Raw genomic sequence first — 47,468 nt, forward strand, 5'->3', positions numbered from 1 at the left:
CGGCAGCGAGCACGTGCACACCGCGCGTGCCGTCGGCTTTAAGTTCTGTTGCGAGAATTCCGGGTTCGCTGCTCTTTTCGAGCACCGCAGCGCCCGCTCCGTCACCGAAGAGAACGCAGGTTGTACGATCATCCCAATCCAAAACGCGCGAAAGGCTTTCTGAACCGATCACCAAGACGCGCTCGGCGGATCCTGCGCGGATCATTGAATCGGCGATTGAGAGCGCGTAAACAAATCCGGAGCAAACCGCCTGAATATCAAAAGCGCCGGCGCTGCTGGCCTGAAGGAGCGCCTGCACCTGACACGCCGTGCTCGGGAAAACGGAGTCAGGCGTCGTCGTCGCGACGATAATCAGATCAATCTCGTCAGGTGTAAAGCCGCCGTTTTCCAAGGCACGCTTTGCGGCCTCAAAGGCCATAGCGGTCGTGGAGCCCGCGCCTTCGGCAAAATATCTCTGCTCAATACCGGTGCGGGTACGAATCCACTCGTCACTGGTTTCTACGCCTCTTTCGGCAAGCTTGGCCGCAAGTTCATCATTGCTGACGATCTTCTCCGGCAGGAAACTTCCTGTAGAAGCGATTCGGGAATAAATTTTTTCAGACACGAATTTCGTTTCCATTACAAACAGATAAACGAGAGATTACTTTATTCTGGGGTTCTGTGCGAACCGCTTTTTCAGCATTACAAGAAAAAACAATTTCTAAAATCCGTAAAAACTATCCGGGAAAAATCGCAACACTCACTCCTGTACTTCTGAAAGACACCTGTGCGGTGCCCAATAAAAAAGGAAGGCCCGCTTACGGCCTTCCCTGCAAAAATATTACGGCTTATAAGATTATTTAAACGAATTCACGACCGCGAGCGCATTCAAAGTTCTCGGGAATCCGTTGAGCGGAATAGCGATCTGCAGCGCGTCAGCGAGATTCTGCTTCGTGTTTTCTTCTTTGAGATTAGCTCCCGTGTGCGCCTTTAACTGAGACTCGCGTCCGCCAAGCGCGGCAATCGCGGCAAAGACAACGAGCTCGCGAACCAGGCGAAAATGGAGCTCTCGGAAAAAGGGGAGTTCCTTCTCGGCATCATCCGCATCGGCATTGTCGAAACTTCTGCCATGCGGATTCTCACACGGGAAATGCAGAAATTTACAGCGCAGTATCCGCACGTCCACTTTGAAATCTATTCTGCCGACAGTGATGATTTAAAGCGTTCAATGGACGAGAACAAACTGGATTTAGCCATTCTTCTGGAGCCGGTTGAGAGCGCAAAATACGATAAAACATCGATTCCGGCAAAAGATCGCTGGGGGCTTGTCGTTCGAAAGGCAGACTTTCCGAGCGATCGAAAAGAGATGACTTTCAGCGAAGTCGTCGCCACTCCTTTGATTTTGCCTAGAAGATTCATTGTGCTGGAAGAGATCAGCAGCTGGCTCGAAGTTTCCGATAAGGATTTAAAGGTAGCGGCTTACCACAACCTGCCCTCCAACGCTCTTGACCTGATCAGCTCCGGCATGGGCGCTCTATTGTGTGTGGAAGGCTCTTTTACCAATCGCGGTAAAAGCGGTTTGAGATTTGTTCCGATTACGCCCGAACGAGTTTCCGGTCACGTCGCTGTAAAAAAGAAAAAGTCCTATCGCTAAAGCCGCGGCAATCTTTTGGGAGACGCTCTGCGCGCTGGATTCAGCGGAAACCGCAGATGAGGCTCTGAAAAAGCTCGGCGGTCGGCGGAAAAAATCTGCAGGCCTATAAAACAAAAGCCCGAGTTTGACCTCGAGCTTTCTTGATCTTTAGGCTTAAGCCTAAGATACAAATTCTTTCATAATTCCTGCCGCATCGTCCGCCGTGGGTCTCGAATGAGAGCAGTCCTCAGGGAAGAACTTATTCCTGATCGTCGTTCTTAGTGGCGATGACTTTCTTGCCACGGTAGAAACCGGAAGCAGAAATATGATGACGACGATGTGCTTCGCCTGTTGTCGGTTCGACAGCGAGCGGAGGATTGGTCAGGAAATCGTGAGCACGGTGATTGCCGCGCTTATTGGTCGACTTCTTATTTTGCTGAACAGCCATGGTAACCCCACGAAAATAATATCTAAATCTTAAAAACGAGCGGACAACACAAACACTTCCGCTCTCGGAAAACATCGGATTTTACACTAACGTTAATTCTTTCGCAAACCTTGCAGATCTTTAAGTTTTGCAAAGGGATTTTCTTTCTTCGGCTCTTCTTGCTTAGGCGCTTCAATGTCGGATTTGCACGCGTAGTCGTGAACCGGAACATAAGGAAGCGAAAGCAGAATCTCCTCTTCAATCCATTCCATCAGATTGAGCTTCTCACTGCCGACAATCACTTCTGTGTCGTCTTCGTCGTCAATCGGAATGGAATCGGCTTCTTTTTCGTCTCTGGCGAAACGGAAAAGCACGTCGCTTTCAATCGGGAACTCCATCGCTTTGCCGCAGTGATTGCAAATAAGCGGCACTTTAGCGGCGAGCGTCATGACAGCTCCGGGCCAGCCCTTTTTGGCGGTCATCCCTTTGATCTCAAAAACGCATTCAGCGTCCGTCGGACAGATCTCTTCACGCAGTCTCGGCATATCGGTAAGCCGAACCTTCCCCGAAATGACACGTCTGTCACGGGCAAGATCATATGCGTTTACATAGTCTGTCGATTTTAGATACTCAGACATTCGGATCCTTCTTGTTAATACCTAGCACTGAACTAGAATAGTCGCATTCATTTATTTCTGTGGATGCGATAACCCAAAAATGGATAATAGATTACAACTCATTCTCGGTTCGAGCTCTCCGTTTAGAAAAGAATTGCTCGAACGCCTGCAGCTGCCCTTTACAACTTGTTCGCCCGAAGTTGACGAAACTCCGCTCAAGGACGAAAAGCCTAAAGACCTGTCCCTAAGACTCTCAATTCTTAAAGCACAGGTGGTCGCCGCTCAGCACCCCGACTGCGTCGTGATCGGCTGCGATCAGGTACTCGAACTTGACGGCAAACCGCTTGGCAAACCCGGATGCTTCGAAAAGGCGTTTGAGCAGCTCTCTGCGATGAGCGGCAAAGAAGTTGTGTTTCACTCCGCAATGACCGTCATCGACGCAAAAGGCAACGTCTCTTCGACCGTTGTTCCCACCGAAATCAAGATGCGCGATCTTCCGCCTGAGGCCATTCGCCGCTATCTTGAAATCGAGAAACCTTTCAGATGCGCTGGAAGCGCCAAAATCGAGAAACTCGGTATCGCGCTCATCGCTGAATGCCGCTCCTCCGACCCGACAGCAATTATCGGACTGCCGCTGATTGAACTCACCACCATGCTCGCTAAGGCAGGCATCAGCGTTCTTCCGGAGCTCAGATAATGACGCAGCTCGGCAGGCTTTTTATGCTCCCCGTGCCGATTTCACAGGGAACCGTCTCGGCTTCCCTGCCCGAAAGCTCGATTCACGTCGCGCGCGAGCTCAAATATTTTCTGGCGGAAAACGCTAAATCGGCCCGAGCTTTTCTCAAAGCGGCCGAGCATCCGCTCCCGATCGCTTCTCTCTCTATTGAAGAGATCGGACACCGCCCGGATGTCAATCTGATTAAAACCTGGCTGAAACCCGCTCTGGAGGGTTTTGACATCGGTATCGTGAGCGAAGCGGGCTGCCCGGGCGTCGCAGATCCCGGTGCGCAAATCGCTGAGCAAGCTCATCGTCTGGGCATACGCGTCGTGCCGCTTGTCGGACCGAGCTCCATTCTTCTGGCACTCATGGCCTCCGGAATGGACGGACAGCACTTTCGTTTCTGCGGCTACCTGCCGATTAAAGAGCCTCAGCGCACGAACGCGATCAGAGATCTGGAAAGAAAGAGTGCGAGCGCCGAGGGCGAAACTCAGCTATTTATCGAAACGCCCTATCGCAACAGCGGCATGCTCGCCTATTTAGTGAGAGTCTGCGCACCGACAACGCTGATTATGGCGGCCACAGACATTACGGGAGAGGCTGAAAAAATCAGAACCTTCTCGGCCGCTCAATGGAAATCAAAGGATCTGAACCTGCCGAAACTTCCGACGGTGTTCGGAATCCTCGCCTCTAAACGCGGACGCCGAGCATAGAAGCAAGCTCGTCCATCGTGTCGGCAATGTGCTTGGGCTGATACTCTTCAAGCCTCAGCCTCGGGGCGGCACCCCACGAAACCGCAATCGCATCCACTCCGGCTGCTTTTGCAAGTCTGATGTCGTGTTCGGTGTCGCCGACCATAACCATATCCGAAGGCTTAAATCCGCCGCGCTCCATCAGCATATGAAGCATGAGCGGATCAGGCTTCGGCTTGGCTTCGTCCGAAGTCACCGAGTCATCAAAATAAGCTTCGATCCCCATGCGGTTCACAATTCTGGAAAGTCCCTTGCGGCTTTTACCTGTGGCAATCGCAGTTTTAATACCGGCTTCATGCAGCCGATCCATCAGATCGAGCACCTTCGGAAAGAGCTTCAGATACGGGTCGCTCTGCAGAAAGTATCCGACGTAAATATTTTTGTATTCCTCATAACGAGCCGGATCAAGATCTGAAGCGACAATCGGAATAATGTCTTTGAACCCAAGGCCTATAACGCTTTTTGCTGTTTCGTAGCTGACCGGTTTAATCCCGATCGTCTGATTCGCTTTCTGTATTCCTTTTGCGATTGCGTCCACGGAATCTACAAGTGTTCCGTCAAAATCAAAAACCACGAATTTATAGGGTGTCACGCTTTTTCCTTTCCAATGCGTCCAACAGTTCCCGGCACTCTTTCGGAAGCGGTGCCTCGATTTTCAGATCAATTCCGCTCACCGGATGGTGAAATACGATTGATCCGGCATGCAGAAACATTCTTTTGAAAGGATATCCCAGAAGACCGTGTTCAACCTCGCCGTTGAATTCAAAATCTCCGTACTTCTCATCTCCGACAAGAGGAAAACCTAAATGCGCCGCATGTACACGGATCTGATGCGTGCGTCCTGTCAACAAATCTACTTCAAGAAGCGAAACCGCCCCGAAGCGCTCAATCAGCCGAAAAATTGAGTGACTCGGCAGCCCCTGCTCTTCATCAACCCGCACTCTGCGCTCGCCGGAGGCCGTGACATATTTATAGAGCGGAAACTTGACATGCTGACGATCGTTCTGCCAGTCGCCTTTTACAAGCGTCTTGTACGTTTTATGCATTTGTCCTTCACGAATCATTTCGTGAAGACGGACAAGCGCCTTTCTGGTTTTTGCCAGAACCAGCACTCCGGATGTCCCTCTATCCAATCGATGAACAAGTTCGAGAAAAGGAAGATCAGGACGAGAAGCGCGCATGCGTTCAATCAGTCCGAAAGAAATGCCGCTGCCTCCGTGGCTGGCCATGCCCGAGGGTTTATCCACTGCCAAAATATGCTCATCCTCGTACAGGATCGTCGGAATTTCAGAGAGTTTCAGCGGCGGCGCTTTCTTCTCCTGAGGCTGAGCGCTGACGCGAATCGGCGGAATGCGAACCTCATCTCCTTCACTGACACGGCTGTCCGGATGAACTCTGCCCTTGTTGATGCGAACCTCACCCGAGCGTATCACGCGATAAATCATGGATTTCGGAACGCCCTTGAGCTCAGAGAGCAGAAAGTTATCCAAGCGCTGTCCGTCTGAAGACGCATTCACCTTGATAAATCTGACCTGTTCGCTCTGAGCTGAAGAATTCTTCTGAGAGGCTGCTTTTACAGGCTGCGGCTTTTTCTTCTGAGCGGCCTTCATCGCGGCAAGCAGTTCCCTGCCGCTGCGGGTTCTGTTTTTTTTCGTTACTGATTGTGCCCCGGATGGGCTCAATTGTTCATACTTTTGGCGTGTCTTTGACATTTGCATTAAAATCCTGCTCGAGGCGATCGGTCGGACAGAAAATATTTTCTGCTCCGAAACGCGTTTCGGTTGATTCGCACCGATTCAACGGCCTCTTTATGACCTTCGCCGATTGTAATCTTTTCAGTCGAAAGAAAGAAAACGGCTCCCTATCTAGGGTTCCTCCCTCAGAGCGAACCGATGATGCATAGGAAGTACGAGCTTCATTCACGGAAACGATTCGCGTCGAAGATATTTGTAATGAATATTTGGCGGTGCTCCGATCAGGCATGATCGTCGCAGCTCGCCGATGACCCTTGCGGTCATTGCTGTACAGAATTGAGTAGAAACGGGGCGCAGCATCCGGTTGATGCGCGCACAAAAATTGGAACACGGATCTGATGCAGGATCCATGGAATCGGGATAAAGAAAGTGAGCTTAACGGCACGCGGCAAAACATTGTCTGCTGATACCCTCTTGCGGGGTAGGGGCAAGTCCGCGCAGCCTCCATCTTTCGACCTTATGAAGCCTCCGGCAGCCGATTGCTGCACTACAAAAGCGAGATGCCTTTGATATCCCTATTCGGCCGCCCGAATTTCTAGTCTTTTCCGTCAGCACGTCTATGGTCCGCGAAAGTGACCGAGGAGTGCTTCATGAAGCGCATGTTATTTAATGCCACGCACGCTGAAGAGCTGCGTGTCAGTATTGTTGAAGGACAGAAGCTTATCGATATTGATATCGAGTCTTCAGAACGTCAGCAAAGAAAGTCCAATATCTATAAAGGCGTCATCACACGCATTGAACCTTCCCTCGAAGCCTGCTTCGTTGATTACGGTGAAGAACGTCACGGTTTCCTGCCCTTCAAGGAAATCTCACGCGCCTACTTTAACGAAGGGGTCGATGTCCGTACAGCCACCATCAAGGAGGCTGTTACCGAAGGCATGGAACTCATTGTTCAGGTTGAAAAAGAAGAGCGCGGCAATAAAGGCGCTGCGCTGACAACCTTTATTTCTCTTGCCGGCCGCTATCTCGTCCTTATGCCGAACAACCCACGCGGAGGCGGTGTCAGTCGCCGTATCGAAGGCGAAGAACGTCAGGAGCTACGCGAAGCCATGTCTCAGCTCTCCACGCCTAAAGGCATGAGCCTTATCGCTCGTACCGCCGGCATCGGCCGCAGCGTCGAAGAACTTCAGTGGGACTTGGATTACCTTCTGAAACTTTGGGATGCGATCTCCGAGGCGGCTGCTCCTCAGTATGAAGACAAACAGGGCAACTACGTTTCCACTCCCGTCGGCCCCAAGGGCGAACCGCTCAAACGCGTCAATCCCGCTCCTTTCCTCATTGTCGAAGAAAGCAATCTGGTCATTCGCGCGATCCGTGACTACTTCCAGCCGGACATTGCGGAAATTCTCGTCGATACAGACGATATCTACGAACAGGCCCGTCAGTTCATGGGTCATGTGATGCCGGACATGGTCAGCCGTGTAAAACGCTACACGGACGATGTCCCGCTCTTCTCCCGCTTCCAGATCGAAAATCAGATCGAGACCGCGTACTCCCGTACCGTTCCGCTGCCCTCAGGCGGCTCCATTGTGATCGACCACACTGAAGCTCTGGTTGCGATCGACGTTAACTCCGCCCGCTCCACTCGCGGCGGCGACATCGAAGAAACCGCTTTCAGAACCAACTATGAAGCGGCCGAAGAAGTGGCCCGTCAGATGAGACTACGCGACCTTGGCGGCCTTATCGTGATCGACTTCATCGATATGGAAGATCCGAAGAATCAGAGAGCGATCGAGCAGCGCATGAAGGAAGCGATCCATTACGACCGCGCCCGCGTTCAGATCGCAAAGATCTCCCGCTTCGGTCTGCTTGAACTCTCTCGTCAGAGACTGCGTCCTTCCCTTTACGAAGGCAGCCATATCACCTGCCCGCGCTGCAACGGTATCGGCGCGATCCGTGATACCGAATCCAGCGCGATTCAGGTTCTGCGTATCCTTCAGGAAGAAGCCTTCAAGGACGGAACATCTGCGCTGCAGGCTCAGGTTCCGGTTGACGTCGCCACCTTCCTTCTCAATGAAAAACGTGACGAAATCGCCAAGATCGAACATCGTCATCACATTGAAGTCATCCTGATTCCGAACCAGACACTTGAAACTCCGCATTATCAGATCGAACGTCTGCGCTCTGAAGAGGACCTCCTGACCGAAGGCGCTCCGAGTTACAAGCGTGTCGAGGAACTCGCTCCCGAACCCGAAGAGCCTTACTCCAGAGCTCAGAATGTTCAGCCGTCCACTCGTCCCCGTCAGGTTCCTGTGATCAAGGGCCTGCCCCCGAGAGACAATGCGCCGAAACACGTTGACGCCGCAGAAGCCAAGGCTGAAGCCAAGAGCGAAAAATCTCTGCTTCAGAAGATTTTCGGTTTCTTCTTCGGTTCCTCTGAAGAGAAGCCCGAAGCCAAGCAGCGCCGCGACAGAAACGATAAACGCACTCAGAGAAAAGACGCGTCCGAGCGCAAGAACCGCCGTCAGGAACGCGCCGAAGAGCAGCGCAGACAGAAGAAAGAAAAGGCCGAGCGCAGTGCTGCGGTCAAACAGATTCGCCAGGCCAAGAGCGAACGCAACGAAGAAATTCGTCAGCAGGTTCGTGAGGAGTCCGAAGCGGCTGCCCGCACCTCTTCCAAACCCAATGCCGGTGAACGAGTCGATCGTACGCGCAAAACTCAGAAAGAAAACGCCGCGCACAGCGAACGCAGAGAAAACAAGGCTTCTGAAAATCAGGCTCCGAAGTCCAAATCTGAATTTGCGTCTAAAGCCAAGGAGGCAGAAGCTCCTGTGAAAACCGCGCCTGCTAAGGCTGCGGAAAGTCACGCTGAGCAGAACGAGGATGTCGCGGTGAAGGTGGTTCCTTCTCAGGAATCTCAGTCCACTCTGCCTGAGCAGCCTCGTCAGAGAAGAAGCCGCAGACTGCGCAGAGACCGCAATGAGCCGCGCCGCGTCAAAACGGATGTGCCGCCCGTAGCAGTTTCTCCGGTCGCTGCCGCGATCGACGACATTGTCCAGAGCGAACGCACTATTCCGCAGGCTGAGGCTCCGTTAATCAACAATGAAGTCCGCAAGCCGACAGTCAAGGCTCCGGAAAACCTTCATGTCGCTGATGATGCCGCAAAGGCTCAGACAAGAAAGCCGCGCCGCGCTAAACGCGCTCCTGAAGCAGCCGAAGAAGCTCCTCTTCAGCTCGTTCAGACAAAGACGGAAGCGCCTAAGGCAGCTGAACCGGTAGAAGTACAGGCGGTTTCTTCCGCGGCTCCTGTCGTACGTGAAGAAAAGCCGGCTGCAGAAGTGAAAGCCGCGCCGGCTCCTGAAGTCAAACCGGCCGCCGCTGAGACAAAACCGGTTGTATCAAAGCCCGTAGCCGTCGAGACAAAGCCTGCTGAAGTCAAGAGCGTGAAAGCTCCGACAGACGATCTCAAACCGATCCTTGCCGAAGCAGGCTTAGAGCTGGTTGCTACTAAAGCCGCTCCTGCATCCGCACCGGTGGAAGTCAGCAAACCGAAACTCGGCAGAAAGCGTGTTAAACGCGCTGCTGAAGTCAATGACGCGCCGCTTGAATTAGTTCAGACGAAAAAAGAATAAGTCTGAATAGCTTATTAAGCTCCGGCTCCGCTCGGATAACGAGCGGAGCCTTTTTTTGCGCTGAACATGATCGGCCCTTCTCCTGCATCGACCGATAAGACACAGGCCCGGATTTGTTCTAACGCATACTGCTCTTCTATAGACCTTGACTGACAGCTTCCATTTGCGGATTCAGTACATCTGCGAAAGGCGCAAAAAACCGGAGAGCCGCGCTGCGGCAGTCTCCGGTTTTATCAGACCGCAGTTTCGGTCTTACTGTTACATCAGAATCGGATCATAGTAGCCGGCAAAAAGAACGGACGCTCTCAGAAGCAGAGCCCCGATAATGCCCAAGACGGCAGTGCAGACCAATACCTTATGACTTCTGGTCAGGATCGTGGCAACGAGCGGCACTAAACTGCCGAATAGAATCACGCCAAGCCAGAACATCAGCGCGTTAGGACCGTAAAGGAGGCTCTCTGCGCCCACTCTTGCCGCTTCCATATTGGAGGACAGCGATACATGCAGGAAGGCAAAGATCGTCAGAAGCTCGGCGATTTCAACCCAAATAGAAGTTGTGCGGCTCCACTTAACGCGGCTTGCGTCAATCTGGCCGAATACCATCAGAAGCTCAATTGCGCCAACGGAACAGGCCATGCCGGAGATAATCCAAAGAATCGGAATAATGGCTGAATTCCAGAAAGGAATACCTACGGCCTGAGTCAGCAGGAAACCCGAGTACACCGTGCAGGCCGCGCCAAGCGCGGAAAAGATGCCGTTGAACCAATTGGAATCAGCCATCTGCTGCCACTTCTCACCCTTGAACAAAATCCCGGCACAGATCATCGAGTAAAAGAGCGAACCGACGCAGAGCAGCGACAACAGACAAATACCAATGAACATCCAGGAGCTGAGGTTAAGCGCCATATCAAAGACGGAACTTAAAACCGCAAACGGAAGGTTCAGCATTCTTGCCAGATGGCTGACCACGAGCAGCGTGCCGATAATGGCGGCCGCCGTCAAAAGGTACACAAACTTTTTCTGGCGAACCCAATAGTTGAGGAAAAAGCCCATGCCGGAAAGTCCGACCGCCCAGAGGAATAAGGCGATCGTCCAGCCCCAGTGCGCGGCTTCAAGCTGAGTTGTCATTAAATTAAAATCGGCGATGTTTGTCATATTTACACCACTACGAAGAAGTTGGGACGAGTGCCTTTCTGAGGCATCAGTGTTTCTGTTTTGGACTGACGGATTCTCTGCGCGATCAAAGAATTCGGATCATTGATGTCGCCAAACGCTCGGGCTCCCGCCGGGCAAGCCTTAACACAGGCAGGCTGTTCGCCGTTCTCAATGAGCTTCATGCAGCCCTCTCCAATACATTTCATCGGCAGTCCGCTGTCCGGATGCGACCAGCGCGCATCATAGGGACAGCTTGCGATGCAGTAATTGCATCCGACACACTTATTCGGATCAGTACGAACTAAACCGTTTTCGTCATAGTAGTTCGCGCCGAACGGACACGTTCTAACGCAGGGTGCATCCGAACACTGCTGGCACTGAACCAGCAGCGTCACCGGACGACGAACTTCGGACTGAACTTTACGGATATTGGAAGCGGGCCAATTTCGTTTCGGAATGGATCGATTCAGCATCTCCGGGAAATTCGTCTGAGAACAGGCCAACACGCACGCACCGCAGCCGATACACTGAGTTGCGTCAAACAAATGAGCCAACTGTTTCTTAGATTCACTCATGATGGTTATCCTCTCACCTTGTTGATGCGCACTGCGGAGTTGTTGGCGACATTGCCGACTACCAGCTGGGCATAACCTGTGTCGTACCAGTGCGAATTAATACCTTCTTTCACGAACTGATAGTTCGGATCCTTGATCAGTGTTTTTGTTCGGACACCGCCGGAAAAACCATAGGCGAAGACCGCGCCCGGAACGACTCGTTTGGTGACCGTGACCTGCGTATTGGCTTTATAGCCGGAGTCCATGCCCTCCACTTCAATCATGTCGCCGTTTCTGATGCCGAGGCGAGCCGCATCTTGCGGATTCATCCAGACAGTACGGTCACCCATGAAGCGAGTGGGCTGTGTAAACATATTGAGACCGGAGCAGGTCACACAGTTCTTGCCGGAAACCAAAATAAATTCATTGGAATCGGCTTTGGGCTGCGTATAAGCCGGAGACGGGATGTAGCCGGAAATCGGAGCGATCGCCTGAGCGTATCCGGGTTTAGAGAACGACTTAAAGCCGTAAATCTCAACTTTGCCAGTCGGAGTACCAAACGGCTTCAAATAAGGATATTCGCCGTATTTCTTGGTCTTAATCGTAGCCCAGCCGTTTTCGCTGATCGACTTACGAATCGCTTCTGCGCTTCCGGGCTTTTTCTTTTCGCAGTCATCCAGGAACTTCTTGTAGCCGCGGTCAACAAAAGCGCCGAAGTAAGCGTTGAATTCCTCTGCGGTTTTGCATCCCTTGTAGCCGACGCGCTCGGCTCTTTCGGGATATGCTCTGCGCAGAATCTCCAAAAGAATCCAGACATCATGACGCGCTTCACAGCCTTTAGGCGGAGTAAGCTGCGGGTCTGAGAGATAAATCGATCCGTCTCGGGCCCATTTAACGCCGGACATATCTCTGCGTTCCATGAAGTACGTGGCGGGCAGCACATAATCGGCGTAATCCACAAGTTCCTGAGGCAGCACGTCTTGAACAACTACCAAATCCAGCTTTTTAAGGTTTTCCGCGAGTTTTTTCGCATCCGCCTGGCGATGGAACATGGTCGTGCCGACAAAGAAGGCCGCTTTAATCGGATAGGGTTTTCCGGAAACCGCTGCGTCAAGCGCAACCGAATAAGTACCGGACGTTTCGGGATAGACAATCTTATCGATTCGCTTTTCTTTAGCCATAGCCCAGGTTTCGCCGTTCGGACCTTTGCCTGCGGCTACGCTCGGAAGCTTAAAGCCCGCACCGGCAGTTACGATCAGGCCGCCGGGCTGATCGATATTGCCGTTCATCGCGTTGGCAATGCAGATAAGCTGATAAAGCTCCACGTCGGTTCCGTTCTTAGAGGTATACCAGCCATCGTCGATACAGCCCTTATTGTTGGCATAGTCAAAAGCAATCCCCTTAAGCGATTCAGGACGAATGCCGGTGATTTCCTGGACCTTTTCAGGTGTGTATTCGCTCGCAAGCTTTTTAAGCACGCTAAAAGCGGTTCTGACAGGCTCTTTTTCTCCGTTTGCAAGAATCGCCTCTCCGCTGAATTCGAGCTCCGGTTTAAAGTTCTGGTCTTCAATAAAGCCGATCGCGGCTCCTTTTTCATCTCTCTTTACCGAACGAAGAGAAAATGTTCCGGCACTATTGGCGACAACAAAAACGGAAGCACTTCCGTCTTTGCGGAAATCAGCCTCTGTAAGCGGCGTACCGTTTGATTTAATGAGATAAGCACCGTTGGTGTGACGGATCATAAATTCTCTATCAAAGGTCTTGTTTTCAATCATTTGATTGATAAGACCTAAGACAAATGCGGCATCGGTGCCGGGACGAATGCCGACCCAATCCGCATTGCCGTAAGCAATGTCCGGCATTCTCGGATCGATCGCCACGACATGGCAGCCGCGGGCGCGCGCTTCGTTCAGCGTATGAAGCGCGCCCATGGAGCTACCCATCGATCTTCCGATCAGCAGAAGATAACGCAGGTGCGCATAATCAGGTTCTAGTTTTCCAGCTCCGCTGAAGCCTTTTCCAAATACCCAGTCTCGAGCCGCAATGCCGCCGAGATTACAGGTAGACTGATGACCGATATCGTTGGGTGAGCCTAATGGGAAGGTCAGCCATTTGCTAAAGCCGGAGAACGAGTGAGATGTCGTACTGATGCAGCTTTCTCCGTTCTCTTCAACAAGTTTCCTGAGTTTAGAGGCGATCGCATCCAGCGCTTCATCCCAAGTCACTTCCGCAAATTTGCCTTCGCCTCGTTCGCCGACGCGCTTCAGTGGCTTGCGAAGACGAAGCGGATGGTTCCATACCCACATCGCGGCGGCACCTCTTCCGCAGTAGCCTTGCTGCGGGTGCCCTGGATTCGGAAAAATTCGGACCGTACTTTCCGAAATCTCCTCTCCTTCCTTCTTCATAGCCAGAAGACCGCAAAAAGCGCCGCACATCGTGCAGGCGACCGGATGTTTACTCCAGCCTTCCTTTTCAAGTTTTTTAATTTCTTCGGCTGCCGCTGTCAGAGACAAGCAAGGCATTGCAGCCGCGGCGGCAGCCGCGGCAGTGTTTTTCAAGAGAACACGCCGAGAAACGGATAAGTCGACCAGTCCTTTAGACATATTCATTTATTCCTTGTATTGGGGTGCAAAAACAAGGACAGATTAATCTGTTCAATTTACGGATAAACCCGATAAATATCCTAAGGAAACTGTCTCATGGACATTTCTTGTATATCTTTTTTGAAAATTATTGAGGTTTGATGCGAAAATAAAGCGATAGCTTCGTCAAATTTTTAAAAAGTGTAACAACAGGAGCAAGAATTAGTGTTTTCACCAACTATTCAATGACCTCAATCTGATTTGTCTCATTTTTCTTCTGAAAAAAAACCGCACCTTTTTTGAAGATGCGGCTAATTGAGCTAAGTACCTTATTTATGCTCTACAGCGTATTCAGGGGCGCCGTTATCTCGATCCGGATCAGAAAGAACAATGTTTAGTTCTCTCTGCAGGAGCACAATAACCGTATAGCGGTTCACGATCTCGCGATAAAGCTGCAGGATGCTCAAATAAAGCTCACTGCGGTGCAGCGGCATTTGATGATCTTCAATCTGCTTCATCAGCTCGATCTGGAATTTGTTGACCTCTTCAAGGTTGGTATCAGAGAGTCTCAGCAGAATATCGTCTGAAATCTCGCCGGCTTCCACATACTTGGAAAGCGTATGCTCAAGTCCGTTCAGCTCGTTCGAAGCCTGGAGCAGATTGCTGCGCAGAACGCCCTTAAAGACCGAATGAGAATTCGCCAGATGATCCTCCATCTGAGAAAGCGTATTGCGCAGATCCTGAGCAACGTCCTTCATATTGGAGAAAGTCCGGTAATAATAATTTCGAGCGTCATAATCCTTGCTCGGACCTTCGCCGCGTACGCACATCAGATAGTACTGGCTTCGCATATAGGAAATCTTATCGAGAAGGCCCTGCGCTCTCAGACGGGTTTTCTTGAGTTCCTCATAGTCCTCGGCAAGGAAGTTGGTCATGGCCGTCGAAAAAATGGAAACAGTATCGTCCAAGTTCTTGGCAATCGCATGATTGAGCTTCAGTCTCAGCTCCTCACGAACCATTCCCGGATTAATGCCCTCTGTCTCAATAACTTTCTCTTTCTTCGGGAAGAAGTTGCTCTTGAAGAGACGAATGATCACGAGGATGCCGCCGAGCACCATAAACCAAGGCCCGAACCAAATGCAGAGCAGTACGGCAATACCGGCAAGAATAAACGCGGTAAAGCCGGTCAGAAACCATCCGCTGATCACAGCCATAACGCCGGAAATTCGATAAACCGCAGTCTCTCGGTCCCATGCGCCATCGGCAAGAGAAGAAGCCATGGCAACCATGAAGGTCACATAGGTGGTGGACAGAGGAAGCTTCATCGAAGTGGCAGCCGCAATCAGGATACTGGCCAAAACCAGATTGACCGACGCACGCACCTCGTCAAAGGGCAGCGCGATCTCGCCTTTTTTCAGACGCGGCTTTTCAAAACGAGAATTGATACCGCGCAGCACACTGTCCGGAAGCAGCTGATTCAGAATCTTCTTTGCGCTGAGCGCAGACCGCACCATCACGCGGCCGCCTGTTGTCGCACCAAACTGCTCCTTGTCGCTTCTTTCGCTTGCTGACAAATTAATCGCGGTCTGCACCACACGTTTAGCTTTCGGGCTGAACCACAGTGTGAGAACCATGATAAGACCCGAGAGAACCAGGTAAATGGTCGGTGTGCGCACGGACTCCTTTAGCGCGCCCATGTAAAGGGTCTGAGGTGTCAGTGCTTCGTTCGCGGCCTTAGCTGCCGCCGCAATGTCTACGGACTGCATCGCGGCAAGCGGAACGCCGACGAAGTTCACAAGGTCGTTGCCCGCGAACGCGAACGCCAGCGCGAAAGTGCCCGCAAGAATCACAACGCGCAGCGCATTAAAGTTAAAGAACCAAATCAGCAGCTGGAAGACCGCAGAGACACCGATGAAACATGACCAAAGAATGGTTGAAGTATTGCTGTCAAGGAAGCTGAGCAGCTCAGGCGTCATAAAGGAAGCGCCCTTTGCGCCCTTCATGATGAGGAAGTAGAAAATCGCAGTAATGCAGAGGCCGGAATATATACCGCCTAAGAATCGATAAACTTTTTGATATTTAAAAGAGAAAATGACGCGAATCAGCCACTGAATCACAGCGCCGAAGGTAAATGCAATGGCAACTGAAACCAAAATCGCGGTAATAATCGTAAATGCCTTTTCATTATTGATATAGGCACCGAGACCGGCAAGGGAGCCGCTGCTGACCCACAGTTTGTAGGCTGCGGAAATCACCGCTGCGCCTAAAAGCTCAAATACAATCGATACGGTTGTGGAGGTCGGAAGACCGAGGGAATTAAACGTATCCAACAGAAGGACATCTGTCAGCATGACCGCAAAGAAGATCAGCATGACATCCCAAAAGGTAAACAGCTGGGGATTGAAAATACCGCTTCTGGCGATCTCCATCATACCGCTTGAGAACGTACACCCTAAAAGTACGCCGGCGGCAGCTACACCCAACACCACGTTGTAACGCGCTGTTCTAGAGCCAAGCGCTGAACTCAGAAAATTGACTGCATCGTTACTGACGCCAACGAACAAATTAACGCACGCCAACAGCATCAGAAAGACCATCGTACAGGTTAAAAAGGTATCCATACTAAAATTCAAATTTTTAAACGGGGCAATTCTATTAGCGCTTTATGACGAAATAATTACAAACCATCAAAAACACCCCTTCCATTTGTGTCTAAGAACTACTACCTCAAAAGTAATCCTAAACCCTGTACCGCCTAAGTGGCACTTTGTATCTCAATATTTGGCCCTCATTTAGGTTTTTTGTTAGTGCAACCTTTAGGTTTTACGAATATTTGCGCTAGCATTCTTTTTTGTTATTTTTGTTAATTTTCAGAGGTCATCGTGAATCTCAAACTTTTATCGGCACAGTCAGCTGTCGCACTTTCACTTATTTCCTTTGCCTCATTGAGCCACGCAGATTTTCTCTCCGATTTGTTCGGTTCCTCAAATAAAGAACCCGTTGCTCTTAATCAAACAACACAATCCATCATGACCTCCTCCCCGATTTGGGTGATCGACGGGAAAAATACTTCAGCATGGAGCGTTGTTGCAGGTAAAAAACCGAAGAAAGGAGCCACTCCTCTTCTTCTGAAACAGGACAAAGGCACGCTCGGTCTCATCCCTGCTCAGATGGATGTTGGCTATGTTGCGACGACCGCAGCAAAAGTTTCTCTGGCTCAGCCGATTTCCGTTTCTTTTGAAAAAAACGGCGATGCGCTTCTGAAATACGGCAATAGCAAGCAGCCGATCTCGCTTGCGTTCAAGCTGAGAGCTTATGATGTCAGCGGCCTTAAGATCGCTTCCTTCCTCAAAAACCGCCAGGGCGGAGACCTCGCTGAAGTCGAACGAGTTGGAAATGCCACATTCCCTCAGGGCTCCATCGCTTATAAAGCCGACACGACGTTCCTGAACGACGAAATGGTTATGCCGGTTAACGAAAACTTCACCAGCGCTAAAACCAGCAGCGAGCTGCTGACAAACTTCAACAAGATTCCGTTCTGCCTGAAACGCGTCTCCGGCCACGCTTACGGCATTATGTTCGACGGCAATGATCCGAAGGCTAAGAGCGGCACATTCTCTGTAACTCCGGTCAAACGCGACACCATGTTCTGCACGCCGACAGGAGAACCCTCTGTTGCAAAAGGCTCCTGGGTCCTCGTTAACAGCCCCAAGACACATGCGGTTGTCCTGACAATGCCTAAGGAAGTCACTCCGGCTGAATACGGCATTGATTCCAACGAAAGCGGTGTTTCCAAGCTCGCCTTCATTGCTCCTTCTAAAGGCGACAAGATTTTCCGTCCGGGCAAATTCTTCGCTAAGGGCACAACCCTTGAAAGCCGCCGCTATTTCTTTAATACAACAGCTGCCGAAGCAATCCTGAAAGCTGCTCAGTAATTATGTTTTGAGAGGATTTATTCCCTTCAAAAAAATCAGGCAGACCATTCAATATGACCTGCCCGACACAAAAACCTCATTTCACAGTGAATGAGGTTTTTGTTTTATTGGTTAGGAGAAAAACTCGCTGTCCTCTGCCGAAAACTGATCGACGTCAGTCCACCCGGCTTTGCCGTAGGCGTAACGGAAGATATCCGCACCCTTCTCACGAATCAGAGCGGCATCGCTCAGCGTGCGTCTCCAGACCTTGGCGCCCGCCAATCCGGTCAGAAGGCCATGCATGTGACGGCAGGCCGCACGAAGCGAATGATCGTCAGGTTTAATCAGACGAACATAGCGCTCCATCTCATCAATCACCTGCTCGCGCGTCACGGGTTCATGCTCGTCGCCGTAAATTCTCGCGTCAACATCCGCAAGCAGCCAAGGCGTATAGTAGGCCGCTCTGCCAAGCATCACGCCGTCAACATGTTTGAGCTGTTCATCTGCGACTCCGAGATCCGGAATCGCTCCGTTGATCACGATAATTACATCCGGGAAGTCTTTCTTAAGCTGATAAACAACTCCACGGCGAAGCGGCGGCACTTCTCGATTTTCTTTCGGGGAAAGCCCCTTAAGCCAAGCGTTTCTCGAGTGAACAATAAAAACTCGTACGCCGGCCTCATAGAGCGTTCCGACAAAATCTCTGACGAAGGCATACTCTTCAATCTGATCGATTCCAATACGGTGCTTCACTGTGACGGGAACGCTGCAGGCGTCCTGCATCGCTTTGACGCAGTCTGCGACAAGGTTCGGCTCAGACATCAGGCACGCTCCGAAAGAGCCCTTCTGCACGCGCTCAGAGGGACAGCCGCAGTTAAGATTCACTTCGTCATAGCCCCATTTCTCTGCCAGCGCGGCGCCGTGCGCCAAGTCCTTCGGGTCTGAGCCGCCTAACTGCAGTGCTACCGTATGCTCCTCAGGAGAAAAATCCAAGTGATGCGGGACATCTCCGTGCACCAGAGCACCGGTCGTTACCATTTCTGTATAAAGGCGCGCCCGCTTGGTCAGAAGGCGATGAAAATAGCGGCAATGGCGATCTGTCAAATCAAGCATCGGAGCGACACAGAAACGCCAGTCCTGCGGATTCAGAATTGTTGTATCAGGCACTATTTAAATTTCCCATCAACGTAATACCATCGCCCGTTTTCCTTAACAAAACGGCTGTCCTCGCGAAGCGTAAAGGCGCGGCCCTCAAGATCAGCACCTTTGGCTGCGAACTTCACGCGGGCGTTTGTTTCTGAGAGCGGCAGATACACAGATACTTTCAGAGATTTCCAGACCGTCTCGTCAAGTTCAAGGTTCTTAGGGCGAGTGGTTTCATGCCAGGTTTGCAGTAAATAATCGACATCCTTGAGCACAAATGCGGTGTACCTGGAACGCATAAGCGCTCGAGCATCAGATGCGGGAGCGCCTTTTAAAAGCGGCCCGCAGCAAACACCGAAGCATTTGCCGCTGCCGCAGGGACAAGGATCGTCGGAATTAAATTCCGGGGCCAACGCGTTCGTCTCCGCGTGCCGCACGGCGTCTTTCGAACTCTTTGAGCCAGCGTTTGCGAATGCGAATGCTCTTCGGAGTGATTTCCGCAAGTTCGTCGTCGTTAATGAATTCAACCGCGCTTTCAAGCGTGAGCTGAATCGGCGGAACCAGACGAATCGCTTCGTCAGTGCCGGAAGCACGAATATTGGTCAGCTGTTTGCCCTTAATCGGGGTCACAACGATGTCGTTGTCACGAGAGTGGATACCGATAACCATACCTTCGTAAATCGGTTCTCCCGGGCCGATAAAGAGGCGGCCGCGTTCCTGAATCTTCCACAAGGCGTAAGCAACCGCATTGCCGTCGTCCTGACTGATAATAGCGCCGTTGCGTCTTTCGCCGAGATCTCCAGATTTTACAGGAGCATATTCGTCAAAAACGTGACTCATCACGCCGGTACCGCGCGTCATGGTCAGAAAATCGTTCTGGAAGCCGATTAGGCCTCTGGCAGGAATCTTGTACTCTAGACGCACACGGCCTTTTCCGTCCGGCTGCATATCCTGCAGGTCGCCCTTGCGGCGGCCGAGTTCTTCCATCACGGGGCCCTGATGCGTTTCTTCAACGTCCACGGTCAGAGATTCAAACGGTTCCATCTTCACGCCGTCAACTTCTTTGTAAAGCACGCGCGGTCTGGAAACCGCAAGTTCATAACCTTCGCGGCGCATATTCTCAATCAGAATCGTAAGGTGAAGTTCACCGCGGCCCGCAACCTCAAACACGCCTTCGTTAGCGGTCGGTTTCATGCGCAGAGCCACATTGGACTTCAGTTCGCGCTCAAGACGCTCTCTGATCTGACGGCTGGTCACGAACTTGCCTTCTTTGCCGGCAAGCGGACTAGTGTTGACATGGAAGTTCATAGTGAGCGTCGGTTCGTCAACATGCAGAAGCGGAAGCGCATCCGGGTGGTTGACGTCGCACAGCGTGGTGCCGATGCCGATCTCATCAATACCGTTGATCAGAACGATATCGCCTGCTTCAGCTTCATCAACCAGTTTTCTTTCCAGGCCCTGGAACTTGAGAACCTGATTGACTTTAGCGCGCTTAGGCGTAGAGTCCGGACCGTTCATGATCAGAACTTCCTGAAGCGGTTTGATGCGGCCTCTCTTGATACGGCCGATGCCGATCTTGCCGACATAGCTCGAATAGTCAAGGGAAGAGATCTGCATCTGAAGCGGACCGTTCGGATCGTCGTCACGAACCGGAACCTTTTCGATAATAGTGTCAAAGACGGCTTTCATATTGCCGATCTTCTTGAGCTCTTCCACGTCTTCGGTGTAGCCCGCAAAACCGTTCAAAGCAGATGCGTAAATGACCGGGAAATCCAGCTGTTCCTCGGTTGCGCCGAGTTTGTCAAAGAGGTCAAACGTCTGATTAATGACCCAATCCGGACGAGCGCCGGGACGGTCAATCTTGTTGATCACAACAATCGGCTTGAGACCCTGGGCCAAAGCCTTCTTCGTGACAAAGCGCGTCTGAGGCATCGGGCCTTCGACCGCGTCCACCAGAAGCAGCACACCGTCAACCATAGAAAGCACACGTTCGACTTCTCCGCCGAAGTCCGCGTGTCCCGGTGTGTCAATAATGTTGATGTGGGTGCCCTGATATTCAACCGCACAGTTCTTGGCCAAAATGGTAATGCCGCGTTCGCGTTCAATGTCATTACTATCCATCACACGTTCGGCCACCGCCTGGTTCTCACGGAAGGTGCCGGACTGCTGAAGCAGTTTGTCCACCAAAGTCGTTTTGCCGTGGTCAACGTGGGCAATAATCGCAATATTTCTAATCGCTCGAGTCATATAAAAATTTAAGTTCAGTTATTCTGCTGCAAATGCGCACAAACGTTCGGGAATCAGCTCCTGATTGGATTCAAGTCGGCCGACGCCCATTAAAAATCTTTCTCCGTCCGGACGAATTCCGTAAACTCGGACCTTTTCCTCGGGTCCGGACTCGTCGACGAAAACTTTTCCCCCATGACTAAATCTCTCGGTCTGCGCCTCGTCCAAATCGATGCGCACCAAAGTGCTGAGCAGCCGATCCGGCAGCAGAAGCACTTTTAGTCTTTCTTCTTCGCTCATCGCTTCAAAATCCGCGAGCGTGACACTCTCCGAAATTCTCAGATCACCAACGGCGGTTCTTCTTAATGATTTCAAATGGGCTCCGCAGCCAAGCGCCTCTCCGATGTCCTCTCCAAGCACACGAATATAAGTGCCCTTAGAGCAGCGCACCACAAGAGTCGCTTCGGGCGGATTAAAGTCCAAAACGTCAAGTGTGGATATTACTACTTTACGAGGCTTTCTCTCGATCTCCTCGCCTTTTCTTGCTAATTTATAAAGTGGAACTCCGTCCTTTTTCAGGGCGGAGTACATTGGCGGAACCTGCTCGATTTCGCCTCTGAAGTTTTCAAGGACCTCGGAAAAGGTCTGATAGTCAAAGGTCGGCTCTCTCTCGCTCACCACTTCACCTTCAGCGTCTCCGGTTGTCGTCTTCACACCGAATCGAATCGTCGTTTCGTATTCTTTTTCCGCATGAAGAAGGTCAGCGGAGAACTTAGTCGCGTCTCCGAAGCAAAGCGGCAGAAGACCGCTTGCGAGCGGATCCAGCGTTCCGGTGTGCCCGGCTTTCTGAGCGTTCAAAGCTCGTCTAACCTTCTGCAGAGCTGCGTTGCTTGAGAGCCCGACGGGTTTATCGAGCAGCACAACTCCGTCAATTTTCAGACCTTTTCTTCGGCGCCCCACTTATTCACCTTTAATTTTTTCACTGTCTTCAGCACGGGCTTCTTTAATGAGTTTATCCATCTCAAAGCCGCGTTCAACACTCTTGTCGTACACAAAATGAAGCTGAGGAACAGTGTGAATCTTCAGAAGTTTAAAAATTCTGGAATGCAGCATCGGAGCGGCGCTGTTGAGCGCTTCTGTCGCTTCTTCCGGAGTCGAACCGATCGATGTGAAATAAATCGTCGCATGTGCGTAATCCGGAGTGATTTCGCAGCCGGTCAGCGTGACAAGCCCCGCTTTCGGGTTACTGACTTCCTTTTGAATCAGTTCGGCTACATCTCTCTGAATCTGATCCGCAATGCGATTTGCGCGACCCGGTTTAGCTGATTTAATCATTTCTTAGTCTCCTTCTAAAACTTCCGAAACACAAAGGAGCCCGAAGGCTCCCTGTGCCTCAGATTAATTCAATCAGAGTGTACGGGCCACCTCTTCGACCTCAAAGATCTCAAGACGGTCGTCCACCTGAATGTCGTCATTGCCTTTAAGAGAGATACCGCACTCGGCGCCCGCCTTGACTTCCTTAACGTCGTCTTTAAAGCGGCGCAGAGAATTGATTTCTCCCATCCATTTAATGACATTGTTGCGCAAAAGACGTGCGTGCGAGCTGCGTTTGACGACCCCTTCGAGCACCATGCAGCCTGCCACGGAGCCCACTTTGGGCACGTGAATGACCTGACGAATTTCCACCAGACCGACATGGTTTTCACGACGTTCCGGCGTCAGCAATCCGCCCATCGCCGCTTTCACGTCGTCTACAGCATCGTAAATAATGTTGTAGTAACGAATATCGATACCGTTGTCCTCGGCAAGTTTTCTTGCCAAAGAGTCGGCACGAACGTTAAAGCCGATCACAACCGCATTGCTGGCAATCGCAAGGTTGATATCAGACTCGCTGATACCGCCAACCGCCGCATGAACCACGCTAACCTTGACTTCGTTGGTAGAAAGTTTGGTCAGCGCGTGTACCAGAGCTTCCTGAGAACCCTGTACGTCGGCCTTGATGACCAGAGGCAGGCTCTTGATTTCTCCGTCTCCCGGACCTCCAAAGATCTTATCCAGACCGCCGGCCGTGTGTTTGAGCTTGATTTCACGGTATTTGCCCTGACGATAGTTCGCCAGTTCGCGGGCTCTCTTTTCTTCCTGCAGAACAAGGATTTCGTCGCCTGCCTGCGGAACGCCTGAAAGACCTTGAATCTCCACCGGAATCGAAGGACCTGCGTGCTGAACCTGTTTGCCGTTTTCATCGAGCATCGCTCTGACGCGGCCGAATGTTGCGCCGGCGAGCACAATGTCGCCTCTCTTGAGTGTTCCGGACTGAACCAGAACGGAAGCAACGGCGCCTTTGCCTCGGTCAAGTCTCGATTCAATCACAACACCCTTGGCCGGGCCCTCTTTGACGGCTTTCAGTTCGAGAATTTCAGCCTGCAAAAGTACGTTTTCCAAGAGTTCGTCCACGCCCTGTCCGCTCTTAGCGGAAACGCAGATGAAAGGCACATCGCCGCCGTATTCTTCAGGAATAACGTCGGCAGCAACCAGTTCCTGCTTCACGCGTTCCGGGTTAGCTTCCGGCTTATCGATCTTGTTGATCGCGACCACGATCGGCACATTGCCCGCTTTGGCGTGCGCAATAGCCTCTTTCGTCTGCGGCATCACGCCGTCATCGGCCGCAACCACCAGAATCACAATATCGGTCGCCTGAGCGCCGCGGGCTCGCATCGCGGTAAACGCTTCGTGTCCGGGGGTATCCAGGAATGTAATAATGCCGCGCGGGGTCTTCACATGATAAGCACCGATATGCTGTGTGATACCACCCGCTTCACCGGCCGCAACCTTAGTTCTGCGGATGTAGTCAAGCAGTGAAGTCTTACCGTGGTCAACGTGACCCATGATGGTAACAACCGGAGGTCTCGGCTCTTTCGGATACTTGTTCTGCAGTTCTGCTTCTTCCTCTGCAAGGAACGCTTCCGGATCTTCCGGCTTAGCGGCCGTCGCACGGTGGCCCATTTCCGTCACAACGATCATCGCCGTATCCTGATCAAGAACCTGGTTGATCGTCACCATGTCGCCAAGCTTCATCATGGTCTTGATGACTTCGATCGCCTTAACGCTCATCTTCATGGCCAAATCGGAAACCGTGATGGATTCCGGAACAACTACGTCGCGAACGATCGGTTCCTGCGGCGCATTCTGCTGCTGTCTGTTCTGATGCTGATTCTTAGCGTGACGCTTAGATCTGCGGTCATTCTTCCAGCCGCTGCTTTCCTCACCTGAGGAATCTCCGCCGCGGGTTTTAAGCGTACGGCGCTTCTGGTTTTCGTCACCCCAGGAGTCTCCGTTCTTCTTCGAAACCTTGTTTTCTTTCTTAACACTGTTCTTATGCGCTTTCTTCGGTTCGGCTTTCTTTTCTTCGGTCGGGGTTTTGGGCGCATTCAAAACTTTTTTCGGTGCCGACATCATTTCACGAATAGCGCGGGCTTCAGCTTCAGCAGCCTTACGAGCGGAATCACGCTCGCGGGCGACTTCCTGTTCTTTAGCCTGAGCTTCGCGTTTGGCTTTAGCCTGTTCGGCTGCTTTTGCCTCTTCCGCGGCTTTGCGGCGGGCAGCAGCCTGTTCGGCGTCAGCTGCGCGTTTCGCGGCTTCAGCTTTTTCTCTTTCGAGCTTTTCCTTAGCCGCTTTTTCAGCTTCCTCACGCGCTTTGCGCTGAGCTTCCTCACGAGCGCGTGCAGCCGCTTCTTCCATTTCTTTGCGCGCTCTTTCCTTTTGTTCGGAAATCGCTTTTGCGGCTTCTTCACGAGCCTTGCTGACCACTTCCGGGTTCTTCACAAGGACATGACGCCTTCTCACTTCAACCTGAACAGCGTGGCCGCCGTTTCCGGACTGAGTGATCACGGTTTTTTTGCGTTTGGTCAGCGTAATCTTGCGCTGTCCGGCCTTTTCGCTGCCGCGAGCAACCTGAAGGGCGGTAATCAGTTTCTCTTTTTCAGAGTCACTGATCTCATCATCCGATTTGGACTGTGGCAGTCCCGCTTCTTTAAGCTGCTCAAGCAGGACGCTGACGGGCATCTGAAGGGTTTGGGCTAATGTCTCTACTGTATTTTTTGCCATATATTATTGTTCTCCCGTCGTTACTGGTTCCAATGTTCGCGGGCCTTAGTAATAAGTTCCGCAGCCTTCTCTTCGCTGATACCGGTCATTTCAACCAGCTCGTCAGTAGCCAAGTCGGCAAGCTGTTCAAGATTCGTGATGCCGGCCGGATGCAGCTTCTCTGCGATTTCTGTCGTCATACCGCTGAGGTCGATCAAAGCGGGATCAGCCCACTTCAGCAGCTCTTCCCTCTTGAGCGCTTTTGTGATCAAAGCGTTGCGTGCGACAGAACGAAGTTCCTTGACGAGGTCTTCATCAAACTGTTCGATGCTGAGGAGCTCTTCCTCCGGCAGATAAGCCACTTCTTCAACGGTTTCAATACCGTTTTCAATCAGAAGCTGCGCGATTTCCTCGTCCACGTTCAGCGCGTCCATAAGTTCTTTGCGGCGCGGTGCGATTTCTTCTTCACGCTTTTTCTCTGCCTGATCGTGATCCATCACGTCAATCTCATAGCCGGTCAGCGCCGAAGCAAGCTTCACGTTGATGTAATCGGTGCCCTTGGCGATTCTTGTGTTTTCTTCATCCGGAGTCACAACTTCCATTCTGCCCTCATCTTCATGAACGATGATGGAAGAAATCGTTGCCGGAGAAAGTGAGCTGATCACGAACTCAGCGGGCTGATCCGACCAGCGGATAATGTCGACTCGTTCGTTGAAGAGCTCGGAAGAAACGCTCTGAATGCGGGCGCCGCGAACACCGACGCAGCTGCCGATCGGATCGATTCTCTTATCCTTAACCTGAACGGCGACTTTAGCGCGGCGTCCGGGGATACGCGCTACGCCCTTCATCTCAAGCAGGCCTTCGTTGAATTCCGGCACAACCTGACGAAGCAGTTCGGCAAGGAACTCGTTGCAGGTACGACTGAGGATGATCTGCTGCTGACGAGAGGTCGGATCAATCTTAAGAATGTAGGCACGAATGCGGTCGTTGATACGATAGATCTCGTTGGGGATCATTTCGCTTCTCGGCAGACGAGCGTCGATACGGCCGATTTCAACGATCATATCGGACTTATCAAAGCGCTTGACCTGACCGGTCACGATCTTAACGTCCTTGTAATTGGCAAGGAATTCGTTAAGCAGCTGAGTACGCTCCGCTTCTCTCAGCTTCTGGAGAATGACCTGTTTGGCATCAGTCGCGAAACGGCGGCCGGTAACATTGACTTCTTTAAGAGGCTCTTTAACGTAGTCGCCGATTTCTGTCGGGCCCTGATCGCTGTAGTCTTCTTCGGCTTCCCAGTGAAGAATTTCACGATCGGGTTCCTGCAGACCGTCCTCATCGGGCACGATCTTCCACTGACGCCAGACCTGCTGATCGCCGGTCTCGGGGTCGACTTTCACTACGATGTCAGCGTCTGTTCCGGGGAATTCGGATTTTTTTACCGCGCTCGCGAGCGCGCTTTCAAGTGCGCCGAGTACGACGCTTTTGTCCACGTTTTTTTCATGGGCGAGGACTTCAACCATTTCTAATAAAGCTCGGCTCATTTATTTCGATCCTTTGAAATCCAACTCAGGAATCAAGTTGGCTTTTTCGATATCTTTGAAGGGGAAACTCACAATAACTTCCGGTTCGGCCGGTTTATTCTTCGCGGCCTTCGCGGATCTGTTCTTTTCACTCGGTGTACGTGCAAGGCGTCCTTCGCACAGTTTCAGCGTGAGGACCGGATTGGTCTCCTCGCCTTCAACGCTGAGCAGCGTTCCGTCCATGCGGCGGCGTCCGTTTTCCGGAAGTCCCGGCGCCATGAGCGGCGTAAACAGTTCAACATGAACCATCTGACCGACGAACCGAACAAAGTCACGTGCGCGCTTCAGGGGACGATCCACGCCCGGAGAAGACACTTCAAGACGGTCATAATCCACATTTTCAACCGTCATCATCGTATTAAGCTGATTGCTGACTCGTTCGCAGTCGTCAAGGGAAATACCGCCTTCCTTGTCGATCGTGACACGGATCAGGCCGCGCGCTAATCTCTCCACGTCGACAAGCTCGTATCCAAGCCCTTCAACCGTGGTATCGATCATCTCAAATAACTGTGCTGAAACTGCCATTTACCGATACACCTAATTTTCAAAAATCAAAAAAAAATGGGCCGCAAAGCCCATCTTTATAAATACTATGATAGGGACGTGTTCGCACACAAAGCGGACACGCTGTCAGGGCCGATTCGCTGTTTCAGCAGATCGCCCTAACATAATTTGCCGTAATTCTACACCCTTATTTGCCCTAATATTCGGAATTATCGTAACTTTTCTTTTGAGTTAAATCGGCCGCGGCTCGGTCTGCGTCTTGCGGGAACCCCTTCGATACGTCCCTCGGAAAGGTAGTGTGCCGTGCTTTTCAGAGGATCGACTGCACGCGTCTTCGCTTTTGCGCCGGTTTCAGAGCTCTTGGCTGAGTTTCTCGAATTGGGCGAATCTAAGCCGCCTTTATATCCGATCGCGGCAAACCAGGCCTGAGTCTCTTCCGGTGTCAGCTGTTCAAACTTTCCTCTCGGAAGTTTCTGCTGCAGCTCCAGTTCTCCGTATTTCACACGAATCAGGCGCGAGACCGGCAGACCCACCGCGTCAAACATGCGGCGAACCTCACGGTTTCTTCCCTCGCTGAGCGTCACGTTGTACCAGCGGTTAAATCCTTTGCCGCCGCCCTCCTCAATCGTTGCGAATTTCGCAGTTCCGTCTTCGAGCTTAACGCCTTTGAGGAGCGCTTCTTTCGCTTCAGGCGACATCGTCCCTTGAACACGAACCGCGTATTCGCGGACAATACGGTTGCGCGGATGCATCAGATAGTTCGCGAGCGCGCCGTCCGTAGTAAAAATAAGAAGGCCTTCGGTATTAAAGTCGAGTCGTCCCACATTAATCCAGCGGGCTCCGCCCATGCGCGGCAGATGATCAAAAACCGTCGGTCTGCCTTCCGGATCGTCACGCGAAACGATTTCGCCTGCGGGCTTGTGATAAATAAGTACACGCGGAACATTATTCTCGCGAACGCTCGCTCTGCGCACTGCTCGACCGTCCACGCGAATGATATCGGTCGGGAAGACGCGCTGGCCGATATGAGCGGGCTCCCCGTTCACCGAGATTCTGCCCTCGGCAATGCGCTGTTCCATATCCCGGCGGGAACCGACACCCGCGTCAGCGAGTACTTTTTGAATTTTTTCGCCCTTCACATCCGCGGGCACTGAAGAGGCGGTCCTCGGCTTATTTTCTCCGCGAGGCATTCCGCGCGCGTCCAAAGGACGAACTGTCCGAGGCGCAGCCGATCTGAACGGCGTATTTCTGCCGCCTCGGCTTCTTCTGTTTTCTGTCATACGATTAATCCTTTCCAATTGCGGACCAACACTGGCGGTCCGTGTGTCCCGTATTCGGAACATTCAATATGCTGTTTTATCTCTTTTCTGATTCCCGCGAACTGTAACGCATTGAGCGAAACCCGGACGAGGAACCGCCCCGATCAGAGTTTCTCAAGAAGCGACTTCATCTTGGCCGCTTTCTCGTCCAGTTCCTTCTGTTCTTCCGCACGCTTCTGCGCAAATTCCGTCTCGTCAATATCGTAGAGCGCGGGGCCCTTTGCGGATTTTCTGACCATCTCCAGCACACGCTCATGCTCGCTTAAATCTTCTTCTGAAGCGCGGATCACCGGAAGCTCCCCGACGGAGACACTCTCGTGGCGCGCAACGGACGCGACAGACGCCGCGTCCATATCGAACGAGGTCTGCTGCTGTTTGAGAACCAAGTAAACCTGAGCGAGAAGTTCCGCGTCGAGCAGAGCACCGTGCCCCTCTCTCTCGCGCTGAGAGGTATCGATATTGAGGCGTTTGCAGAGCGCGTCCAGGTTATTGTGCATCTGCGGATAGACGCTTCTTGCGATTTCCAAAGAATCCACAATTTCGCACCCGAGATCGCGAAGCTTGGGTTTGCCGATCTTTTCCAGTTCAGCGTCCAGGAAGCCCTCATCGAATGCCGCGTTATGAATAATCAGACGAGCGCCTTTGACGAAATCGATAAATTCGTCGGCCTTGTCTTCAAACTTAGGCTTGTCGACCAGCATCTCGTTCGTGATCTTATGCACCTCGATCACGTCGGCTTCCATCTTTCTTTCAGGGTTTAAATAAGTATGAAAGTTCCGATTCGTGATGCCGTGATCACTCAGCTCCACGCAGCCGATTTCGATAATGCGGTCGCCTTCTTTAACCGCGAAGCCGGTGGTTTCGGTATCCAGACAAATCTCTCTCACAGCTTTTCCCGTATGTTTTTAATATCGCACGAGTTTAGCGCATCGACCGCTCTTCATCCGCTCAAGCATTCTCTTCAGTTGCAAATTCCGACAATAATGCCAGCTCTAAAAAAAACTTTCCCGCGCCGATGCTCTGGCATTCGGACGCAGGATGAATCATTGAAACTTCTGTTAGTTCAGCGAGGCCGTTTCCAGCATCTTACCGTTAGTCAGCCAGTCGTGCAGCTTCTGTATATCGTGGTTGCGGGCTGCTTTGTTGGGCGCGTCAAGGAAAATCATCGCCACGGGACGTCCGGAAATATTGGTCTGCATAACCATGCAGTAGCCTGCGGCTGTCGTCAGACCGGTTTTCTGAAGTTCGATATCCCAGTTGTCATTAGCGACAAAACTATTGGTTGTGCGGCTCACAACATAACGCTTTCCGACGCTGAAGGAAGCTTCAGGTGTTGTCGAAAGATCACGAATCACATCGTGCTCGGCAGCCGCCGCGATCAAGTGCGACAGATCAAGCGCGGAACACTTGTTACCGTTATTGAGACCGATTGAGTCGTAAAAAACCGAGTCATCCATCGCAAGCAGAACCGCCTTTGCGTTCATTTCGGAAATGAACTTGGCTTTTCCGCCCGGGAATGTTCTTGCAAGGAAATGCGCTGCGCGGTTGTCTGAACTCATTAAAGCCAGATGAAGCGCCTGTTTGCGGGAGAGGACCATGCCTTTTCTCAGCTTGCTGCGTGCGCTTGACTTAACAAAATCCTCGGTCGTCACAGCAAACTTCTGATCCAGATCAACACCGGACTCCACGATCACAAGCGCGGTCATCAGCTTGGTAATGGAAGCGATCGGAAGCGAGGTATCGGCGTTCTTCTCATAGAGAATCTGATCATTTTCCATATCATAGGCAAGCACTGCCGTGGTCGAGAGCGCGAGCGGATCGGAGGAGCCGCGCAGTCCCATCAGCTGAGCGTACGAGGGGCCTCTCACGTGACGGCGTGCGTAGGTCTTTCTCTTCTTTGCGTAATGTTTGGAGGAAGCAAACTTGCGGGAGGCTGAAGAGGAAACTTTCTTAGTCGTTTTGCGGGCGGCTGCGACGTTCTTCTTTCCTTTGGAGGCTTTCTTTGCGCTTGCGGCCTTCTTTGCCGGGGCTTTTGCGGTTTTTGTCGTGTTCACTTTCTTAACCGATGCCGGACGCTTGTTCTGAGCTGCCTGAACTTCCGGCGCCGCTGAAGCCGTTAAAAGAAAAAATGCACAAAAAAACGACGCAAGTAGCCGCATTTACTTCCCCTTATGATTTGATTTGCCGCACGCAGTTAAATTTTGACTTTATTTATGCTTAGATGCAAATAAAGAAGCACGTAAAATCCGCCAGTTGGCAGAAAAATACGGGAAATTACCTATCAAAAATCCGCAGGCAGCATTAAAAACTTACCATTTTCTTACGATGCTTTCCCACATTTTTTTCAGTCTTTTCACACTAATGGGTACAGGAGTTCGCAATTCCTGCGCAAAGAGCGAAACACGAAGCTCCTGGAGCATGTTGGCGAATTCGGCAAGCTGCGGATCATAGACGCCCTTACGCGAAGCAAGCTCACGCTTATAGGGGACCGTCAGTTCATGGATGCTTTCCATGCGTTCGGCGTCCCTGTTCGGATCGTTTCTCAGCCGCTCAATGCGTACCTGAATCGCTTTCATATACCGCGAATAGTGTTTGAGGCGATCCATCGGTACCTTCCTGATAAAGTGCGGTTCAAACAGATCGAAAAGCTGCTGCGTGATATCTTCGTGCACTTTTTCGTAGGCTTTGATGCCGTTAAGCTTTTGCTGAGCGAGCGCGGCTTCGGCAACAATCGCGGAAAGAAGCCTCCCGAGTTCGAGTGCGAGCAGATTCAGTTTTTCTTTGACTCTGCCGAGCATTTCCCCGAATTGTTCTTTATTCATCGGGAGCTCCTCCGTAAACGCGGCGCTTTCAATCGCAGCGTCAATCACGTCGGCTTTGATTTCCTCAAATGACGGAAATGCTTTTCTAAGGCTCACGATTGACGCGCCCTGTATCTGCGTTGTCTGAAGCGACTTCAGATTTTTATCGAGGTATTTAATCTGCTCCTTCAGAGCGATTCGAATCAGGCGCACCAAACCTTTCTTATGAAGCTCCTGAGCCTGCTGGGGATCGTCAAAGACCTCAAGAGAGCAGTATTCTCCTTTATCCACGAGCGCGGGATGTCCGATTAAAGAAAGGCCCTTGCGTTTAATTTCCATGACTTCGGGCAGTTCTCCGAAATTCCATTCCGTAATTTGCTCCTGCAGCTCTTCTGCAACTTTGCTGTCTTTTGAAGCGATATTCTGAAAGGTCTCTCGCGCCTGAGCGCTGAGCGCGCTTCTCAGCTGAGGGATGCTTCGCGACATATCGAGCTGTCTGCCGTGTTCATCCACCACTTTGTAATTCATGCTGAGATGCGGCGGCAGCATTTCCAATTTGAAATCCGCCTTACGGATATCGATTCGGAACTGTTCTTTGGCTTCGGCGATAATCGTCTCAAACAGGTCTCCTTTAGGGACCTCGTGACGCTGAGCAAAGGCTTTCGCCCAATCGGGCAGCGGCACAAAATGACGTCTCAGCCTCTGCGGAAGACTCTTGAGAAGCATCTGAACTTTTTCTTTGACCATACCGGGCACGAGCCACTCGAGTCGTTCCGCGTCAAGCTGATTCAGCGCAAAAAGCGGCACCGTAAGTGTGACGCCGTCGCGAACGCTGCCCGGATCAAAGTTATAGTTGAGCGCCATCGGGACGCCGGCGATTTCCAGTTTCTTCGGGAAATATTCGATCGTAATGCCGGAAGCGTCATAGCGCATCAGATCGGTTTTTGTCAGGTAAAGCAGTTTCTGGCTGTCCTGCTCTACCTGAGCGCGCCACTTATCAAAAGTGCTCTGACTGATAACTTCTTTCGGAATCCGTTTGTCATAAAAGTCATAAATCAGACTGTCGTCCACCAGCACGTCCGGACGCCGTGACTTGTGTTCCATCTCACGAATATCACGGATCATCGCCATATTGTGCTGCCAGAACGGCGCCCTGCTCTCGTAGTCCTCCTGTACGAGCGCTTCTCTGATGAAGAGTTCTCTTGCGAGCGCAGGATCTTTCTTAGAGAAATCCACTCTTCTCTGTCCGTACACCGGAAGACCGTAGAGCGTCGCTTTTTCAAACGCGACCACATGACCGGCTTTCTTTTCCCAATGCGGATCACTCCAGGATTTTTTCAGAAGGTGCGCTCCGACCTTCTCGAGCCATTCCGGCTCGATATTGGCGATCGTCCTCGCATATAAGCGTGACGTTTCCATTAATTCGGACGCCATGATCCATTTGCCGCTCTTTTTCGCAATGGAGGAGCCGGGCCAAGGCCAGAACTTAATGCCTCGGGCACCTGTATAAGGCGGAGTGCGGAAATCCGCATCTAAATTCTTAAAGCCGACGTTGCCCAAGAGTCCCGTAAGCAGCGCCTTGTGCAGCTGCTCGTACGTTGCGGGCGCCGTATTGACGCGCCAGCCGAGTTCCGCGACCAAATCCTTCAGCTGTCGATATACGTCGCGCCACTCACGAAGGCGTTTGACCGAAAGAAAATTCTGACGGAACTTCTGATCGAGCAGTCGATTGCTTTCTTTATTCGCAATTTCGTTCTGCGTCCAGTTCCAGAGTTTGAGCCAGGAGTTGAAGTCACTCTTATCATCACCAAATTTTTTATGCGCTTCAGCGGCTTTTTCCTGAGCGTCCAAGGGTCGCTCGCGCGGATCCTGAATCGAGATCGCCGAAGCAATAACAAGCACTTCGGCAAGCGCCTGATTTTCTTCAGCGGCCTGCAGCATGCGCGCAATTCTTGCGTCCAGCGGCAGGCGAGCGAGTTTCCAGCCGATTTGTGTCAGCTCTCCGCCTCGCTCCGTCACGGCATTCAGCTCCCTCAGAAGGTCGTAACCGTCGGAAATCGCTCTCGGAAGCGGCGCTTCGACAAAAGGAAACTCTCTGACGTCCGTCAGGTGAAGTGATTTCATGCGAAGAATAACGGTTGCCAAAGAGCTTCGCAGAATTTCCGGATCAGTAAATTCCGGTCTGCGATTGAAATCGTCCTCGTCATAAAGACGAATACAGATACCGTTGGCGACACGGCCGCATCGACCGGCTCTCTGCTGAGCGGCCGCCTGACTGATCGCCTCGACCTGCAGCTGTTCCACCTTATTGCGGTAGGAATAGCGTTTGACACGAGCCAGACCGCTGTCCACCACATAACGAATCCCGGGAACCGTCAGCGAGGTTTCAGCGATATTGGTGGAAAGAACAATCCTTCTTCGGCCGCCGCTCCGGAAAATTCGGTCCTGCTCTTCGATACTCAGGCGAGAAAACAGCGGAAGAATTTCCACGCCCTTCTGCGCGAATTCGGAAAGTGCTTCAGAAGCTTCACGGATTTCGCGTTCGCCGGGAAGAAAGACCAGAATATCTCCGCTGCCCGCGCTCATCAGTTCCGAGCAGGCATCGGCGATCGCGCTCATCATTGTCTTATCGTCGCTCTCGTCCGTATCTTCGATCGGACGGTAGCGGATTTGGACCGGATAGAGACGCCCCGAAACATTAATAATCGGAACAGGTTTTCCGTTGACCGGCTCAAAGTGTTTGGCAAAACGTTCCGAGTCGATCGTCGCCGACGTGATAATAACTTTCAGATCGGGGCGCTTAGGCAGAATTTCCCGCAGGTAGCCGAGCAGGAAATCGATATTGAGACTTCTTTCATGCGCCTCGTCAATGATAATCGTGTCATATGCCTTTAAGAGCCGGTCGTGCTGAGTTTCAGCAAGGAGAATGCCGTCTGTCATCAGTTTGACGGACGCGCCGGGCTGGATTTCATCTTTGAACCGAATCTTGTAGCCCACGACAGAGCCGAGCTCGGCGCCCATTTCCTCAGAAATTCTTTTTGCAATCGACGTTGCCGCGATACGGCGAGGCTGAGTGTGTCCGATCAGGCCTTTTGTGCCGCGTCCGACCATCATTGCGATTTTAGGAAGCTGAGTTGTTTTACCGGAACCGGTTTCGCCCGAGACGATCACAACCTGATTATTTTTTATCGCTTCGGCGATTTCATCTGCTCTTTCGCTAACCGGCAGCTGCTCTTCGAGCTGAAGTTTTGGCGGAACGTTTCTGACTTCGCTCTTTTTGCCTGAAGACGGTGCTGTCTCAGTCTTCTTCGGCTGTGTTTTATTTTTTACTTCTTTCTTCTTTTCGGCCTCCGCGCTCGATCCGATCTGATGGCGAAGCGCCTTCAGCTGAGAAAAGTCCTTCAAAGAAGTTCCGGGCTGTTTTTTTACCGGAACCTTGTTCTTCTGGGGCGTTTGTTTTTTCTCCGGCTGCTCAGTCTTCTTCTCTGTTCGAGGAACCGTCTTTGGCACATTAGGCTTTTTGTGCTGCGTCGGTTTTACATTCTTTTCAGCAGCCTTCGGTTGTTCTGTTTTCTTTGCGGCCGCCGCTTTTTCAAGTTTTGCTCTTAAATCTTTAAAGTTGTCTGCCATGGCAGTGGAATTCTTTTTCAATAAGTAATTCGAGTAAGGATAAAACTTTTTCTTCAATTAGTTAGGCAAGATTATGCCCGAGACAAGGAATATCCAAACGATTAAAGACTGCGCAAATGTTTCAAAAGAAGTATCGGTGCGCCTAAAAAATCAGAAGACCGCAGCCATCCCGAATTTCTCTTAAACCAATCCGCTCAAAACCGCAGAATGAAGATCCGCAGAAAATATTCGGCGCATCAAAATCATTAAAATGGTCCCTAATTTTTATACAACCTTTATTCTTGATTTCGACAATGACTGACACCACATCCGATATGGAAGAGCCGGGCCTTGAATGGGTTGACTGGTTCAGAAGCGTCGCGCCTTATATTCACGCCATTCGCGGCAAGACCGTCGTAATCTGTCTTGCGGGTGAAATGATCCGGGAAGATCACTTCAACAGCTTCATCGCCGATATCAGCATGATGTCCGCGATCGGCGCAAGAATTGTGCTCGTCTACGGCGTAAGACCGCAGGTCGAAGAACTCATGGGACTGAAAGCCGTCGAGTCCCGCTACGTAAGCGGCATTCGCATCACCGACGCTCAGGCGCTCAGCTGCGTAAAGGAAGCCGCAGGCGAAGTCAGATTGGATATCGAGGCCGCTTTCTCACAGGGACTGCCGAACACTCCGATGGCGCACAGCCAGTGCCGCGTCGTCAGCGGAAACTTCGTGACCGCGCGCCCCCTCGGTATTATCGACGGAACCGATTACCAGCTCACCGGCGTTGTCCGCAAAGTAGATAAGGAAGCGATTAAAAGAGAACTCGATTTCGGCAATATCGTGCTGATCGCTCCGCTCGGCTTCTCTCCGACCGGAGAGGCGTTCAATCTGACCTGCGAAGATCTTGCCTCCTCTGTCGCGGGCGAACTTAAAGCGGAAAAACTCGCCTTCCTCACTAATGTCGACGGTGTCAGAAGATTCGGTGAAGTCGTCACCGAACTGACGGTTCAGGAAGCAAACGAATTTGTGAGCAAAAAACTTGTCGATGACGAGGATATTTACAACCTTCGCTACGCTCTTAAGGCGCTTAACCTCGGCGTCTCGCGCGTGCACATTGTCCCCTACGCGCTCAACGGCGGCATTCTTGAAGAGTTCTTTACGCACGACGGCGTGGGGACCATGATCACGTCCGAGAATCTCGAGTCGCTCAGACAGGCAACCGCAGACGACGTCTCCGGCCTCATCAAACTGCTTGAACCGCTTGAAGAAGACGGTACCTTGGTGAAGCGCCCGAGAGAAAAGCTTGAACGCGAAATCAATCGATTCTATGTGCTTGAGCATGACGGAATTATTTACGGCAGTGCAGCCCTCTACCCGTTCCCCAACGAGAAGCTCGGAGAAATGGGCGCACTGACGGTTGACTCCGCCTATCAGGGTTCCGGTGACGGCGAACGCCTTTTAAAACATATTGAAAACGAAGCCAGAAAAGTCGGACTTACCCGATTGTTCGTGCTGACCACTCGAACCATGCATTGGTTCCTCAAGCGCGGATTCCGCCCGGCAAGCGTCGAGGACCTTCCGATCGAAAAGCGCAAACTCTATAACTGGCAGCGCCGTTCACAAATCTTTATCAAAGATCTCTAGCTATTTTGGAGAATCTCTGTACACTATCCCGAAACTTTTTAAAGGAAATATACAAATGGCACATATGGTTCAGTGCGTAAAACTCGGCCATGAGGCAGAAGGCCTCGATCTGCCGCCGCTTCCCGGCGCGCTTGGCATGAAGATTTACAACAACGTCTCCAAAGAAGCCTGGGAACAGTGGAAGCATCTTCAGACCATGATTGTTAACGAAAACCGCCTTTCTATGGCTGATCCCCGCGCCCGCAAGTGGCTGATGGAACAGATTGAAGCGCATTTCTTCGGTGAAGGCGTTGCCCATCCCGAAGGCTACGTTGAGCCCGAAAAGAAGGCCTAAGCCTTTCACCGCCGACACCAAACTCCGCCCGCGCGGAGTTTTTTTATTGCCGGACGCAAATACCAACTTATACGCATCAGTCGTTTTAAATAATTTGCGAGAAAAACTTCGCAGCAGCCTGCGCCTTCGAAATGAGAATAAAAATATTATCGAAAATCCATAAATTTCAGGGAAAATTTTTCAATAATGTACTATACATCAAGGCATTCACTCATTTAGGAGATATGTGATGACTCTTAATCGTCGTCAGCTTTTTCGTCTGACCGGCGCCTCTCTTGGTACCGCTCTTGTTTCTGCCGGCTCTTCCGCCGCCTTTGCCGAACAGCCGGAATTTACCGCACCGACTAAACAAAATCCTTTGCTCTTATCCTTTAACGAAAACCCGCTCGGCATGAGCCAAAAGGCTAAAGAAGCCATCGCCAGGGCCGCTTTATACGGTTCCCGCTACCCTTTCCAGCAGGTGGTTCAGTTTAAGAAAGACTTGGCTAAATTTGTCGGCGTCACACCCGATGAAGTTCTTCTCACACACGGCTCCGCGGAAGCGATTCGCGCCACAATCGAGGCCTACAACCTGAAGAACACTGTTCTCGTTCAGCCGGAACTGACTTACGGTGACGGCGCGATGGTTGCCGAACACAACGGCATGCCGATCAAGAACGTTAAGATGGGACCGAACTGGAGTGTCGATCTCGAAGCGCTCAAAAAAGCGGCCGCTTCCGAAGCTAAAAAGCACCATGTAATCGTTTATCTGGTGAACCCGAACAACCCCACTTCGACCATTGCCGACTGCGGCTTCTTGATCAAATGGATCAAGTCTCAGCCGAAAAATACCTTCTTCGTTCTGGATGAAGCTTACGGCGAATTTGTCAATGACCCTTCTTTCAAGTCCGGTGTAGAACTTGTAAAACAGGGCTTTGACAATCTGGTCGTCCTGAAAACTTTCTCCAAGATTTTCGCCATGGCCGGTATGCGTCTCGGCTATGCGATCGGTGCCGTCAGCGTGATCAACAAGATCCGTGATCACGTCGCCTACGAAGTCATGATGAATCAGTCCACGCTGGCAGCAGCGATGGCGGAAATGAACGACAAGGAATTCCTTGCCGAATCCAAAGAAAGCAACGACAAAGCTCGTGAAATTCTGTACAAAGCTTTGGATGAACTCAAGATTCCGTATCTTCCGAGCCAGACCAACTTCGTATTTATCGACTTGAAAGCGCCCCTGAAACCGTTCTTCGAACATATGAAGGACGAAAACATCATGGTGGGCCGTCCCTTCCCGCCTGCTCTGCAGTGGTGCCGTATTTCTCTCGGAACGCCTGCTGAAATGACGTACTTCGTCGAGAAACTCAAGGAATTCCGTAAGAAAGGCTGGATATAACCGCTGCCATAGCTGAATAGGATATAACGGAGCCGCGACGGCTCCGTTTTTTAATGCCTAAAAAAAAGACCGCAGCGGTTTTAGGGCTGCGGAAAATGACGAACAATGAAAGGGTAGTCAAACTGTTATGAGGCTGCGAGCTCCTCGGACTCCATCATTTCTTCAGATCGCTCGGAAACTTTCTTCGGGTCATACCGGAGTTTCTGCCAAACCAATACGAGACCAAGCAGCGCGATCGCAGCTAAGTAGCCCCACCAGCGCTGGCTGTGCGGGAGAACGAAACCGGAAATCATCGCCGGGAACATAAATATCACGGTCGAGGCCAAGAGAAGCAGACGCTCGATAATATTGCATTTTCCGATCAGCCAGCCCTGCACCGCAGAAGCCATCGTAACCATGCCGAGGCCGGTCATTGCGAAGATAAAGAAGCTCGCTGCCCAGGAGTCAATTCCAATAAGGAGAATGTCGGAATTAAAGAGGAAGAAGATCGGGATGATCGCTGTGCGGATGTCGTACAAAAAGCCCTGAATACCGACTGAGATCGGGTTTTCTTTGGCGATCGCGGCTCCGGCATAGGCGGCAAGACCCACGGGCGGCGTATCGTCGGCGAGAATACCGAAGTACAGACAGAACAGATGGGCAGCGATCAGCGGAATCACAATTTCCTGACCGTGCAGTGAAAGACCGGTGGAAAGTTCGACAATCACAGGCGCCGTTAACGATGCCATGATGATGTAGTTGGCTGTCGTCGGCAGACCCATGCCAAGAAGCAGACTCGCGACAGCCGTGATCAGGATCATCAGGAAGATGTTGCCCATGGACATCACTTCCACGAAGGATGTGATCTGCTGGCCGAGACCAAGCGAGACGCAGCCCACGATAATGCCGGCGGATGCTGTGGCAAGCGCGACGCCCGCCATATTATTGGCGCCGGCTGCCATAGCGTTCAGTGTGTTTTTAATACCAAACTTGAAGGCGGCCCAAAGATCAGCGTTGTGCAGTCTGGCAATGGCGACAGGCTGAAGAACCATAATGATGGCAAGAGCCAGAATCGCTCTGAAAACGGAGAGCTCTGCAGAATGCATCTCGACCACCAACTCCCAAATAAGCACGGCAAGCGGGATCAAATAATGCAGACCGTTTTTCAGCTCTATCAGAAATCGAGGAAGCTCGCTCTTGGGAAGTCCTCTCAAACCAAGCTTGCAGGCTTCAATATGCGTGATCCAAAGCAGACCGATATAAGAGGCGAATGCCGGAACAGCAGCGGCTTTGGCCACTTCTACATAAGGAACATTGACGTATTCGGCGATGATGAATGCGGCCGCGCCCATGACCGGAGGGGCAAGCTGTCCGTTCACCGAAGAAGCAACCTCGATCGCGGCAGCCTTCTTGGCGGGATAGCCCAGACGCTTCATCAAAGGAATCGTAAAGGTACCGGTCGTCACCACGTTGGCGATGGAAGAGCCCGAAACCATTCCGGAGAGCGCCGAACTCACCACTGCGGCCTTTGCGGCGCCTCCGCGGTACTGTCCGAGTCCGGAGATCGCCAAACGAGTAAAGAACGCGCCGCCGCCCGCGCGGTCAAGCATAGTTCCGAACATCACAAAAAGGAACACGACGGTTGCGGAAACATGAAGCGGCACACCATAGATACCCTGCGTATCCATAGTGATCTGGGAGATGAAACGGGAAAGTGTCGCACCTTTAAAGGCAATTGCATCCGGAAGGTACGGGCCTAAGAAGACGTAGGCCATGAACGCGCCGCAAATCACCGGCAGCGCAGGGCCAAGCACGCGTCTTGTCGCTTCAAGCATCAGGACGACAAGAAGCACGCCGAATATCAGATCTCGTCCGATCGGCTGCCCCGGCCGCTCGGAAATGCCGGCGTAATCAATAACAATATAAAGCGCGGCGATAACGCCTACGATGCCGATCATGAAGTCGACAATCGTGACGCGTTTCATCGCAAGCAGAATACGGAGGTCCCAGCGCGAATTCAGATTGGATTTGAGCGTTGGGAGATTGAGATAAATCAGTGCAAGCGCGAAGGCCAAATGAAACGCCTTCACGTAAAGAGAATCCAGAAGCAGCCACGAAGCGGTGGACATCTGGAAAAACGCCCATGCGAGAGCGACGATATAGGTCAGCTTAGCGGACAGACCTGTCTTATCTCCGACAATTCCTTTTTCGGCCTGCTGCTGAACCTGCTTTTTATATTCCCCGATCACATCTTCGGGCGCGTCTTTTTTAGGTTTGGGAATATACCCGGGAATGCCTGCCTGAGGCAGAAGCATTTCTGTTTTGTTCTTGTCCGTCATGGCGTCCTCTCATTTTTTTGTGGTCCCTACCGGGGGTGCAAAGACCCGCAGGCCGGCGGGTCTTCATTTTTAAGCGAAGCGGCGCTTATTTAATGAGGCCGGCTTCCTTGTAGTACTTCATTGCGCCCGGATGGATCGGAGCGGTCAGGCCTTCAAGCATGCTCTGAGGAGTCAGACCGGCGAGCGCAGGATGCAGCTTCTTGAACTGATCAAGGTTGGTCATCACTTCTTTAGTGATCGCGTAGACAACGTCATCCGGTGTATCCGCCGATGTCACGAGCGTGGCAAGCATGCCGACCGTTTTCACCTTGTCCTTGGCGTTGGTCGCGTCTGGATACTGATCCATCGGGATTTCTGTCATTGCGTAGTAAGGCGCATCCTTCAGAAGATCGCCGACCTCGGTGATCGGAACGATACGGACTTTGCGTTTGCCTGCGGTTGCTTCCTTGATGTTGCCGTTCGGATGTCCGACGGTATAGAAGAAACCGTCAATACGGCCGTCCTGCAGCACGCGGGGCGCGTCAGCCGGTTTGAGCTTTTCGTCTCTGAAGTCTTTGCCCGGAACGATACCGGCATATTTGAAAATATCGGTGGAGTTCACGCGGTTGCCTGAACCCGGGTCGCCAAGGTTGATCGTTTTGCCTTTGACGTCATTGATCGACTTGATGCCGGAGTCTTCGGCTGCGACGAATGTCACGGCTTCAGGAGCAAGAGCGAACACCGCGCGAAGCTTGGAAACGGGCTTGCCTTCCCAGGGACCTTTTCCGTTGTAGGCCATGTACTGTGTATCGGCCTGAGCGATACCGAAGTCAAGATCTTTGGAATCGATCGCGTTGATATTGAATTTAGAACCGCCCGTGGATTCTACGGAAGCGCGTACACCGTACTGATCTTTTTTGGCGTTGACGATTTTGGCAATCGCGCCGCCTGTCGGATAGTAAACACCGGTGATGCCGCCGGTACCAATCGTGACGAATTCGGTCTTAGCCGACACGGATGCGCCGCAGAGCGCAAGAGAAGCGGCCAGAGCGAGCGGAACAAGTTTCTTAGTAAACATAAAATTCTCCAAGCGAAGTGAAAATTAACCATTAGCCGCAGCTGCTCAGCTTGTGGCGTCCGCACAGCCGCTGTATTCGGGGAAGTCGGCTCAGTCTTTTAGACCGATGCGGGTTTGCTTCTGCAAACCTTTTCTTCCTACTTGTACACATGCAAGAAGCGTGCCAACTTTATTTGTAAGCCAAATGCACGGTTTTAGACGGCCTTATCCGACCATCTGCACAGTTATGCACCGATATAGAGAATTAAGAGGATGCAATATGCACCGATTTAGTGCGCTATTTTTGGGCAAGCATTATTTAGTTCCTAAATTAAAATATCAGCCTTGTGCTTTTATTCATTTAGGAGAACAAATTGAGTCAAAAAGAATTTGTCAAACCGGTTGATCTTGAGAACCCCTATCGTCTCTTCAATTTAGGCGGTACGGTGTTTTTGGAAGTCAAAGAAGGCGACGACATCGATGTTATGCCTGCTTCCTGGGCCTGTCCTGCTGACTATACAAAGATGAGTGTCGTGGTGGACTCGACTCACTACTCCCGCAAAATTTTGGATAAGGCTGAATACTTCCTTCTGACCGTTCCGGGATACGGCATCCGCAAGGAACTGCTTTATCTCGGCTCTGTCAGCAAGAACGGCAATCCCAACAAAATTCAGGACAGCGGTCTGAAGTTCTTCAATATTGAAGGCTGTGATTTTCCGCTTCCCGAAGGCTGCGCTGCTTGGGCGCTGATCAAGCGTATTCCTGAAGCGCATATGGAAAAAAGCTATGACATGTTCGTCGGAGAAATTGTCAAGGCATGGGCCGACAGCCGTGTCTTCTCCGACAACCACTGGCATCTGGAAAAAGGCCCGGAAGAGCTTCGCTCTCTTCATTACGTGGCGGGCGGCCATTTCTATGAAATCGGCAAGAGCGTAGAAGTCACGCTCTAAACACAGCAAACGCCGGATCCGATTTTCTCGAACCCGGCGCCTAAAAGCGGACCTCCTCATCGAGGTCCTTTTTTATTCAGAAAAGTCGGAGATTATTCTCCTTCTTCCGTGCCCTTATCGACAACTTCAACCATTTCCTCTTCAATCTTCTTCAGAGTTTCAACGTTTTTGTCTTCGGGTTTCTGTTCAACCGGTTTTTTGTCTGTCTTGCTGCAGTCACATGCCATGATTAGTATCTCCTATACTGTGTTTCTGTTTTAACGGATTACAGCCTTTCCGTATGCTTTTGAGTTTAAGCATGCGGGCAAAGACGGGTAAAATTTCACGACCAATATAGGCATTCTTCACAAAAGGCCCTGTGATGTCAGATGAAGCGCGAGTCACCGATCTGAGAGAAGCGAAGTTCGGTATTCAGAAAGTCAGAAATTCCAGATACGTTTTCGAATACAAAAACATTTGGGATCCGATTAAGAAAAGATCCAAACCGCTTTACCGTATCTCGGTTGGAAAAATTATCGGAAACGAAATCATTATTAATGATGATTACCTAGCCCGTCATCCGCAGCTTGCCCAAGGCGACTTTGTTCTGAAAGACGGAAAACCCGCCTATGAACCGAAGATTGAAGCGCCCTCCTCTCTCTTTAAGGTCAGGGCAATCGACCACTTTGTGCTCACGAGCCCGCGGCCGCAGGTACTCGCGCAGTTTTATTCCGATTTGGGTCTACGCGTTGAAAAAACATCACGGCGTTATGAAGTTTATCTTCCGTTCTCTAAAATAAATATCCACGACGAGAACGACCCGCTTTTGCCCGCGGCGGAAAATCCGACACCGGGCTGCGGCGACTTCTGCCTGGAGATTGAAACCGGAAGCGATCTGCACAAAATCGCCGAAGCGTTTAGGAACCAGGGCGTCGAAGTTGAAGGACCGCTCCAAAGGCATGGCGCCAAAGGAGCGATGCAATCCATTTATCTGAGGGACCCGGACCGGAATCTGGTAGAACTCTCTGTTTACACAGGAAATGAAAATGACACAGCAGGCTGACAATACTCCTAAAGAAGAACCGACGGCTGCCGCGGACACAAATAAAAAATCATCAATCCTTAATCGGGATTTTCTGGCGTCAGCCTCCGTGCATAAATTATTTTGGGGTTATCTGCTCTGCGGAAGCATTTTCTGGCTTTTAGTCTTTTACGGCACCGGCATGGCCTTCTCGTACGGGCCGGACACCAACTATGACGCGGCAGGTCTTTGTCTTTTGATCGTCGCCGTCATTCTGTATCTCTGGGGATTTGTGTTTTCTGTTCTGTCATTCAGAGCCGCGTGGCGCCTGAAGACACAGCCGCTTGCGCGTTACGCGTATCTTTTTGCGCTTGTCATTTATCTCATCACGCTCTTTAGCGGACTCTTTGTATTTATCCATATCGGCATGATGATGTAAAGACGGCATAGGACTCAGGAAATCTCTAACCGCGTAGTGTTAAAAAAATTTCTGAGCATTCCTGAATTCTCGATTTCTTTCCATAAAATAAAAATCTGAACGCTAGCAATTGTTACCGCTAGTCCCTCCAAACTTAGAGATATAACATGGCCCTGATTGTTCAAAAATACGGCGGCACATCCGTCGGCACTACCGACCGAATCAAGAATGTCGCCCGAAGAGTTGCTAAGTGGCACAATGCCGGCCATCAGGTTGTGGTGGTTGTTTCCGCGATGAGCGGAGAGACCAACCGTCTGATCGCATTAGCAAAAGAAATTCAAAAAAATCCCGATCCCAGAGAACTCGATGTGATTGCTTCCACCGGTGAGCAGGTCACGATCGGTCTCCTCGCAATGGCTCTTCAGAATATCGGACTCAAAGCCAAAAGCTATACCGGTCCGCAAGTTAGAGTCCTTACGGATGATGCGTTCACAAAAGCCCGCATTAAAGAAATTGACGGCGACCGCATTAAGAAGGATCTTGATGAAGGAAAAGTTGTCATCGTCGCCGGTTTCCAGGGCTGCGATGAAAACGGCAACATTACAACACTCGGCCGCGGCGGCTCTGATACATCCGCAGTTGCGCTTGCCGCCGCTCTGAAAGCCGATGAATGTCTGATCTTTACAGACGTGGACGGCATTTACACCACCGATCCCCGTGTCGTCAGCAATGCCCGCAAACTGAGCATTGTTGCCTTTGAAGAAATTTTAGAAATGGCCTCTCTCGGCTCTAAAGTTCTTCAGATTCGAAGCGTCGAATTCGCAGGCAAGTACCACATTCCGACCCGTGTACTCTCAAGCCTGACAGACCCTGATATTCCGCTGGATGAAGAGCAAAATTCCGGCACCCTGATTACTTTTGAGGATGATCCTAAGATGGAAAAAGTCGTTGTTTCCGGTATCGCTTTCAGCAGAAACGAAGCCAAAATCACTCTGCCGCACGTCCCTGACACCCCGGGTATCGCTTATAAAATTCTCGGTCATGTCGCCGAAGCCAACATTGAAGTTGACATGATTGTTCAGAACGCCGCTAAGAACGGTTTAACGGACTTCAGCTTCACTGTAAGCCGCAACGATCTTGACAAGACTCTTCAGGTCCTCAAGGACAATGTTCTTCCCTATCTCGGAGAAGAGGGTATCCTGACTGACGCCTCCATCGCCAAGATTTCCTGCGTCGGTATCGGCATGCGCAGCCACGCCGGTGTCGCAGCCAAGATGTTCCGCGTTCTCGCAGAGGAAAACATCAACATCAAGATGATTTCCACTTCTGAAATCCGCACCTCGATCATTGTGGATGAGAAGTACATGGAACTCGCTGTTCGCGCTCTCCATAAAGCATTTGGTCTTGACAAAGAGACAGGCGCTATGGAAGGCTAATCTTTCGCTCTAAAAATCAAATCGGCGCAGGACTTTTAGTTCTGCGCCGTCTTCTTTCTAATTTAATTAACCGAAGTTTTTCTTAATGTGATCCTTCCAGCGTTTGACGTCTTCGTCAATCTTGGGATTTTTAAGAACGTCATTGCAAATAAAGGATTCCATCGGTTTCATGCCAATAAAGGCAAACGCCTTGTGGAGCCAGAAGAAAACGCCGTCGATGCCTTTTCCTTCAAAGAACTGATCTTTTTCTGTGAAAGCCTGAATCGGCGCATTCCAAGTGGAGCTCAGCATGTATTTCTTATCATTCAGAATACCGCCGGTGCCATAGCCCTTGGTCGGAGTTTCGTGATGGCGGCCGTCTCCGTGCGCAATGCCGGGCTGCATCCAGACAAGATCCAGATAGCGTTTAAACTGCCAAGGCGTACTCATCCACCAACCCGGTGTCTGCACGATAACGAAATCAGCGCGTTTAAATTTTTCTGCTTCAGCTGCCGGTTCCCACTCACTGTCTACGAGTGTGATTTCCGTGCTATAGCCCAGCTTCTGAAGTTCTTCGTCGGCAATATTGCTCAGATAATGGTTTAAGCAGCCGCCTCTGCCGTAATTCTCGCAGCCGCAGTCAATAATCAGTACGTGCTTAGGCATTTCACTACTCCTAGTTAATTGCTCGATTTTAATGATAGAACCGTTTTATCCGTCCATCGCTTCTTATTTCAGGTATTCCGCCTCAAACTGTCTGACCTGGCGGTAAAGCTTCTCGTTAAACGGCACGTTTAAGCCGAAGCTAGCCGCCTTGTCGATCACTGTTCCTGCGAAGCTCTCAACTTCCGTCGGGCGCTTAGCCAAACGGTCCTGCCGCATAGACGGCATTCCTTTTGGGTTCAGCTCGTCAATAATTTTCAGATATTCTTTGAAATCCTTCTCGCTAAGCCCCGTGCCCTCGAGCTCCGAGAGCTTCAGCACTTCGCGCATCGCTCCGATCATGACATCTCTGGCCTCTCCCGGCTTATGAATCATCTCGAAGCAGCCGTTGTAGACGGAAAGCGTTTGGTTCACACCGACATTCAGCATCCATTTGCACCACATTCGATGAATAATATTGCTGTCGACCAAATGCGGCATTTGAGTTCGGCGGAAGAATTCAACCGTATCCTGCAGAGCTTCGATTTGTGATCGATTTTGCGGGCTGAGGCCGATCACAAGTTCTCCAAACGTGCGGTACGTCAGTGTGTTGTTCTGAAACAACGCGTCCATCCTCTGCGCCACACAATGCACAATCTTTTTCAGTCCGAGCTCTTCAGCAATGATGTCTTCGCTGGAGATTCCGTTCATGACCGAGACCACGATGGTATTTTGATCCACTGCGTCCTTAACCAAGCGAAGGGCCTGTCTCAGGACCGGCGCCTTAAGAGCCACGATTAAAAGATCCGGCGCTTTATTGAGTTCTTTAGGACTTTTAAAGCAAAGGTTTGCTGGCGTTCCGTTGACGGTAATTCTTTCCTGACGATAACGCTCCACGCGATGGGGTTCCGCCAGGAAATAAGTTTGTTCAGAAGGAAGCTGAGGTGACAGGAAAGAGCTGTACATCACGCCAAGCGCGCCTCTTCCGAGAATTGCTGCTGATTGGATTGTCATTGGCAGAGTAACCGTTTAGTCAATATCAAACCGCTTGAAGTTTTTGAGATTATCACTTTTTATCGATCTTTCGAGCGGGAGAAAGTAATGCGACGCATGTAAAGTCATTCTGCCGAATACTTGTGCTGTTTCAAATCTGTAAAGAGATATCGAACTTATCAAGCGCCTGCTCAGCGCTGCGCAATGAAAAGATTTAAACCTGAATTCCCAAAATTCTAGGAGCTATTTTTACAAATAGTCTCATCTTCAATTTAACCAATTGATTTTATACCCCTTTTGAGCAAGGCATGGATGGACTTCTTTAACTTCATAGGCGATAATTATAACCTATGAAAGAAACCAATCACCCTACAAATATGGATAGCAAAACTCAGGAACAGTGCTTCTTAGAA

39 protein-coding genes (1 of these 39 only partly in view) are annotated in these 47,468 nt (G+C 51.2%); 12 read left to right on the forward strand and 27 right to left on the reverse strand.

All coding sequences use genetic code 11. The features are described from left to right. On the reverse strand, nucleotides 1–604 hold the 5' portion of the coding sequence (locus tag NFR90_RS03750; RefSeq protein ID WP_251450837.1) for a beta-ketoacyl-ACP synthase III. The gene continues 383 nt to the left of window position 1, outside the view; the window shows 604 of its 987 coding nt (coding positions 1–604); it begins with the start codon at nucleotides 602–604; its stop codon lies off the left edge, out of view. A gap of 231 nt (nucleotides 605–835) precedes the next feature. Continuing rightward, on the reverse strand, nucleotides 836–1,165 hold the full coding sequence (locus NFR90_RS03755; RefSeq protein ID WP_251450839.1) for a carboxymuconolactone decarboxylase family protein: 330 nt from the start codon (nucleotides 1,163–1,165) through the stop codon (nucleotides 836–838). On the opposite strand from NFR90_RS03755, the gene NFR90_RS03760 reads away from it, so the two are divergent. Then, entirely contained in the window at nucleotides 1,130–1,633 is a 504-nt protein-coding gene (locus NFR90_RS03760; RefSeq protein WP_251450841.1) for a LysR family transcriptional regulator substrate-binding protein, read from the forward strand. The genes NFR90_RS03755 and NFR90_RS03760 overlap by 36 nt on opposite strands. 238 nt (nucleotides 1,634–1,871) lie before the next feature. Here the strand turns inward: NFR90_RS03760 and rpmF are convergent, their stop codons facing one another. After that, nucleotides 1,872–2,060 carry a 50S ribosomal protein L32 gene (rpmF, locus tag NFR90_RS03765; RefSeq protein WP_160334326.1) on the reverse strand — a complete coding sequence of 63 codons (189 nt, stop codon included), beginning with the start codon at nucleotides 2,058–2,060 and terminating at the stop codon, nucleotides 1,872–1,874. 92 nt (nucleotides 2,061–2,152) lie between these two features. Then, entirely contained in the window at nucleotides 2,153–2,677 is a 525-nt protein-coding gene (locus NFR90_RS03770) for a YceD family protein (protein ID WP_251450843.1), read from the reverse strand. 79 nt (nucleotides 2,678–2,756) lie between these two features. Between NFR90_RS03770 and NFR90_RS03775 the strand changes: the two genes are divergently transcribed. Both NFR90_RS03775 and NFR90_RS03780 read left to right on the forward strand, forming a co-directional pair. After that, nucleotides 2,757–3,353: a Maf family protein gene (locus tag NFR90_RS03775; RefSeq protein WP_251450845.1), complete on the forward strand. Its 597-nt coding sequence runs from the start codon at nucleotides 2,757–2,759 to the stop codon at nucleotides 3,351–3,353. Further along, nucleotides 3,353–4,087 (forward strand): SAM-dependent methyltransferase, encoded by a 735-nt coding sequence (locus tag NFR90_RS03780; protein ID WP_251450847.1) that lies wholly within the window; start codon nucleotides 3,353–3,355, stop codon nucleotides 4,085–4,087. Before NFR90_RS03775 ends, NFR90_RS03780 begins: the two co-directional genes overlap by 1 nt. Here the strand turns inward: NFR90_RS03780 and NFR90_RS03785 are convergent. Both NFR90_RS03785 and NFR90_RS03790 read right to left on the reverse strand, forming a co-directional pair. Further along, on the reverse strand, nucleotides 4,065–4,718 hold the full coding sequence (locus NFR90_RS03785; RefSeq protein ID WP_251450849.1) for an HAD family hydrolase: 654 nt from the start codon (nucleotides 4,716–4,718) through the stop codon (nucleotides 4,065–4,067). The genes NFR90_RS03780 and NFR90_RS03785 overlap by 23 nt on opposite strands. Further along, nucleotides 4,705–5,736 (reverse strand): RluA family pseudouridine synthase, encoded by a 1,032-nt coding sequence (locus NFR90_RS03790; RefSeq protein ID WP_370267241.1) that lies wholly within the window; start codon nucleotides 5,734–5,736, stop codon nucleotides 4,705–4,707. Before NFR90_RS03790 ends, NFR90_RS03785 begins: the two co-directional genes overlap by 14 nt. Before the next feature lie 734 nt (nucleotides 5,737–6,470). On the opposite strand from NFR90_RS03790, the gene NFR90_RS03795 reads away from it, so the two are divergent. Beyond that, a complete protein-coding gene (locus NFR90_RS03795; RefSeq protein ID WP_251450853.1) occupies nucleotides 6,471–9,452 on the forward strand; it encodes an Rne/Rng family ribonuclease in 2,982 nt (993 codons plus the stop codon). A 258-nt stretch (nucleotides 9,453–9,710) separates the two neighbouring features. Here the strand turns inward: NFR90_RS03795 and nrfD are convergent, their stop codons facing one another. The 4 genes from nrfD to NFR90_RS03815 form a co-directional block, all read right to left on the reverse strand. Continuing rightward, complete coding sequence (nrfD, locus tag NFR90_RS03800; RefSeq protein ID WP_251450855.1) at nucleotides 9,711–10,607, reverse strand: NrfD/PsrC family molybdoenzyme membrane anchor subunit; 897 nt, start codon at nucleotides 10,605–10,607, stop codon at nucleotides 9,711–9,713. 2 nt (nucleotides 10,608–10,609) lie between these two features. Beyond that, nucleotides 10,610–11,182 carry a 4Fe-4S dicluster domain-containing protein gene (locus NFR90_RS03805; RefSeq protein WP_251450857.1) on the reverse strand — a complete coding sequence of 191 codons (573 nt, stop codon included), beginning with the start codon at nucleotides 11,180–11,182 and terminating at the stop codon, nucleotides 10,610–10,612. 5 nt (nucleotides 11,183–11,187) lie between these two features. After that, nucleotides 11,188–13,770, reverse strand: a complete 2,583-nt coding sequence (locus NFR90_RS03810; protein ID WP_251450859.1) for a molybdopterin-containing oxidoreductase family protein — start codon at nucleotides 13,768–13,770, stop codon at nucleotides 11,188–11,190. 302 nt (nucleotides 13,771–14,072) lie between these two features. After that, entirely contained in the window at nucleotides 14,073–16,364 is a 2,292-nt protein-coding gene (locus NFR90_RS03815; RefSeq protein WP_251450861.1) for an inorganic phosphate transporter, read from the reverse strand. A 261-nt stretch (nucleotides 16,365–16,625) separates the two neighbouring features. On the opposite strand from NFR90_RS03815, the gene NFR90_RS03820 reads away from it, so the two are divergent. After that, nucleotides 16,626–17,678: a hypothetical protein gene (locus NFR90_RS03820; RefSeq protein ID WP_251450864.1), complete on the forward strand. Its 1,053-nt coding sequence runs from the start codon at nucleotides 16,626–16,628 to the stop codon at nucleotides 17,676–17,678. Between the two features lie 111 nt (nucleotides 17,679–17,789). Here NFR90_RS03820 and dusA read toward each other — a convergent pair whose 3' ends face one another. The 12 genes from dusA to hrpA all read right to left on the reverse strand — a co-directional run bounded on the left by dusA (nucleotide 17,790) and on the right by hrpA (nucleotide 34,946). Further along, complete coding sequence (gene dusA, locus NFR90_RS03825) at nucleotides 17,790–18,827, reverse strand: tRNA dihydrouridine(20/20a) synthase DusA (RefSeq protein WP_370267242.1); 1,038 nt, start codon at nucleotides 18,825–18,827, stop codon at nucleotides 17,790–17,792. Beyond that, nucleotides 18,824–19,213: a YchJ family protein gene (locus NFR90_RS03830; protein ID WP_251450866.1), complete on the reverse strand. Its 390-nt coding sequence runs from the start codon at nucleotides 19,211–19,213 to the stop codon at nucleotides 18,824–18,826. The genes dusA and NFR90_RS03830 overlap by 4 nt, the downstream gene beginning before the upstream one ends. Continuing rightward, nucleotides 19,197–21,047, reverse strand: coding sequence for a translational GTPase TypA (gene typA / locus NFR90_RS03835; RefSeq protein ID WP_160334337.1), 1,851 nt, complete (start codon nucleotides 21,045–21,047; stop codon nucleotides 19,197–19,199). Before typA ends, NFR90_RS03830 begins: the two co-directional genes overlap by 17 nt. An 18-nt stretch (nucleotides 21,048–21,065) precedes the next feature. Next, the gene (gene truB / locus NFR90_RS03840; protein ID WP_251450868.1) at nucleotides 21,066–21,986 is read right to left on the reverse strand and encodes a tRNA pseudouridine(55) synthase TruB; all 921 of its coding nucleotides are present in this window, start codon (nucleotides 21,984–21,986) and stop codon (nucleotides 21,066–21,068) included. Continuing rightward, nucleotides 21,987–22,361: a 30S ribosome-binding factor RbfA gene (gene rbfA, locus NFR90_RS03845; RefSeq protein WP_160334339.1), complete on the reverse strand. Its 375-nt coding sequence runs from the start codon at nucleotides 22,359–22,361 to the stop codon at nucleotides 21,987–21,989. A 72-nt stretch (nucleotides 22,362–22,433) separates the two neighbouring features. Continuing rightward, a complete protein-coding gene (gene infB / locus NFR90_RS03850; RefSeq protein ID WP_251450870.1) occupies nucleotides 22,434–25,130 on the reverse strand; it encodes a translation initiation factor IF-2 in 2,697 nt (898 codons plus the stop codon). A 20-nt stretch (nucleotides 25,131–25,150) separates the two neighbouring features. Further along, complete coding sequence (gene nusA / locus NFR90_RS03855) at nucleotides 25,151–26,653, reverse strand: transcription termination factor NusA (RefSeq protein ID WP_160334341.1); 1,503 nt, start codon at nucleotides 26,651–26,653, stop codon at nucleotides 25,151–25,153. Next, on the reverse strand, nucleotides 26,654–27,217 hold the full coding sequence (gene rimP, locus NFR90_RS03860) for a ribosome maturation factor RimP (RefSeq protein ID WP_160334342.1): 564 nt from the start codon (nucleotides 27,215–27,217) through the stop codon (nucleotides 26,654–26,656). It lies immediately after the preceding gene. A gap of 188 nt (nucleotides 27,218–27,405) precedes the next feature. After that, nucleotides 27,406–28,476 (reverse strand): 23S rRNA pseudouridine(2605) synthase RluB, encoded by a 1,071-nt coding sequence (rluB, locus tag NFR90_RS03865; protein ID WP_251450872.1) that lies wholly within the window; start codon nucleotides 28,474–28,476, stop codon nucleotides 27,406–27,408. 143 nt (nucleotides 28,477–28,619) lie between these two features. Then, a complete protein-coding gene (gene dnaQ, locus NFR90_RS03870; protein ID WP_160334344.1) occupies nucleotides 28,620–29,402 on the reverse strand; it encodes a DNA polymerase III subunit epsilon in 783 nt (260 codons plus the stop codon). Between the two features lie 171 nt (nucleotides 29,403–29,573). Then, complete coding sequence (locus NFR90_RS03875) at nucleotides 29,574–30,674, reverse strand: D-alanyl-D-alanine carboxypeptidase family protein (protein WP_251450874.1); 1,101 nt, start codon at nucleotides 30,672–30,674, stop codon at nucleotides 29,574–29,576. A 150-nt stretch (nucleotides 30,675–30,824) separates the two neighbouring features. Beyond that, complete coding sequence (gene hrpA, locus NFR90_RS03880) at nucleotides 30,825–34,946, reverse strand: ATP-dependent RNA helicase HrpA (protein ID WP_251450876.1); 4,122 nt, start codon at nucleotides 34,944–34,946, stop codon at nucleotides 30,825–30,827. Between the two features lie 293 nt (nucleotides 34,947–35,239). Between hrpA and argA the strand changes: the two genes are divergently transcribed. From argA to NFR90_RS03895, 3 genes are all read left to right on the forward strand, one after another. After that, entirely contained in the window at nucleotides 35,240–36,571 is a 1,332-nt protein-coding gene (gene argA / locus NFR90_RS03885; protein ID WP_202074520.1) for an amino-acid N-acetyltransferase, read from the forward strand. 55 nt (nucleotides 36,572–36,626) lie between these two features. Further along, a complete protein-coding gene (locus NFR90_RS03890) occupies nucleotides 36,627–36,905 on the forward strand; it encodes an oxidative damage protection protein (protein ID WP_160334347.1) in 279 nt (92 codons plus the stop codon). Between the two features lie 229 nt (nucleotides 36,906–37,134). Continuing rightward, complete coding sequence (locus NFR90_RS03895) at nucleotides 37,135–38,283, forward strand: pyridoxal phosphate-dependent aminotransferase (protein ID WP_160334348.1); 1,149 nt, start codon at nucleotides 37,135–37,137, stop codon at nucleotides 38,281–38,283. 125 nt (nucleotides 38,284–38,408) lie between these two features. Here the strand turns inward: NFR90_RS03895 and NFR90_RS03900 are convergent, their stop codons facing one another. Both NFR90_RS03900 and NFR90_RS03905 read right to left on the reverse strand, forming a co-directional pair. Further along, entirely contained in the window at nucleotides 38,409–40,601 is a 2,193-nt protein-coding gene (locus tag NFR90_RS03900) for a TRAP transporter permease (protein WP_251450878.1), read from the reverse strand. An 85-nt stretch (nucleotides 40,602–40,686) separates the two neighbouring features. Next, nucleotides 40,687–41,658 carry a TAXI family TRAP transporter solute-binding subunit gene (locus NFR90_RS03905; protein WP_251450880.1) on the reverse strand — a complete coding sequence of 324 codons (972 nt, stop codon included), beginning with the start codon at nucleotides 41,656–41,658 and terminating at the stop codon, nucleotides 40,687–40,689. A gap of 353 nt (nucleotides 41,659–42,011) precedes the next feature. Between NFR90_RS03905 and NFR90_RS03910 the strand changes: the two genes are divergently transcribed. Next, the gene (locus NFR90_RS03910; protein WP_251450883.1) at nucleotides 42,012–42,587 is read left to right on the forward strand and encodes a flavin reductase family protein; all 576 of its coding nucleotides are present in this window, start codon (nucleotides 42,012–42,014) and stop codon (nucleotides 42,585–42,587) included. Between the two features lie 92 nt (nucleotides 42,588–42,679). Here the strand turns inward: NFR90_RS03910 and NFR90_RS11615 are convergent, their stop codons facing one another. Further along, nucleotides 42,680–42,814 carry a hypothetical protein gene (locus tag NFR90_RS11615; protein ID WP_255453126.1) on the reverse strand — a complete coding sequence of 45 codons (135 nt, stop codon included), beginning with the start codon at nucleotides 42,812–42,814 and terminating at the stop codon, nucleotides 42,680–42,682. 134 nt (nucleotides 42,815–42,948) lie between these two features. Between NFR90_RS11615 and NFR90_RS03915 the strand changes: the two genes are divergently transcribed. The 3 genes from NFR90_RS03915 (at nucleotide 42,949) to NFR90_RS03925 (ending at nucleotide 45,441) form a co-directional block, all read left to right on the forward strand. Next, on the forward strand, nucleotides 42,949–43,629 hold the full coding sequence (locus tag NFR90_RS03915; protein WP_251450885.1) for a VOC family protein: 681 nt from the start codon (nucleotides 42,949–42,951) through the stop codon (nucleotides 43,627–43,629). Next, on the forward strand, nucleotides 43,613–44,026 hold the full coding sequence (locus NFR90_RS03920; RefSeq protein WP_160334353.1) for a hypothetical protein: 414 nt from the start codon (nucleotides 43,613–43,615) through the stop codon (nucleotides 44,024–44,026). Before NFR90_RS03915 ends, NFR90_RS03920 begins: the two co-directional genes overlap by 17 nt. Before the next feature lie 146 nt (nucleotides 44,027–44,172). Further along, nucleotides 44,173–45,441: an aspartate kinase gene (locus NFR90_RS03925; protein WP_251450887.1), complete on the forward strand. Its 1,269-nt coding sequence runs from the start codon at nucleotides 44,173–44,175 to the stop codon at nucleotides 45,439–45,441. A 66-nt stretch (nucleotides 45,442–45,507) separates the two neighbouring features. Here the strand turns inward: NFR90_RS03925 and NFR90_RS03930 are convergent, their stop codons facing one another. Next, nucleotides 45,508–46,086, reverse strand: a complete 579-nt coding sequence (locus tag NFR90_RS03930; RefSeq protein WP_251450889.1) for an NAD(P)H-dependent oxidoreductase — start codon at nucleotides 46,084–46,086, stop codon at nucleotides 45,508–45,510. Nucleotides 46,087–46,149: 63 nt separating this feature from the next. Then, complete coding sequence (locus tag NFR90_RS03935; RefSeq protein WP_251450891.1) at nucleotides 46,150–47,076, reverse strand: ketopantoate reductase family protein; 927 nt, start codon at nucleotides 47,074–47,076, stop codon at nucleotides 46,150–46,152. Nucleotides 47,077–47,468: the final 392 nt, after the last annotated feature.

This window comes from Parasutterella muris, from assembly GCF_943193095.1.
GTDB classification, from domain to species: Bacteria; Pseudomonadota; Gammaproteobacteria; order Burkholderiales; family Burkholderiaceae_F; genus Parasutterella; species Parasutterella muris.

Coding starts and splice junctions, on each gene's coding strand:
- NFR90_RS03760 (WP_251450841.1), top strand. CDS start 1,130: ATGCAGAAATTTACAGCGCAGTATCCGCACGTCCACTTTGAAATCTAT.
- rpmF (WP_160334326.1), bottom strand. CDS start 2,060: ATGGCTGTTCAGCAAAATAAGAAGTCGACCAATAAGCGCGGCAATCAC.
- NFR90_RS03770 (WP_251450843.1), bottom strand. CDS start 2,677: ATGTCTGAGTATCTAAAATCGACAGACTATGTAAACGCATATGATCTT.
- NFR90_RS03775 (WP_251450845.1), top strand. CDS start 2,757: ATGGATAATAGATTACAACTCATTCTCGGTTCGAGCTCTCCGTTTAGA.
- NFR90_RS03780 (WP_251450847.1), top strand. CDS start 3,353: ATGACGCAGCTCGGCAGGCTTTTTATGCTCCCCGTGCCGATTTCACAG.
- NFR90_RS03790 (WP_370267241.1), bottom strand. CDS start 5,736: ATGAAGGCCGCTCAGAAGAAAAAGCCGCAGCCTGTAAAAGCAGCCTCT.
- NFR90_RS03795 (WP_251450853.1), top strand. CDS start 6,471: ATGAAGCGCATGTTATTTAATGCCACGCACGCTGAAGAGCTGCGTGTC.
- nrfD (WP_251450855.1), bottom strand. CDS start 10,607: ATGACAAACATCGCCGATTTTAATTTAATGACAACTCAGCTTGAAGCC.
- NFR90_RS03805 (WP_251450857.1), bottom strand. CDS start 11,182: ATGAGTGAATCTAAGAAACAGTTGGCTCATTTGTTTGACGCAACTCAG.
- NFR90_RS03810 (WP_251450859.1), bottom strand. CDS start 13,770: ATGAATATGTCTAAAGGACTGGTCGACTTATCCGTTTCTCGGCGTGTT.
- NFR90_RS03815 (WP_251450861.1), bottom strand. CDS start 16,364: ATGGATACCTTTTTAACCTGTACGATGGTCTTTCTGATGCTGTTGGCG.
- typA (WP_160334337.1), bottom strand. CDS start 21,047: ATGACTCGAGCGATTAGAAATATTGCGATTATTGCCCACGTTGACCAC.
- rbfA (WP_160334339.1), bottom strand. CDS start 22,361: ATGATTAAATCAGCTAAACCGGGTCGCGCAAATCGCATTGCGGATCAG.
- infB (WP_251450870.1), bottom strand. CDS start 25,130: ATGGCAAAAAATACAGTAGAGACATTAGCCCAAACCCTTCAGATGCCC.
- nusA (WP_160334341.1), bottom strand. CDS start 26,653: ATGAGCCGAGCTTTATTAGAAATGGTTGAAGTCCTCGCCCATGAAAAA.
- rimP (WP_160334342.1), bottom strand. CDS start 27,217: ATGGCAGTTTCAGCACAGTTATTTGAGATGATCGATACCACGGTTGAA.
- rluB (WP_251450872.1), bottom strand. CDS start 28,476: ATGACAGAAAACAGAAGAAGCCGAGGCGGCAGAAATACGCCGTTCAGA.
- NFR90_RS03875 (WP_251450874.1), bottom strand. CDS start 30,674: ATGCGGCTACTTGCGTCGTTTTTTTGTGCATTTTTTCTTTTAACGGCT.
- hrpA (WP_251450876.1), bottom strand. CDS start 34,946: ATGGCAGACAACTTTAAAGATTTAAGAGCAAAACTTGAAAAAGCGGCG.
- argA (WP_202074520.1), top strand. CDS start 35,240: ATGACTGACACCACATCCGATATGGAAGAGCCGGGCCTTGAATGGGTT.
- NFR90_RS03890 (WP_160334347.1), top strand. CDS start 36,627: ATGGCACATATGGTTCAGTGCGTAAAACTCGGCCATGAGGCAGAAGGC.
- NFR90_RS03895 (WP_160334348.1), top strand. CDS start 37,135: ATGACTCTTAATCGTCGTCAGCTTTTTCGTCTGACCGGCGCCTCTCTT.
- NFR90_RS03900 (WP_251450878.1), bottom strand. CDS start 40,601: ATGACGGACAAGAACAAAACAGAAATGCTTCTGCCTCAGGCAGGCATT.
- NFR90_RS03905 (WP_251450880.1), bottom strand. CDS start 41,658: ATGTTTACTAAGAAACTTGTTCCGCTCGCTCTGGCCGCTTCTCTTGCG.
- NFR90_RS11615 (WP_255453126.1), bottom strand. CDS start 42,814: ATGGCATGTGACTGCAGCAAGACAGACAAAAAACCGGTTGAACAGAAA.
- NFR90_RS03915 (WP_251450885.1), top strand. CDS start 42,949: ATGTCAGATGAAGCGCGAGTCACCGATCTGAGAGAAGCGAAGTTCGGT.
- NFR90_RS03920 (WP_160334353.1), top strand. CDS start 43,613: ATGACACAGCAGGCTGACAATACTCCTAAAGAAGAACCGACGGCTGCC.
- NFR90_RS03925 (WP_251450887.1), top strand. CDS start 44,173: ATGGCCCTGATTGTTCAAAAATACGGCGGCACATCCGTCGGCACTACC.
- NFR90_RS03930 (WP_251450889.1), bottom strand. CDS start 46,086: ATGCCTAAGCACGTACTGATTATTGACTGCGGCTGCGAGAATTACGGC.
- NFR90_RS03935 (WP_251450891.1), bottom strand. CDS start 47,076: ATGACAATCCAATCAGCAGCAATTCTCGGAAGAGGCGCGCTTGGCGTG.